Source organism: Enterococcus alishanensis, from assembly GCF_019218635.1.
GTDB classification, from domain to species: domain Bacteria; phylum Bacillota; class Bacilli; order Lactobacillales; family Enterococcaceae; genus Enterococcus_A; species Enterococcus_A alishanensis.
In genome coordinates, this window is the sequence record NZ_JAHUZB010000002.1 from 634385 (window position 1) to 680866 (window position 46482).

Sequence of the window (46482 nt, forward strand, 5' to 3'; positions counted from 1 at the left end):
CTCTAGTGATAGAGACATTTTCACTTTTACGTGTAATTTTATCAATTTCGTCGATATAGATGATGCCTTTTTCAGCTCGTTCAACATTATAGTCAGCCGATTGTAATAACTTAAGCAAGATATTTTCTACGTCTTCACCAACATAACCAGCTTCAGTCAAACTTGTGGCATCAGCAATCGCAAACGGTACATTTAATGAACGTGCCAACGTTTGTGCCAAGAAAGTTTTACCAGAACCAGTTGGTCCAATCAGACAAATATTACTTTTTTGTAATTCAACTTCGTCTTTATTCTCAGTATCCGTATTTACTCTTTTATAGTGATTATATACAGCAACTGATAATGCCCGTTTTGCGCGATCTTGTCCAATTACATATTGATTTAAAATGTCCAATAATTCTTTGGGTTTTGGAACATCAATAAATTCACGAAGCGCTTCTTCATGAAATTCTTCATCAATAATTTCTTTACAAAGATCAATACATTCATTACAAATATAAACGCCAGGACCTGCGACAATTTTTTTTACTTCTTCTTGGGTTTTTCCGCAAAAAGAACAGCGGACCGTTTCACCCGAGTCAGTACTTTCATACATGGCCTTCACCTCTTGATTCGATTACTACAAATAATCTTTGCAGTCTTTCACTATCATAACATAAAGGTGCTAAAAGACAATCATTGCTGATTCTATTTACTCTTTTATTAAGAAAAAAATCAAAAGATTATTATTTTAGTAGAATATTTTTTTCGATCCGTTAAAGCTCACTTTTATTCAGAAAAAACTACTTTCAATTTAATCTTAAAATTAATATTTCATAATTCTTTTTCTAATAGATAACGATTGTTTGATTCTCCTATTAAGTGAAATCCACAAGACAATAAAACATTTCTTGAAGCTATATTTGATGGATCAATTTCAGCTGTAATTCGTTTTGCATTCTTTAAACGTAAAATTTTTTCTATCAAACAAAGAATCATTTTTTTACCGTAGCCTTTTCCTAAAAAAGCAGGATCTCCAATCAAATAATCAATACCATAAGTTCCATCTAAACAGATGTCCGCAAAATCTTCACCATGACTATCACTAGCTTTGTAATATAGGCAAAATCCAAAAGGTTGATTATCCCAAAAAACAATCAAGTGAGTAAGCCAATTAAACTGCTCTTCTCTTTGCCTAAGTTCCATTAACCAATCGTCAATCGATACATTTAGTTCTGGTATTTCATACCATTTTTTCACGTGTTCGTAATTTAACCACTCTTCTATCATTACTAAATCTTCATTTTCAACTAATTTAAAAGATATCATTTTTATTTTAAACTCCTTTTTCTGCAAAAAAACCAACTTAGAATTGTTAATACCGCAAACAAGAATGTAAAACTTAAAAAAGGCTGATTAATTGCTTTTGATCCGGTAATCAAAGCAATCAACTTTAGGAAATAAGGTGCCGACGATCCCCCTAAATTACATCCGACTAATGCAACTGACATACAGAGTGTCTCTGAACCTGATCGACAAACTTCTGAAACCAAATGAAACATTAAAGAAATCAATAGTGGATATGCCGCACCTGCTAAAACTGCACCAACAGTAATAACCATTAAACTATTGGCACTATAGACTAAAAAATGAGCCATGGTCATCATAATTAAACCAAGTGACGCTGTGAAGTAACGAATTGAGATAAAAATACGACCAAAAAAAACACCTAAAATCATTCCCGCTACAGTCATCAATGTCTGTACCCGACTCGCATCAACCATATTCCCAAAGTTAAAACTAGTGACAATACCCGAAATGCGAATAATAATAGCCGTTTGAGCACCTACAATAACAACTAAAAAAACAGCAATCAAAATCACGTAAAAATTGACTGATTGCTTTCTATTATCAATTTCAACATCTGAATCTTTTTTCTTATTATCAGGATAGGAAAACATAAATAGTAACAAAATCGGCAAAGCCAATAAATAAATTAAAAAGACACTTTGCCAATTGAATAAAATTAATTGACCAGCCAAAAAAGTTAAAATGGCTTGCCCACCACTTTCAAATGCGCTACGTAGCCCCATTAGATAGGCACTTTCTTTTCCTTTGAAGTTGATTGAGATTAGACTGACAGCTAAAGAATTAATCAGACCAAGACCCACACCTAAAATAATTCGCGAAAGGAAAACGGCAGAGAAATCATTTAGAAAAAAAGGTAACACTCCCGCCACTAAAACTAGACTTAGTCCCAAAATGACAGTCACTTTTTCACCAATTTTGTTGGAAATAAAACTGCTTAGTAAGACCATAATCATCACTGAAAAAGATGGTACAGTAGTCATCAGTTCAATTGATGAAGCAGAGATATGATCAAAATAACCTTCAATCGCGGGGATCGCTGGGGAAATGGATAAAGACGAAACCAGTATCAGAGAAACTGATAGGATTCCTATTTTCAGTAAAAAGTTTTTCTTTGTTACCATCTACACAACCAACTTCCATTTTAAACTTTTTATATTTCAATTATAACCAAAAAAAGGCAGCCAAAGCCACCTAACTTTTTAAAAACCATATCTTACCGCTAAGATTCGTAAAACTGCTAGCCACAGTATCACTAAAATACTACCAATAACAATCAAAATTTTATTTTGGGCTACATTTATCGTTCCTTCTTTTGTTGAAAAAAGTGGAATAAATACAAAACTTATCGGAATAAAATAGCGCCCCTGTACCCCTTGAATAGCTTTTTTAGTATCTACTGGGTTCCAGATTTGATATAAAGCAAAGAAAGTTAAGAGTGTAAACAAAATTAACGCTACTCCTAGAACAAGCTTTTTAGGCCATCTAAAAAATATTGCTTTTTGATTAGGTAAGAAGGCTGAAACTATCAATAAACTATAATACAGGATTGCCCAATGCCAACCAATAGGTGTGTTCAACCACCCAAAATTACCCATGTAGGATAGTAAAATATAATTACCTTTATTTCCGAAAATAAAATTTTTGATTAAATTGTTAAAGAAAATACCTGGATTACTTAAAAAATGACGTAATTGTAGATTAGGATTAGCAAAATCCCGATAAAGAATCTGTTGATCCACCATCAAAGAATTCCATAAAAGATAAAGCCCTATAGATAAGGCAAGAATAACACTTCCCCAAACAACTTTACGGCGGATATTCATATCTTTGTTAGGTATTAAAAAGAATAACAAACCTAATACTATATTCGTTGGTTTCATAGTGACAGCAATAATTAATAGTAGACCTGCTATCATGATTTTTTTTGATGAAAGCCTATTAGACGATTCTTCTATTTCTTCTGTCAATTGCTTTTTGGCTGCCAATCTTAAAACATAAGCTGAAAATAAAAGCGCAACGCCATTTGTTAAACCATCTCCTGAAGTGGATGCAGCAAGAAAAATAGCCAATGGATTTAATCCAATTATTGCCGCTGCCCATTTAGAAAAAGGAAACAGACTAATTGCAATTGCTATCAAGACAATATAGCATACTAAATTAAATGCCCTTGCCAAATAATATTGCGCTAAAGGAGAAGTGTTAAGTACTTTTCCAAAAAGAATCCCCAATGTTTGAGGAATGAAATTAATAATCGAATAATTTGTTATACCACCTGTTGGTAAAAAAACTTTACCTGAGGAAGGATAATTGTCTTCCTCAGCTTTCTGGTAATCAAATTTATTTTCCGGATAATTTCCTACCGTGAAAGATAGTTTAACAATTTTTTCTACTCCTTTTGAGGCATAAAAACCAAATTCATTCCACGACTTGGCATTTTCATTCTCAACATTATTTTTATTATAAATTACTGGAACCACTTCGCCTCGGGAAAGCGCATCAGCTTTTAAATAATGGCCCAATTCATCTGGTGCCTGTAAAGGAGGAATGAATTTCACAAAAGAACCTCCGAAAATGATTGAGAAAAGAATGAATACGAAAACAGCTATATGAACATTTTTTATTTTCTTTGCGATTTGTCCTAACATAATTAATCGCTCCTTTAGAATCTTTAAATAATAAAAAGATTATACTAGTTTTTATAACACCAACAAATGAAAAACCACCAGCTGAAAACTGATGGTTTACTATTTTTTAATTACCGTACCAACCGATACCTTCATAATTCCAGCCATTTGAAACTAAGTGGTCACGTTCATTTGTATCTAATGTATAATGATGGGCTCCTGCTTTGGCGTTTTTATTATACAGACGATGTAAAGCAGTTTCTCCACCAGAGCGCCAAGAAATCCCTTCATCTTTCCATCCTTGAGCAACTAAATTGTCACGTTCAGCCGCAGACTTTGTATAATGATGATCTCCAGCGTTAGCATTATACAAACGGTACACATTCTCACCTTCATTCGGTGCATTCCAGCCGCGGCCTTCATAATTCCAGCCAGCTAGAATTAAGGAGTTTCTTTCTGCGCCGTTTGAAGTATAGAAATGTTCACCACTGTTAGTATTATACATTCTATACATTGCTGTTGTGCCTTCAGGGCTCTCAAGATCAAGAGGCATACTGTAATCACCAATATAATCTGCAGAAATGTCGAATCTACCGGAAACGTTGGGGAAACCTAATTGAGAAGACCATTGCCATGCACCATATTGCGTATAATAATTTGTTGTAGTCAGAGTGTAAGGATACGCAGCTACCCAAATATTTTTCTCACCAATACTTTGACCATTCACACGTCCAGAAGTTAGCCAGTATAAGCCAATATAATGTTTGGTATTGTTAAAGCCTAACTGTTTTAAGCGGTTAGCAAAAGCAATTGAATTGGCCGTATGGTCTCCTTTACCGGCAATATTGGGTTCTTCCATATCATTAATCATTACAGTGCTCTTATCTAAACCTAATTCATTTGCAAATTGCGCATAATAATCTGCTTCTGCGGCAGCAGCAGCATCACTTGTGAACCAGCTATAGTGGTAAGTTGATACAAGTAAACCAGCTGCTTTGGCATTATCAATCTGTGATTTTGCATATGGATTACGATAAGAAGTCGCTTCAGTTAACTTGACAGTTACGCCTGTTACACCGTAAGCCATCATAGAACGATATTGATCCACTGAAATTGTTCCATTATGTGAAGAAACATCAATAAAACTTTTTGATGGTGTATTATTATCAGTCGCAGCAACCGATGGTAAAGTTGCTCGAGTCGTAGCTGAAAGAACTTGTGGAAGCAAATCAGATCGTCCGCTTGGCGCCATGTAAAGACTGCCATCTTCACCAATCAATGAAGCTGGGTTTACTGATTCTTGATTATCTTGATCCTGTTCAGCTGATGCTGTAACAGAATTATTTTCTTCAGATGTACTTACTTCTTCAGCCAAAGCTGGTGAAGCAATGTTTAAAGCCATCATTGACATTAAACTTAAACCTATCCATTTTTTTTTCATTATAATCTCCTTTGGTAAACATTTTAACCTAGTCTCAGTTTACCAAAAAAGACTAATGATATGAACAAAACTATTTATCTTTATTTTTACAATTTGGTTACATCACTATTTATAACAAAAAAAATCAAAATCCAATGAAGTATCTGGATTTTGATTTTTTTAGTTAACTTACTCGAACCATAATAATATCGCCTTCGATTTTCACTGAATCCTCTTCAGGAAAGACCCCCATATCATTAAAGTCAGGTAAAATTTCTTGATATTCTTCCTCTGAAACTCTTTTAATTGGCGTTCCTGTGATATCAAAGAAGTTTGCTACGCGATGACTCACACCAACGGGACTGTTCACATCCCAATTATAAAAACTATGACCTAATACATCTCCCATCATTAATCCTCTAGAGATAGGAAATTGTTTTTGTCCAAAAATTGCTAGTTTGTAATCTAAATAACTCCCTTTGATATCTAGAGTATTAATTTTACTTCTAAGTTGTTGATTAAACCTTGACGCTTCAGTATAAATGATATTTTCTTGATTCGCCAAATAAGCCGATTGCTTCATTTGCTTAAATGAAATTATGACAATGATAATTGCTACTATAGTTTTTACATATTTTAAATTCAGTTTATTATAAATATAAAAATAGACATAGCCAACAGCCAATGGATAATATGGTACTAGAGATCGGATAGGGCCAATTGATCCAAAGATAAAGATACTTGAATGAATGGCGAAATATAATGAACTTAACAATAAGAATAACCAGATCCGATTTTTCTTAGCAAAAAATAAAGCTAAGTAAGATACGATTACAACTAAGACCATTAGCTTACCAAAATAAATTGATTGCGCACCACTGTAAAGAGAATAAGTATTATTAATAATACTTGAAAAAATTTCTGAAACTGGCAATTTCCCCCATAAAATAACTGACTCTACATAAGGATTTTTTTGAGTGCCTAATAAAAATAAAGTAAGATTATACATCAGTTGATTCATAATAAATATGACTAAAAAAGACCCTATATATGACGCAATTAATAATAAACCGTCTTTTAGAGAAATTCTTTTTTCAGAACTATCCACTATTGCGATAATCATAATAATTGTAACAACTACAAACGTAATCCAATTAGATGGATACACTGAAAAAGCACACACACCTAGAATAATATTAATTGCCAAAAATAGTTTCTTTTTCTCTGACATAAATAAGTAGAAAAAATAAACAGATAATATGACACATAGATTTGATAAAGCTACTTCAAAACTTTGCAAAATAAAATTATACTGTTCCAATAAAATAGCCGATGAAACAAATGTTGCGGGAATAATCCAACTTCCTTTTTGACGGCTTTGATATATGCGATCCAAGATGTAAGAAAATAAAATTGACATAAGTCCCAATATTAAATAAGTTAAAATATTAATTAAAAACACATTAATCGTATAACCTGAAATAAAACGTTTCAAAAAATAAAGTCCGTATCGACCCATTTCTGCCCATTGTATGAACCCATTCATAGGTGCCAACAACATAAACTCTTCCGTATCAATTGAAAAATTATAATAAAATATTTTCGCTCCAAAAGACACCAATATCACTAAGTATGTAAGTAAAATTAGCGCTTTATTGTTTTTCCCAAAAGCTTTTAAACGACCCAACTCACTTAGTATCATTTGTTTCCCCCTTAATTATCAATCTGTTCCCTTACATAAAAACAAACAAGTAGTGCATAATAACTGCTCACACTACTTGCTTATTTTTCTTTTAATTAAGAATTATTTTTCAACAGCAGATTCTGTTACTAATTCAACTGCTTTTTTAATTTTAATATCATGTTCTAACATATCTTCAGTTAAAACATTGCGGATTTGATCTTCAGGCATTTGGTACATTTCAGCTAAAGATTTAATTTCTTCATCAAGTTCGCTTTGTTCAACTGTGAAGTTTTCGGCAGCAACAATAGCTTCCATTACTAAGTTTGTTTTCACACGGTTTTCAGCTTCTGCTTCAAATTGTGTGTGTAAATCTGCTTCAGTTGAACCAGTTAGTTGATAATACATTTCTGGAGAAATACCTTGACGTTGCATGTTGTTAAGAAACTCGTCCATTGAACGGTGAACTTCATCGTGAACCATCACGTATGGCAATTCAACGATTTCAGCATTTTCGACAGCTGCTTTAATGGCAGCTTCTTCTTTTGCTTCTTTCGCAGCAGCAGCTTTTTGTTCTGTTAATTCTTCACGATATTTTGTTTTTAATTCGTCTAATGAATTAACTTCTTCATCAACGTCTTTAGCAAAATCATCATCTAGTTCAGGTAATTCTTTTCCTTTTACTTCATGAACAGTTACTTTGAAGACTGCTTCTTTACCAGCTAAGTCTTCTGATTGATAATCTTCTGGGAAAGTAACAGTTACGTCTAGGCTATCATCAGCTTTGTGACCTACTAATTGTTCTTCAAAGCCTGGGATAAATGAACCAGAACCTAATTCAAGACTATAGTTTTCACCTTTTCCGCCATCAAACGCTTCTTCACCAACAAAACCTTCAAAGTCAATGACTACAGTGTCGCCATTTTCAGCAGCGGCATCTTCTTTAATCACTAATTCAGCTTGTGCTTCTTGTTCACGTTTGATACGTGCGTCCACATCATCTTCTGTTACTTCTGTTTCTTGTTTTGGTACTTCTAAGCTTTTGTATTCGCCAAGTTTTACTTCAGGTTTGACAGTTACAGTCGCTTTAATTACCCAATCTTGTCCTTTTTCCATGCTATCCACATCGATATTAGGTTGTGAAACTGGTTCAACACCAGACTCTTTGATTGCTGCTTCATAAGCTACAGGTAAAATATCATTTAACGCATCTTCATAAAGTGCTTCTTCACCATACATTTGGTTGAACATTTGACGAGAAACTTTTCCTTTACGGAAGCCCGGTACGTTTAGATTTTTTTTGACTTTATTAAAAGCATTTGTTAATCCTTTTTCAATTTCTGGTCTCGCGATTGAAAAAGTTACTACACCTTCATTGGTGCCAGTTTTTTCGAAATTTACAGTCACTTGATTTCCCTCCGAATATTAAAATTTGCATACTTGTTAAGTTTACACTACTGAATAAAAATTGTAAATATAAAGCTTAGTTCTCAACTCTTTAACTCTGATAAAAGCTTTGCCATTTTTTTAATTTTTCTCGTATTTTTTTGATTTCTGAGTCATCATTTTTATCTGACGATAAATAGCTGTTTACCCATTCGGCAGTGTCTGAATAAAACACCTGTAAAGGATAAAGTAATGCTTGCTCCACATAAACTTCCTCAATTAAATTTTGTAGCAGGTATGGATCTTGATGCTCCAATTTCTCAGCTAAGCTCGCAATAATATCATTCATTAACTGATCTCTCAGATCAGTACCAATTGTTTTTGGATTTAATTCTATTATTTGATCATTCAAATCGAGATAATCAAAGACTTGATCAACTTCATTTTTCGACAATTCTTCGAATAAATAATTTCTAGCCAACAAAGTAACTTTATCCTCAGATAAAATTTGTTTGCCTAGTTCGATTAAATCAGCCAAAGATAAGTTCTCGCTTTTCTTTATTGTTTCTATTTGAACAAGTACCGGAGCCTTTAATTCTTCCAGCAATTCATCCAAGCTGTATAGTTGATCATCAGTACATTCTTCTGGAAACATTTGAGCTTGCTCATCTATTACATAAGAAAAGTCATTGACTTGCTCTTTAGTAATCAATTGCTGCTTATATCCCTGCCAGACCCAAGCTCGGGCTTTTTCAAATTGATAATTTAATAGTAACAACTGTAAAAAATACTCAAAGCGCTGATAATCAATCAAATAATTATCTAACATTTCCTCTGCATATTGGATGGCAAGTTCAATATTACCTTTTTGAGATGAAATCGTCGATAACATAAAATTTACTAACGGATCTTTATTTATTTTATAAGCCTTTTCAAAAGATGAGAATGCTTGATTCATATCACTATTTTCTAAAGCCAAGTGTCCAGCTTTACAATAAAATTCAAAATTTTTAGGAAATTGTATTTCTGACAACCTACCCTCTCCTTTCATTAATATAAATTCCGAATGATTAAAACTTTTTCAATTGGCCCCTTGGCATTCATTTTTTCAGCTTTTTCTACTAACGAGTGTCCCGTAAAAACTTCATGATTTAAAGGATCTTCTATCTCAAAAATTTTTGTTTCTTCTATACTTAAAGCATTTGGTGAAATTTCTTGTATGCTATCCCAGCCAGTATCTAAAAAAATTTTTGTTTCATCATTTATGCCATCTTTATTTTCTAATTCCGCCAAAAATTTTTTTAGCTCTCCAATGGTTAAATTTTCAATTTCCATGACAACCTCCTATTGATTGATTCATTTTATTTTAACTGATTCCATCGAATAATTGGAGATTTTTCTCTTAAATTTAGTTAATACCTGACATAATTTGGAAAGTTCTTTCACAATCTCATCTATACCAATTAAAAAATAATCAAAATAAGTATTTGACACTTTTATGATTATAGTTTATATTTATCAATGTTTCCGGCAGCAATGAATTAAATCTTTATTAGATAGACCAATAAGATAGCGCCAGGCCTTTACAAGGTGACGAGGAAGAAGCTTATCGAAAGATTCGGCGGATGGCTTCAGGGTTGCTAAGCTCTACAAAATGCGATAAAAACTTTTTAACAGGAAAAGAACAAAGACGCATTTAATTAGCTCGGAAACATATATTGTGATGAAAGTAGGAAAAACATTATGTGTGGAATCGTAGGAATCGTAGGAAATAACAACGCAACTAAAATTTTAGAAAACGGCTTAGAAAAATTAGAATATCGTGGCTATGACTCGGCAGGCATTTTCGTCGCTGATGAGGCAAACGATTATTTAGTAAAATCTCGCGGACGTATTGCTGATTTAGAAGCAAAAATTGGAGAAGACGTTCAAGGTAATATCGGAATTGGGCATACTCGCTGGGCAACACATGGTGAACCAACAGAGTTAAATGCCCATCCTCATACTTCTCAGAGTGGACGTTTTGTCTTGGTTCACAATGGTGTAATTGAAAATTATGATGATTTAAAAGCAAATTTTTTAGCTGAAGACACTTTTTATGGAGAAACAGATACTGAAATTGCTGTTCATCTAGTGGAATACTTTGTTGAACAAGGATTAACTACAAAAGCAGCCTTCCAAAAAGCCTTAAAAGAAATTCATGGTTCCTATGCTTTTGGTTTAGTCGATAAAAATGACCGGGAAACAATATATGTCGCAAAAAATAAAAGTCCTTTACTAATCGGTTTAGCAGATGGTTTTAATGTGGTATGTTCCGATGCAATGGCAATGTTAGAACAGACCAATCAGTTTTTAGAAATCAACGATGGTGAAATGGTCATTGTAACCAAAGATGCTGTATCAATTGAAGATTACGCAGGCAATCAAATTGCACGGGAACCTTATACTGCAAAAATCGATTTAGCAGATATGGAAAAAGGAACTTACCCTTATTACATGTTAAAAGAAATTGATGAACAACCTGCAACAATGCGTCGAATGATTGGTGAATATACTGATGAAAATGGTCAAGTCGTGGTAGAACAAGATTTATTAGATAGTCTACTAGCAAGTGACCGGATTTATATTGTTGCGGCTGGTACAAGTAACAACGCCGGTCATGCCAGCAAACAAGTCATTGAACAATTAACTCGTATCCCGGTAGAAGTTCATTTATCTAGCGAGTTTGGCTACAATATGCCACTACTTTCAGAACGACCTTTCTTCATTTACTTAACACAAAGTGGTGAAACTGCTGATAGTCGTCAAGTTTTAGTTAAAACAAATGAATTAGGTTATCCTTCTCTAACAGTGACCAATGTTCCTGGCTCAACTTTATCACGTGAAGCTGATTACACGATGCTTTTACACGCAGGACCTGAAATTGCTGTTGCTTCAACTAAAGCGTATACCGCTCAAATCGCAGCATTAACTATCTTATCTAAAGCGTTAGGTGAAGCAAAAGAAATTGCTGAAGCACAAGATTTTGATTTGGTGCAAGAATTAGGAATTGCAGCCAATGGTATGGATGTTATGATTTCTGAAAAAGCTATGATTCAAGAAATCGCAGCTGATTACTTAGCTACGACGCGCAATGCTTTTTATATTGGTCGCGCTGAGGATTATTATGTTTCGATGGAAGTTGCTTTAAAACTAAAAGAAATTTCTTATATCCAAGCAGAAGGATTTGCAGCCGGTGAATTAAAACATGGGACAATTGCCTTAGTTGAAGAAGGAACACCGGTTATGGGAATTATTACTGATCCGATAACTGCTCCACATACGCGTGGCAATCTGCGAGAAGTTGAAAGTCGCGGTGCGCACACCTTAGTTATTGTCTCTGAGGAATTAAGTAAATCAGGTGATCAAATTATTTTGCCAGTGGTTCACCCATTATTACGTCCGCTAGTATCAGTTATTCCTGGACAATTAATTGCTTATTACGCAACCTTAGAACGAGGACTTGATGTTGACAAGCCTCGAAACCTTGCTAAGTCAGTAACAGTTGAATAAAATTACAAGCAGCCGACAAAATAAAATGTCGGCTGCTTTTTAAATGTCAGTTAGTATTTGAATTTCTTGACTTAATTTTGCCCAATGATTAGTGGGTCCGTGACCATGTCCAACAAGTATTTGCTGTTCAATTGCGCCATGAATAAAAGCTTTACCAATTTTTATTGCTTCCATTAAATCAGTTCCCTTAGCTAATTCTGCAGCAACACAAGCTGAAAATGTATCTCCCGTACCGTGTGTTCTGATCGTATCAATTCGTGGACTAGTTAGCCAAAACGATTGTCCATCAGCTAATAAGATATAATCAGCCGCTTCATTATTTTGACTATGACCGCCTTTAATAATAATGTTTTGAGCACCGATTTTTTGAATCTTTCTAGCAGCCTGTTTTATTTCTCGATTGGTCACAATTTTTTGTCCAATCATTACCTCAGCTTCTGGTAAATTTGGGGTAACTACTGTGGCAATCGGAATTAAATTTTCTATGATAGTTCCTACCGCTTCGTCTGTAAGTAATGGATGACCTCCTTTAGCAATCATCACAGGATCAACAATTAACGGACCAAAATCTACTTTTTTTAATTGCTTTACTACAGTTAACACTCTTTCTGTATCTCCCAGCATACCTGTTTTCGCTGCGGCTATCTTGAAATCAGCAGCCAAAGATTGAAATTGTTCTTCGATAAATACACTAGGAATCAACATACTATCTTGAACACCATAAGTATTTTGTGCTGTTAACGCAACAATAATGGACATACCAAATGTCTTTCTTGCTTGAAAGGTTTTCAAATCTGCCTGAATACCGGCACCGCCACCTGAATCTGACCCAGCAATCGTTACTACTTGAGGGGTACTATTTTCCATTTACCTGCTCCTTATTATCTTTAAATTTATTTTTCAATGCTAAAACTTTCGCTTCAATATTTGGACTTTGCATAATTTCACTGACAATGGCTACACCATTAATTTTTGAACCTGACAATTCTTCTAAATTATTTTCTTTTATCCCTCCGATTGCTACAACAGGAAGCTGTGTGCATCCAGTGATCTCTTTTAAAGTATTGATTGCAACCAATGAGGTGTCCTTTGTTTCTGTTGGAAAAATTGCTCCAACACCAAAATAATCAGCACCCGCATCCTCAGCTTCGTTAGCAGCTTCCAAGCTCTTAACAGAGACACCTAAAATTTTATCTCCAATCAATTGCCGACAAATTTCTACGGGCATTTCATCATCGCCAATATGTAAACCCGCCGCATCAACGGCCAAGCAAATATCTAGGTGATCATTTATGATTAATGGAATTTTGTAGTGGTCAGTAATTTGCTTTACTTTAAGGGCACGCTGATAAAAATCACGCGTGCTTAATTCTTTTTCTCTTAACTGCAGCAAAGTAACCCCACTTTTGCACGCTTGCTCGATTATTCTGAAAAAATTTTTTTCTGTTAAACCAGACGAATCGGTTACTAAATATATGGAGTAATCTATCATTTGAATACCTCTCCTTTCGCTTTTTCCAACCATTTACTATCTTCAAATAATAAAGAAAGTTGATTCAATGTTCCTTGACGAAAATTTGCTAGTCCTTTTGTCTTTAGTTTAGCAACTTCTCCAGCAAGATTAAAATAAGTAATTGCCGTTACACTTGCTTTTACAGGTGATAGCCCTTCTCCTAATAATGCACAACATAAAGCTCCAACAATATCGCCAGTTCCAGTAAAACAGTCCAATTCAGCTACACCGTTACTCAATAGAAAACAAGTTCCATTTTGGCATACTAAGTCTTTTTCACCAGTAGCAAAGAAAACTATTTCAGGGTATTTATCCGTCAATTTTATCATCCCATTTTGCAGTTCCTTTAGACTTTCTAACGTTTGTTCGCTTACATTTACATCAACCCCTCTTGCTTCGGAGCCTAATTCACACAAACTACGCATTTCTGAAATATTTCCTTTAACAACTGTCGGTTGATTTTTTAATAATCTTTTCGTGATTTCAATTCTTAATGGACTAGCAGCCGCCCCCACCAAATCAACAACAATCGGTACATCAATTTCATGAGCATATTCAGCTGCTAATATTATGTTTTGCTCACGAGTTGGTGAAATATGTCCTAGATTTAACAATAAGCCATCACTAACGTTTAAAAACGATTTAAATTCTCGTGGATCATCTGCCATAATCGGTTTTGCGCCAACATATAATAATGCGTTAGCCACCGACTCACAAGTAACCTCATTGGTGATGCATTGAATTAATGGTGCTGATGTTAAAGGAAAAGCTGATTCGACAAATTTTGTAACTTTCAAATTAAATTCCTCCTTTTTTTATTATTATTTAAAAAAACTCTCTTTGCAGTTGATAAAGGCAAAGAGAGTTTTACAAAAAAATCCCAATCAAAAAATGATTGGGATTGGTTTTGCTATCATTGACATTTCCCTGCACCAGTACTAACTGTCTCAGGTTCAATGGGTATTATCTCAGCCTAGGGCACCCCAAATGTTTCTATTCAATTGTAAAAAATTCTAACATAGCCTTATAAAAATAACTAGTATTTTTTAATCTAAGCCTATTTCCGCACGAACAACTGCCGCAATTTTTTCAACATAATACTCAACTTTTTCAGTCGTTGGCGCTTCTGCCATGATTCTTAATAAAGGTTCAGTACCAGAAGGACGCACTAAAATACGTCCATCTCCATTCATCTCAGCCTCTGTTTCATCGATGACTGTTTTGATTGCTGGAACGTCCATCGCACCGTATTTATCCTTCACTCGAATATTTACTAGTTTTTGCGGATAAATCGTAACTTCATCAGCCAATTCAGATAATTTTTTATCAGACTGTTTCATGATATTCAACAATTGGATCCCTGTTAACATACCATCACCTGTTGTGTTGTAATCTAGAAATAAGACATGGCCTGATTGCTCTCCACCTAGGTTGTAATCATTTTTACGCATTTCTTCAACTACATAGCGATCGCCAACATCAGTAATCACATCTTTCAAACCTAAAGCCTCGATAGATTTATGGAAACCAAGATTGCTCATAACAGTTGTTACTACAGTATCTTTTTTCAAGCGTTTTCTTTCGGATAAGTATTTGGCACAAATATACATGATTTGATCGCCATCAATAACCCGACCTTTTTCATCCACTGCAATTACTCGATCGCCATCTCCATCAAAAGCTAGACCGACATCAGCTTCTTTTTCTAAAACGAATTCAGCTAATTTTTCTGGATGAGTTGAGCCAACACCATCATTAATATTTAATCCGTTTGGTGAAGTACCCATAGTATAAAAATCAGTTTCTAAATCAGCGAACAAACGGTTAACACTAGTTGAAGTTGCGCCATTTGCAGCATCAATACAAACTGTGATACCTGATAAATCATTTGGTACCGTTTGGACCAAAAATTGAGAATATTTTAATAAACCTTCATGGAATTCATCTAATGTTCCCAAGCCTTCTGCAGAAGGGCGTGGTAATAAATCTTCCTTTGCATCTAGGAGTGCTTCAATTTCAGCCTCCTGATCATCGACTAATTTAAAACCGTCTCCCCCAAAGAATTTAATACCATTGTCTTCGGCAGGATTATGAGAAGCCGAGATCATGACACCAGCTGATGCCTTTTGTGTTCTTGTTAAGTAAGCCACACCTGGAGTAGAAATAACACCTAATTGAAATACTTCAATTCCTACAGATAGTAAACCTGATATTAAAGCCATCTCTAATAATTGACCAGAAATTCTAGTATCTCTACCAACTAAAACTCTCGGTCTGCCTTCTCTTTCTTCATGCTGACTCAAAACGTACCCACCGCAACGTCCTAATTTAAAAGCTAACTCTGGCGTTAGCTCCTTATTAGCGATACCGCGTACCCCATCTGTTCCAAAATATTTTCCCATAATAACCTAAATTCCTCTCTTTTCAATTTGATGATTGGACCGTTTGAGATTGACTCGTTTCGGTACCAGTTTGGTTGCCTGAATCAGATGATTCTGGCTGCTGCTGATTTGGATCTTCATTTTGAACACTGGAAGAGCTCCCCGCGTTCTCTTCTGTATTATCACTAGATTCCGTATTTCGATTTATCGTAATTTGAACACTGACGCTTTTAGGTGAAACACTAAAGCCATCAGTTGGAATATCAACCATTTTCGTTGTATCGTGATCTAAACCATCAATGTTTATTGGCACACCAATTCTAGTCACATTTTCGACTGAGGATTCAGCACCAGTAATGTTGGCCGTCGACCGAGTTAATTGAATATTATAACCATCAATGCCATCTGGTCGCGTACCTTCCTCAATCGGATATAAATCAACTGATTTAGTTATTTGTGCCATATCATATGTGACGCTAACCGTTTGAGGATTTGATTCAATGGGTAAAACTTCACCATTTACATTCAAGGCTTGTACCTGCGCTTCTACTTTATCTCCATCATTTGTTAATTGGCTACCATCAACAGAAGCGACAACACGATCAATCTCTTTCATTGTATCTCGTCCGCTAGTAATTTCAACTTTTCCAGGATCAATCGTTAATTGGTCAACAGTCAGATCAGTTCCCGTTGAATTTGCATTTAAAGAAGGTGTAATTGAAAACTCTTTGGTTTGTCTTCTTTCAATTGTCGCTGAAATAGTTGTTGGATCAATCGTTGCCGTAACAGCGGTTGGTAAGTTTTTAGTCTTTAAACGTACCTCATGCGTTCCCGAACGATAACTTTCTAAGTCTGCTTCAATTGTAAAATCTCTAGTGTCTGCATCAACTTCTTTATTCAGTTGAATACGATTAGCAGAAGTCAATTTTACAGTTACAGTACTGGTATAACCATGAACAAAATACTGATCGTCATCATAAACCAAATTTACTGGTACATTTTGAATCACTTCTTCATATGTATCATCTGAAGAAAAAAAGCGATTAACATTTGAGCTATTCACATTAAAGAAAAGGACTAAGCTAAAGGCTAATGAAATTAATAATATAGGTAAATTTTCTTTTTTAAATTTCAACCGCATTATTTACCTCCTCTCGAAAAACCATCGATAAAGGATTGCAATAAGGTTTTCTTGTCTTTTTCAGCTACTGGAATTAGTTCTCGTTTTAATATTGTTAAATATTCTTCTTGAGACAAATCATGTAATAAATCATTATTTAAGGTAATACTGACTCCGCCTGTTTCTTCAGAAACGATAAAAGTAACCGCATCACTTACTTCACTAATACCGACTGCTGCACGATGTCGGGTCCCAAACTCTTTTGGAATCAGCATACTATCAGACAAGGGTAAATAAGCTGATGCTGCCGCAATTTTTCCGTTCTTAATAATTACAGCACCGTCATGCAATGGTGTATTTGGAATAAAAATATTGATTAGTAATTCACCAGAAATATCGGCATCAAGATCTATTCCCGTTTCAATATAATCATCTAAACCAGTGTTTCTTTGGATAGTTACCAGTGCGCCGATTTTTCTTTTTGACATGTACTGAATTGCTTTATCAAAAGCTATGATCATTCTTTCATCGTCGCGTGCTTCTTTTTTACTTGTTTTAAAAAGTGTCGTCCGACCTAGATGTTCTAACCCCCGTCGAACTTCTGGTTGGAAAATCACGATGGCAGCTATTACACCGTAAGTAATCACATGATTCATCAGCCAAGACAATGTGTGTAAGCCGATTAATTCTGCTACGATCCAGATTCCGATAAATACAGCGACACCTTTAATTAATTGATCTGCTTTTGTTCCGCGAACCAATTGGAACAATTTATATATTAAAAACCATACAACAAGAATGTCCAGTAGGTTTACAAAGATGTTCCAAGTAGAAAGGTTTTCAGAAAAGAAGCTTGTCCAATAATCGGCTGTAAATAATTCAACTAAACTATTTGGCATAAGGAACCTCTCTTTCTATTCAATTTCTTTACAAGTATAACATAGCAAGTAGAATCTTGTAGTGTTTTAAACGCTATCATACTGCCTTTGAGAAAAAAATAATTATTATGGTAAAATAAATTTTTCGTAAGTTTTTAGTACAAAGTTATAGGTTTTTGACGGTATTTTCTGTACACTATGGAGGAAGGAGGGAATATAAATGGATATTTCTGTTATCAAAGGTGAACTAGTCAACGACTTTAATGGAATCAAGATTGGTTCTGATCAAGCACCAAAAAGAATTGTAGAATTTATGAATTTACGTTGTCCCTACTGTAAAAAATGGTTTGATGAATCCAGAGAATTGTTAGATGCAGCGGTAAAAGAAGGAAAAGTCCAACGTATTATTAAATTATTGGATAAAGACAAAGAAAGTTTGCAACGGGGAAACGTGATGCATGAATATATCAAAAATGCACCGGTTGCTCTAGAGCAAATTAGCCAAGCATACGCTACTCAAAATACTTGGGGTGAACTTTCTTTGGAAGGTGTTGCAGCTTTTGCTGAGAACACTTTAAAACTAGAGCAACAACCAAATGAAGGAACTCAAAGAGAGATTCGTAATGAGGCTGAACAAGCAAACATCAAATTTGTACCGACTATTTTAGTTGAAGACAAGATTTTTGATGAATCAGTTAGTGAAGCTGAATTACGCGACTATTTAAATCTATAAAAAAATTCAGCTATACAATAAAATGTATAGCTGAATTTTTAGCTTATTTTAGTTCTTAATTCTTCTGCAAACTCATTGATTTTTCGAATGCGATGATTGATCCCAGACTTAGATATTGATCCTGAAGGAATCATCTCACCTAATTCCTTTAAACTAACTTCTGGATGTAACAATCTTAACTCTGCGATTTCTTGTAATTTTTCTGGTAAAGCCTGCAAACCAATCGTATTTTCGATAAATTGGATATTGCCAATTTGCTTTGAAGCGGCGTCAATGGTTTTATTCATATTAGCCGTTTCACAATTAACTAAACGATTCACTGAATTTCTCATATCTCGCACAATTCGGATATCTTCAAATTTCAACATAGAATTAGTTGCGCCAATCAGTGTTAAAAAATCAGCAATTTTTTCGGCACCTTTTAAATAAGTAATATACCCATTTCTTCGTGCCAAAGTTCGGGCATTAAGGTCAAAACGATTCAATAAATCACAAATATCTTGATTATGCTCTTCATAAATTGATGAAATCTCCAAATGATAGCGACTGGTTTCCGGATTATTAACGGATCCAGAAGCCAAAAACGCCCCACGTAAATAAGCGCGAATTTTTTCATTCGTATCAATAATTTCCTTAGCGATATGAGCCTGAAACATATAACCATCCATAATATTCAGATCAGCCAAAATATTTTGTGTGCCATGTTTTAAGCGAACAATATAAACGTTATTCTTTTTTAACTTCATTTTTCGCCGAACCAAAAGCTCACTTTTAACATTGTAGTGATCCTTTAATAAAGTATATATTCGGCGCGCAATCGCAGCATTTTCTGTCTGAATGTTTAATACAAATTGATGATTATTTAAACTTAGCGAACCATTCATTCGAATTAATGCGGCCAATTCAGCTTGTGCAACCTCTTTTTGAACGGCTAAGCCCGTCAATTCTTTTTTTACTTCTGCTGCAAATGACATTTCTTAGCCTCCTCACTAAATTTTAGCACCAAAAACGATTCTAAATAGTTCTTCCACCACTTTTTCGCCATCATGAAAAACACCACCATTTCTTAATTTTAAGAAATCAGTGGAAACTACCCGACAGCCTTCTTCTCTTAAACCATTGAAATCATGAACCACCTGAACCAAATATTCATCATAAATTTCTGGATCCATATAATTTTCTGGGACTTTTTCAGTATTAACTAAAACTGTATCGATAAATTTTGCATCTAGATGTTCATGCAGAACGCGCACATGATCAGCATCACTAAAATGTTCCGTTTCACCTCGTTGGGTCATAATATTGCAGATATAAACGACTTCTGCAGCAGTTTCTTTAACCGCATCGCCAATTTCCTTAATGACTAAATTGGGCAAAATACTGGTAAATAAAGAGCCTGGGCCCAAAACAACCATATCGGCTTCTAAAATAGCCTTAACAACTTTACGAGAGGCTTTTTCTGCTGTTTTATTATTTTTATCTGTCACATATACTCGATGAATTGTTTTGCGATCTTTGGCAATTGATGACTCACCAACTGCGGTCGTTCCATCTGTAAACTCAGCGTGTAACACTAAAGGTTCTTCTGACGAAGGATAGACGTGCCCGTCTACATGCATCATATTAGTTAACAGTTGAATAGCTTCATAAGTGCTGCCACGCATTTCTGATAAGGCAGCAATCAACAAATTTCCAATCGTATGATTGGCTAAAAATTTATCATCTTGGTTAAATCGATATTGGAATAAATCATTATACAATTTTGGCATATCAGATAGAGCAGCCAAAACATTCCTTAAGTCACCTGGAGGGGCCATATCAATTGAATTTCGTAACTCACCTGAACTGCCACCGTCATCAGCCACCGTCACAACTGCTGATATTTCGGCACTTTCATTTCTCAAACTTTTCAAGATAACCGGTAAGCCAGTGCCACCACCGATTACAACAATTTTAGGTTTACGAATCCGATAAGTTTTTAATTTCATGAACGATTCACCGTCTCTTTGCGCTTATCCTTATCACGGTGAGTAATATTTACTTTGTAATCTAGCGCCCTTAAAGCTTGACCAATTCTCTGGCTCAGAGCAACCGAACGGTGTTGTCCACCTGTACAACCAATGGCAATCGTTAAGGAACTTTTCCCTTCTTTGATATACCCCGGCATAATGTTTTTTAAAAGACGGTAGAAATCCTGATAGAAAGATTCAGTTTCCGGAAAGCTCATCACATAATCATAGACTGGTTTATCTAACCCTGTTTGCGGCCGTAACTCCGGAATATAATGAGGGTTTGGTAAAAAACGAACATCCATTACAATATCGGCATCAATTGGTAAACCATACTTAAAGCCAAAAGAAACCATTTCAACATGAAACCCTAAATCAGTATTGGTTTTAAATTCAAAATTTATTTTTTCTCTCAATTGTCGTGGTGTTAAATCTGTAGTATCAATTACCATGGTTGCCCGCAATTTTAAATCTTCTAAAATTGCCCGCTCTTTACGAATACCTTCTGTAATTAATCCTTCCATCGCTAGTGGATGGGTTCTGCGGGTTTCTTTATAGCGTGAAACTAATTCAGCATCTGAAGCATCTAAAAATAATGTACTGGTATCAATCATGCCAGTGTTTTCAATTTCAATTAACATATTTTGAATCTCTTCAAAGAAATCCCTGGATCTTAAATCTACAACTAAAGCTATTTTAGTAACTTTGCCACTCTCTTTAATTAATTCCCAAAATTTTGGTATCAAACTAGGGGGCATATTGTCTACACAAAAATAACCCATATCTTCAAAACTCTGTATCGCAACGGTTTTTCCAGCACCACTCATTCCTGTTATGATGACTAATTTTAAATTATCCGTCATAGCGATCACATCCTTTCATCTCATCTTTAGAAGTATAACATTCCTGGCGTATCATTACTATCTATTTTGATCATTAAAAAAACAGATCTCCTAAAGAGAAGATCTGTCTGCCAGTGCTCGCTCAATTGTTCGATCTGCTAAGATACTTTGGGCATCAGTCACTGAGTAAGGGACATCCGCTGTCATTTCTTGTACTAACGACAATTCTGTACAGCCTAGAATAACTTCGTGACAGCCTAAATGATCAAAGACATCAGACAAAATTTCTAAATACAAGGCACTATTGATATAATCATTTTCTTTTACATCTTTGTAAATCAAATGATTAACCTTTTCCTGTAACTGTTTATCTGGTTTCATGACTTCAAAACCTAGATCCGTCAATTCTTTTTGATAAACACCAGCGTACATGGTTCCTTCAGTTGCTAATATTGCGACTTTTCCGCCATTTGGCTGTTTCATTTGTAACGCTTTCGCAGCTTCTCTCGGCATATGAAGTAATGGAATTTCTGTTGCAGCTTGTAATTCTTCATAAAAATAATGAGCCGTATTACAGGTTAAAACAATAAAATTTGGCTGCAATAAATTTTGTTGTCGGATATCATCTAATAAGTTTATCCGCGGATCAGCTTTTTGGTTATCCAGAATGAAAGCCGTTCGGTCTGGTACTGTTGCGTGATTAAATAATACATAGTTTAAATAATCTTGGTCTTTACGGGCAGTGATCCGATGGTTAATTAAGCGAACGAAACTTTCAGTCGCCATCGTTCCCATGCCTCCTAAAATACTAAAAAAGTTTTCCAAGTTTATCCTTCTTTCTCTTTAAAGAATTCATCAAAACGCCCTTTATATTTATAAAACATATATTTCATCAGTACCCATCGACGTAGCCCCATGTCCTCTTTATAAAAGACAGTAGTTCCCCAACGATTATCTTTTAATAATTTTTCAGCAAGTTTTTTGTCCTCGTTGTTTTTAGCGTACTTTGTAAACACATCATTTGGTACACCCATCCATAGAACTGCTTTATCTGGTTCCGCCATACCGTAGTCAGTTTGTTGGAAAGGGATCTCAAAAATGCGATCTTCCGTTACATACTGCGCAAGATTAAATCCATTCAAAACAACAAAAAAACTACTGCGTCCCTGACGTAAATTAATTTCAAATAATTTATATTCCCCGTCACGAGAATCATACTTCATGTCAAAATTAGCAAACCCAGTATAATTTATTTTTTCTAGAAAGCTTTTAATCGTTTGATAAATTTTTTCATTGTACTCCGGTAAAATCGCTACGTAATTCCCGACAGCTTCAGGAGAAGGATCTTCTAACAAAGGATGACCTAAGCACATCATACGAACATTATGATTTTGATCCACATAAGCATTCAACACCCGCATATTGCTGTCATCACCAGGAATAAAATCTTGTGCAATCATTTCACTGGTATAACCATTTTCATAAATTCGTTTCAAAATAACGTCAAATTCATCACGGTTATCGAAAATAAAGGCTTTTTTTCGTCCTTCAAAATCGACTGACAACCATTCAACACTATCTGCTGGTTTTAAAGCCACCGGAAAATCAAATGGCAACGCTTGTGTCAGTAATCCATCTTCTAACATATCTTTGGTAATAATGAAAGTTTTTGGATAAGGCAAATGATATTCCTCGCAAATATCATAGAAACTAACTTTACTCATTAATCGCTCTAATAATGAAAACTCAATGTATGGACAAACATACCACTGGGACAATTCATCTTTGTGTTGAGAAATGAGTTCTGCATAACCATCACCACATGCAATTAACAAATAGCGCGTATTGGAATCATTATATTTTTCTTTTGCTAAACGACGCATTTCTTCAATAAAAACTGGATCTTTTGCGAATCCTGAAATTGTATGAATCGTTACAATTTTGCTATATTTTGTTGGCGCCAATTGTAAGCCGGCATATGCTTCAACATGAATACCATAAGCTTCATGAAATGACCGTGCCATGCCATAAACATTAATGTCACTACCTAATAAAATCGGCACAAATTTTTGTTGTTTATTCATTTGATTACCCCTCTAAACTTAGTCCTTTCAATAATACCACAAAGAAAAATGCAAGCAAAGAAGAGCTGTTCTTCCCGCTTGCATTTTTAAAATTATTTATCTAACACACGATTTAAGTAATAGCCGGTGTAGCTTTCTTTCACTTTAGCAATTTCTTCAGGTGTACCAGTTGCTAAAATAGTTCCTCCACCATCGCCGCCTTCAGGACCTAAATCAATCACATAATCAGCTGATTTAATCACGTCTAAATTATGTTCAATTACTAATACCGTATTACCTGCATCAACAAAGCGTTCTAAAACCTTCAACAAACGAGCAATATCATCAGTGTGTAAACCAGTAGTTGGCTCATCCAAGATATAAAAGTTTTTCCCATTAGAATTTTTATGGAGTTCTGAAGCTAATTTCATCCGCTGAGCTTCACCACCAGATAAAGTAGTTGCCGGTTGTCCCATCGTCACATAGCCTAAACCTACGTCGACAATTGTTTTTAGTTTACGATGAATTTTAGGAATATGTTTGAAGAATTCAACCGCATCTTCCACTGTCATCTCTAAAATATCAGCAATATTTTTTCCTTTATAATGGACTTCTAAGGTCTCAGAATTATAACGTTTCCCATGACAAACTTCGCAAGGCACATAAACATCTGGCAAGAAATGCATTTCGATTTTGATAATGCCATCACCTTTACAAGCTTCACATCGACCGCCCTTTACGTTAAAACTAAATCGTCCTTTTTTGTAACCACGAATTTTAGCTTCGTTAGTTTTAGCAAATAAATCACGAATATCATCAAACACACTAGTGTAGGTTGCTGGATTACTTCTTGGTGTTCGTCCAATTGGACTTTGGTCAATATCGACTAGTTTTTCAATTTGATCATAACCAGTAATCTTTTTAAATTTACCAGGTTTGTTAGAATTACGATTTAATTTTTGTGCTAAGGCTTTTTTCAAGATTTGGTTAACTAAAGTAGATTTCCCAGATCCGGAAACACCAGTCACCGCAACGAATTTGCCTAAAGGAAAGGCTACGTCGATATTTTTTAAGTTATTTTCCGCTGCACCAGTCACCTTGATTTCCTTGCCATTACCTTCGCGGCGCTCTTTAGGAATTGGTATTGATTTCTTTCCAGATAAATATTGCCCAGTTAAAGATTTGGAGTTTTTAGCTACTTGTTTTGGTGTTCCCGCTGCCACGATTTCTCCACCTTCATCACCAGCTCCTGGACCAACATCAATTAAATAATCGGCTGCCCGCATCGTATCTTCATCATGCTCCACCACAATTAGTGTATTTCCTAGATCTCTCATTTTTTGTAATGACTGAATCAGACGATCATTGTCTCGTTGATGCAAACCAATCGAAGGCTCATCTAAAATATATAAAACGCCTGATAAATTCGAACCAATTTGAGTTGCTAGGCGAATTCGCTGCGCTTCACCACCTGATAAAGTTCCAGCTGCTCGACTTAATGTTAGATAATCTAAACCAACATTTTTTAAGAAACTTAAGCGGTCACCAATCTCTTTCAGAATGGGTTGAGCAATCACAGTTTCTTGGTCACTTAGTTTAGCAGCCTCGAAAAATTCTAATGTCTGATTAATCGCACCTTCACTAACTTGACCAATATTTCTTCCGTCTACTTGAACCGACAAAGCTTGTGGATTTAAACGGTAGCCACGACAAGCTTGACAAGTTAATTCAGTCATATAAAGTCGCATTTGCTCTCTCGTGAAGTCACTATTTGTTTCGCGATAACGACGATCTATATTTGCGATAATCCCTTCAAAAGGAACTTCTACATCACGGACACCACCAAAATCATTTTCATAGTGGAAATGGAAGTTTTCACCTTTAGAACCATTTAATATAATATCTTTATGTTCTTCCGGTAAATCTTCAAATGGTGTATCCATATCAATACCAAAACTTGTTGCTGCTTGTTCCAACATTTGCGGATAATACTGAGAGCTTATTGGATTCCACGGAATCAAAGCCCCTTGCCGTAAAGTTTTAGTCGTATCAGGAATCACTAAATCTAAATCAACTTCCAATTTTACGCCTAAACCATCACATTCTGGACACGCGCCAAATGGTGCATTAAAAGAGAATAGCCTTGGTTCTAATTCACCAACAGTAAAGCCACAATATGGACAGGCATAATGTTCACTAAATAACATTTCTTCTTCTCCGATAACATCAACCAAAGCATAGCCGTCTGCTAGTCTCAATGCTGCTTCAAAAGAATCAAATAATCGTGAACGAATACCCTCTTTGATAACAATTCGGTCAATCACAATCGCAATATCATGTTTTTTGTTTTTCTCTAATTCAGGAGCATCGGTTACATCATAGACTTCACCATCTACCCGCATTCGAACATATCCTTCTCGTTGAATCATTTCAAAGACCTTTTTATGTTGGCCTTTTTTCTTGTTAATCACTGGAGCTAAGATTTGAATTTTCGTTCGATCAGGTAAGTCTAAAACTTTATCTACCATTTGTTCAACTGATTGAGAAGTAATTTCAATGTGATCATTGGGACAAATTGGATGCCCCACGCGTGCAAATAAAAGCCGTAGATAATCATTTATTTCAGTTACTGTACCAACTGTTGAACGTGGATTTTTACTAGTCGTCTTTTGATCAATCGAAATGGCTGGACTTAAGCCATCAATACTATCGACATCAGGTTTATCCATTTGTCCTAAAAATTGACGGGCATAAGCAGATAAACTTTCAACATATCGTCGTTGGCCTTCTGCGTACAAAGTATCGAAAGCCAAAGAACTCTTACCGGAACCAGAAAGACCTGTCACTACCACCATTTTATCTCGTGGGATAGTGACATCAATATTTTTTAAATTATGGGCTCTCGCACCATGGATTACAATCTTATCATTTGCCATAGTTTACTCCTGTTTCTTATAAATTCATTGTTTTTTTAAGCATAATCTTTTCAACCGAAAAAAGCTCAATTTTTACTCAGCTGCTTTTAATTCAAGAATTGCATCTCTTAAAGTCGCTGCCGTTTCAAAGTCTAAAGCTTTTGCGGCTTCACGCATTTCATCTTCCATTTTAGCAATAAATTCTTTTTTCTCTGTCTTAGATAATTCGTCAAAAGAAGTTGTGTCATAAGAAATTTCTTGATCTTCAGCAACTTTACTAATACTTATCAGTTCTCGTACTTCTTTGATAATTGTTTTTGGAACCATATTGTGATCTTGATTGTATTTTTCTTGAATTTCCCGACGACGAGAGGTTTCATCCATTGCTTTTTGCATCGAATCAGTGATCTTATCAGCATACATGACAACTTTACCAGATGAATTTCTTGCAGCCCGTCCAATCGTTTGCACTAATGAACGCTCGCTTCTTAAGAAACCTTCTTTATCAGCATCTAAAATAGCCACTAATGAAACTTCCGGCACATCCAATCCTTCTCTCAACAGGTTAATACCGATTAACGCATCAAATTTTCCCAAACGTAAATCTCGGATAATTTCCGTTCGTTCTAACGTCTTAATATCACTGTGGAGATATTTGACCCGCATTCCTAATTCTTTAAAGTAATCTGTTAAATCTTCAGACATCTTTTTCGTTAAAGTCGTAATAAAGACCCGCTCATTTTTCTCAGCACGTTCATTAATCTCTCCAACTAAGTCATCGATTTGACCCATGATCGGTCGAACTTCTATAACTGGATCTAATAATCCCGTTGGTCGAATAATTTGTTCGATTACGGTATTTGTTTGTTCATATTCATAAGGTCCAGGTGTGGCAGAAACATAAACAATCTGATTCACTCGTTCTTCAAACTCTTCTAAGCGTAGTGGACGATTATCCAATGCAGATGGTAAACGGAATCCATAATCTACCAACATTTGTTTTCTAGCCCGGTCGCCATTATACATTCCGCGAACTTGTGGCATCGTTACGTGAGATTCATCAATTACTAATAAGAAATCATCTGGAAAAAAGTCAATTAAAGTAAACGGTGGCTCTCCTTCAGAACGGCCATCCATATGGCGTGAATAATTTTCTATCCCAGAGGTATACCCCATCTCCCGCATCATTTCAATATCATAATTTGTCCGTTGCTCTAAACGTTGGGCCTCAAGTAGTTTATTGTCTGCTTTCAAAACTTCCAATCGTTCATCTAATTCTTTTTGAATGTTGGCAATCGCTTTTTCTAGATGATCCTCGTTTGTTAAAAAGTGAGTAGCTGGGAAGATTGCAACATGCTCTGTCTCACCAACAACCTCACCAGTCAGTGCGTCAACTTCACGAATGCGGTCAATTTCATCACCGAAAAATTCAATCCGTAATGCCCGTTCATCTCTTGAAGCTGGGAATATTTCGACAACATCTCCTCTTACGCGGAAACGCCCCCGTTGGAAATCTATGTCATTTCGTTCAAACTGGATATCAATTAGATTACGTAATAATTGATTACGGTCCATCTCCATACCAACTCGCAATGAAACAACTTGTTCCTGATATTCCTTTGGTGAACCTAATCCAAATATACAAGAAACTGAAGCAACCACTATCACGTCATTTCGTTCTAATAAAGAACTTGTCGCTGAATGTCGCAATTTGTCGATTTCATCATTAATAGAGGAATCTTTTTCAATATATGTATCACTGGAAGGGACATATGCTTCTGGTTGATAATAATCATAATAACTAACAAAATACTCGACCGCATTGTTTGGGAAAAATTCTTTAAATTCCCCATACAACTGTCCAGCTAAAGTTTTATTATGAGCAATGATTAAAGTTGGTTTATTTACTTCTTTTATTACGTTAGAAATTGTATAAGTCTTCCCTGTACCTGTTGCACCTAAAAGGATTTGAGCCTTTTTTCCATCAACAATCCCTTCAGATAATTGGTTAATAGCTGCTGGTTGATCACCAGCCGGCTGATATTTTGAATGCAGATCAAAAGTGTTTTCGGTCTGTCTATCGATCATTATATACGCCCCTTTCAAAATAAAATCTCAACAACAAATTATATCATACCGAACATACTTTCGCTATTTTTTACTCTTGAATAGTTAATATTTTCTTTATTGCCAATAATCTAACATCAGATGTAAGAAGTTTCTGATTATTTTTTATTCTGGGTTCTAATTTACTTGTCATTTATCCTTTTCCTACAATATAATAAGTGAATGCAAAAGATTTAGGAGGAAACATATGAAAAAGAACAAATTTTTAATGTATCTGTTTTTCATGTTGGTAGGGATTCTAACATTGGGATTTGCTTCAACTAATGAAGCAGCAGAAAAAACTTATAAAATTGGAACAGATTTAACTTTTGCTCCATTTGAATTCCAAGATAGTTCTGGTGAATACGTCGGAGTTGATGTTGATCTAATAAATGAAATTGCCAAAGAAGAAGGCTTCAAAATAGATTTGCGACCACTTGGATTCGATTCATCCATCCAAGGCGTGCAATCAAATCAGTTAGACGGCATGATTGCTGGCATGAGCGTGACGAAAGAACGAGAAAAAACTTTTGATTTCTCTGATTCTTATTTTGATGGCGGTATTCAGATGGCTATTCAAGCTAGCGACAATGAAATTAGTTCTTATGATGATTTGTCAGGAAAAACTGTCGCAGCTAAAGTAGGAACTCAAAGTGCTAGCTTTTTAGAAGAAAACCAAGATAAATATGGCTACTCAATCAAAAATTATGATGCTGCTGATGCTATGTATAATGCCCTTAACAATAATAACGTGCAAGCGATTTTTGATGATTATCCAGTCTTAGGCTATGCGATAACAAGCGGCCAAGATTTTAAATTAGTTGGCGACCAACAAGAAAGTAATCCTTACGCCTTTGCGGTAAAAAAAGGTGAAAATAGTGAACTTTTGAAAAAATTCAATGCCGGACTTAAAAAATTAAAAGCCAGTGGAAAATATGATGAAATTTTAAATGAATATATTTCAACTGGATCAGATAATGCTACAACTACCTCTAGTTCGGTTTCTGAAATGAAAAAAATCACACCATTAAAGGATAGCTACACAGTTGTCAGTGACTCAGCCTTTGCGCCTTTTGAGTATGAAGACGCTGACGGTGTTTATAAAGGAATCGACGTTGATTTATTAACGCGGATTGCTGAATTGCAAGGATTTACTTTAGATATGAAATATATCGGCTTCTCAGCGGCATTGCAATCCTTAGATTCTGGTCAAGGCGACGGCATGATTGCTGGTATGACCATGACGGATGAAAGAAAAGCAAATTATGATTTTTCTGATTCGTATTTTGATAGCGGTATTCAGCTTGCTGTAGCTGAAGATAACGATGATATAAAAAGCTATGATGATCTGGCTGGAAAAACTGTCGGTGCAAAAGTGGGTACGGAAAGTTCTGACTGGTTACAAAGTCATGCTAAAGAATATGATTTTGACGTCAAAAACTTTGATACTGCCGATCAATTATATGATGCAGTTAAAGTTGGTTCAATTGATGCTATGATGGATGATTATCCTGTTATCGGTTATGCCATTAATCAAGGACAAGCCTTGAAAACGCCAATTGAACGAGAATCTGGCGGACAATACGGTTTTGCCGTTAAAAAAGGGAGTAACCCAGAATTAATCGAAATGTTTAACGAAGGCTTGAAAGAATTAAAACAAACCGGAGAATATGATGAGATTGTCAATACCTATATCGGTAATGAAAGCTCATCAGAAAATAGTAATGCTGACAGTGTAGACGAATCTACCATTTGGGGTCTAATCAAAAATAATTATCCTGCCTTATTAGAAGGATTATGGAATACCATTGTTTTAGCTTTGGTTTCATTTGCTTTAGCTTTAATTCTCGGAGTGATTTTTGGTTTGTTCCGAGTATCTCCAATCGGCTGGTTAAGAACAATTGCTGGAATCTATATTGATATCATCCGTGGGATTCCAATGATGGTATTAGCCTTCTTCATTTTCTTTGGCTTGCCTGGAATGACTGGTATTACCATTCCCGATTTTGCAGCAGGAATAATTACCTTAACCCTGAATGCCAGTGCTTATATCGCCGAAATTGTTCGCGGCGGGATTAACGCTGTACCAGTTGGTCAAATGGAAGCCTCCCGTAGTCTAGGGTTAGGCTATAATAAAACGATGCAAAAAATTGTCTTACCTCAAGCAGTCAAAATTATGATTCCTTCTTTTATTAATCAATTTGTTATTAGTTTGAAGGATACAACAATTATCTCGGCCATTGGGGTAGTGGAATTACTACAAACTGGTAAAATTATCGTGGCACGAACGACGCAAAGTTCTTATGTCTACCTAATTATTGCTATTATGTATTTGGTCTTAATCACGATTTTAACAAAACTTGCTAATCGCTTAGATAAGAAGGTGAAATAATGAGTGAAAAAATAGTTGTAAAAAATCTCGTCAAAAAATTTGGCGACAATACCGTTTTAGATGATTTAAATTTAACCATTAAAGAAGGCGAAGTGGTTTGTATTATCGGCCCTTCTGGCTCAGGAAAAAGTACATTTCTTCGTTGTTTAAATCGCTTAGAAGATCCAACTTCTGGGCAAATTTTAGTAGATGGTCAAGATTTAACTTCAAAAGAAACCAATATTAATGCTGTCCGCCAACACATCGGAATGGTGTTTCAACATTTTAATTTGTTTCCTCATCTATCTGTTTTACAAAATATTACTTTGGCACCAATGGATTTAAAAGGCACTTCAAAAGCAGATGCTGACAGACGAGGTGAAGAATTGTTGGCACAAGTTGGACTGGCTGAGAAAAAAGATGTTTATCCTGATAGTTTGTCCGGTGGTCAAAAACAACGTGTAGCGATTGCCCGAGCGTTAGCTATGAATCCTGATATCATGCTGTTTGATGAACCTACTTCTGCTTTGGATCCGGAGATGGTTGGAGATGTACTACAAGTTATGAAAGATTTAGCCTTGCAAGGGATGACAATGGCTATCGTAACCCACGAAATGGGCTTTGCAAAAGAAGTTGCCGATCGAGTTATTTTCACAGACGGTGGTAAAATTTTAGAAGACGGTACTCCAGAACAAGTCTTCGGCAATCCTCATAACGAACGAACCAAAGATTTCTTGAATAAAGTTTTAAATGTATAAAGTAAAAGTACGCCGAGTAAACTCGACGTGCTTTTTTTCATATTAAAAAAAAGAGTACTGCATCTCTGCAATACTCCTTCACTATCAAATTAAGCTTCGATTTCTGAAACAATACCAGAACCAACTGTACGTCCACCTTCACGAATAGAGAAAGTTGTACCTTGTTCAATGGCAACTGGGTGAATCAAATCAACTTCGATTGTCACGTTATCGCCAGGCATTACCATTTCAATTCCTTCTGGAAGCATAATATTACCAGTAACATCAGTTGTCCGGAAGTAAAATTGAGGACGGTAATTATTGAAGAATGGTGTATGACGTCCACCTTCTTCTTTACTCAATACATAAACTTCAGCTTTAAACTTAGTATGTGGTGTAATTGAACCAGGTTTAGCAATAACTTGTCCACGCTCGATTTCATCACGTGTAATACCACGTAATAAGATACCTACGTTGTCCCCTGCTTCACCATAATCTAAAGTTTTACGGAACATTTCTAAACCAGTTACAATTGCTTTTTGAGTTTCTGGTTTAATTCCGACGATTTCAATTTCATCGCCGACAGATACTTTACCACGGTCGATACGACCAGAAGCAACAGTACCACGACCAGTAATTGAGAACACGTCTTCCACAGGTAGTAATAATGGTTTATCAGTGTCACGTTCTGGAGTTGGAATATATTCATCAACAGTATCCATTAATTCCATGATTACTGCTTCTTGTTCAGGATCGCCTTCTAAAGCTTTTAAAGCAGAACCTTTAAGAACAGGAATATCATCACCTGGGAAACCATATTCAGATAATAGTTCACGAACTTCCATTTCAACTAAGTCGATTAATTCTTCGTCATCTACTAAGTCAACTTTGTTTAAGAAGACGATTAAGTATTTAACACCCACTTGGCGTGATAATAAGATATGTTCACGTGTTTGTGGCATAGGACCATCAGTTGCAGATACAACTAGAATTGCGCCATCCATTTGGGCAGCACCAGTAATCATGTTTTTAACATAGTCCGCGTGTCCTGGTGCATCGATATGTGCATAGTGACGTTTTTCAGTTTCATATTCAACATGGGCTGTATTAATAGTAATCCCACGTTCTCTTTCTTCTGGTGCTGCATCAATACTTGCATAGTCTTGAGGATTTGCTAATCCTTTTTTACCTAATACTGTTGTAATTGCTGCTGTTAGTGTTGTTTTACCATGGTCAACGTGTCCAATTGTACCGATGTTAACGTGTGGTTTACTTCTATCATAATGTGCTTTTGCCATAATAATACAGACCTCCTAAGAATTTTAAAAAGTTCTCTCAAACTTCACGGATTCATTATAAATCTTTTTTTTAAAAATGAAAAGATTTACACTCCTTACTTTTTGTAAGAACTATAAACACATAATACATCAAAAATGGTCAAAGTCAAGCAATTGCATCAAAAAATTGCATTGGACGAAATTGACTTTTTAAGTAATAATGAAAATAAAGTATGAAAAGGAGAAAAACATGAAATCATTTCAAGAAAAACTAGCTGAAATTCCTATACATATTAAACAAAGTTTTAGTGTTGGTTTTGTTTATTTCGTTGTTGCTGGAAAATATCAACACTTTCCAGCTCGCCAGTGGTCTGAAAAGCAAATATTAGATTATTTTAAAAACCGATACGATGAACTAGGAGAAATTATTCCTCATGACTCAGATTTACTAAAAGAATTAAAGTTACCGAATCATCCCGAAGTTTTTATCGTGATTCCCTATAGAAAGGACAAAAATAATTGACTCTATTAAAAGTTGAAAATATTTCTTATCGTCTATCAAATGATAAAATCATCTTAAGTGATATAAATTTAAACGTTGATACACAAGATTTTATTACGATCACCGGACCTTCTGGCGGCGGTAAAAGTACCTTATTAAAAATAATTGCTTCATTAGTAACACCAACTGTTGGAAAAATATATCTTGAAGAACAATTACAAACCGATTATCTTTATACCGACTATCGTAAAGAAGTTTCCTATTGTTTCCAACAACCTACATTGTTTGGAGAAACTGTTGGCGACAATCTCCGCTTTCCTTTTGAAGTTCGTAATTTACCTTTTAATCAAAAAGCTGCCGTGGAGAAGTTAAAAGCTGTCGCTTTACCCGCGTCTTATTTAGATAAAAAAATTACTGAACTCTCTGGCGGTGAAAAACAACGAGTTGCTCTAATTCGCAATATATTATTTTCGCCAAAACTGTTACTACTGGACGAAGTAACAACCGGTTTGGATGAAGACAGTAAAAAAATTGTCCATCAACTGATTGATCAACTGCAACAAACTGGGGTCACCATTATCCAAGTGACCCACGACGAAACAGAAATTTACCAAGCAAAAAAAGTGCTTTGGATTAAAGGAGGAAAATTAGCTTATGAACCTAGCCGTGGATAATACATCATTATTTATCGCTTTTGCCCTCGTATTAATTGCTGTATTCATTAGTATGCGAGAAAAACTCGATCTATCAAAAGATATTCTTTTCAGCATCACACGAGCTATTATTCAATTAGTCATTGTTGGCTTTGTTCTTAAATATATTTTCCAAGTTGACAATACCATACTGACATCCCTAATGAGCTTATTTATTGTCCTAAATGCTTCGTGGAATGCCCATAGAAGAAATCCGAATCAGCATAAGAAGTTTTTCCATTCTTTGTTAGCGATTTTTGTTAGTACTTATGTGACCTTGGGTGTTTTATTATTGGCAGGCGCGATTAATTTTATTCCTTCACAAATTGTTCCGATAACTGGGATGATCGCTAGTAATTCAATGATTGCTATTGGTTTATGTTATCGCAATATGCAGGCAAAATTCCAAGATCAACGACAACAAATTTTAGAAAAACTGGCTCTAGGAGCAACCATCAAACAGTCCTCTCAAGATATTTTGAGACATAGCATTAAAACTGCTATGCAGCCTACGATTGATTCTGCCAAAACTGTTGGCTTGGTTAGCCTACCTGGAATGATGTCTGGTTTAATTTTCGCTGGTGTAGATCCCGTGCATGCGATTAAATACCAAATCATGGTTACTTTTATGCTACTTTCAACAACCAGCTTAGGTTCCATTATTGCTGGTTATACAGCTTACACCCATTATTACAATCACAATCATCAATTAAGGGATTAAAAAAATTGCCAGAAGTGACGCGAAGACGTCCTTTCTGGCATTTTTTTAGACTAACAAGCTATACAACATTTTATTTTGACTTAAATCAATGTACTGAGGATCAAATTTTTTCAAATTAGTCAGTAACTTATCTAAATCAGCTGCATTTTGTAATAAAATTCCTAACAAAACTGGACCAGTTCCACGATTGATTTTTTTAGTATATTCAAAACGTGTAATGTCATCTTCAGGGCCTAGAACCGATTGAACAAATTCCTTAGTTGCACCAGGTCTTTGAGGGAAATTCACTACAAAATAATGTTTTAATCCCTCATAAACAAGTGACCGCTCATCAATCTCAGCCATCCGATTAATATCATTGTTTCCACCACTGATGACACAGATAACCGTCTTCCCTTTAATTTCTTCTTTCAACAGCTCCAAAGCTGCTACACTTAAAGCTCCTGCTGGTTCGGCAACAATTGCTTGTTTTCCATATAGTGATAAAATAGTCGAACATACTAAACCTTCATCAACAGCGACTAATTGATCGACTTGTTTTTTTGCATGCTGATAAGTCTGCTGACCAACTTTTTTGACTGCTGCGCCATCGACAAATTTTTCAATTTCAGATAATTCAATTGGTTCACCTTGATCAAAAGCTGCTTGCATAGAAGCTGCCCCAGCAGGTTCCACTCCAATAATTTTTGTAGAAGGTTCGGTATTTTTTACATAAGATGAAACACCACTGATTAATCCTCCGCCACCAATCGCACAGACGACATAATCAGGTTTGAAGCCTTCTTGCAACGCATCTGTCATCATTTCTAAAGCCAAAGTACCTTGACCAGCAATAATTGCCTGATCATCGAAAGGATCAATAAAAGTTTTTCCATTTTCTTCGGTAAATTGTCTTGCAGCTGTAGCAGCTGCATCAAAAGTATCCCCTACTAGGTGGATCGTTACGTCATCCCCACCAAAGAAGCGAACTTGTCCTACCTTTTGTTGAGGTGTAGTGACTGGCATAAAAATATCAGCTTGAGCTTTCAATTCGTGACAAGTAAAGGCCACCCCTTGAGCATGGTTTCCAGCACTAGCACAAACAACTCCTTTCGCTAAATCTTCGGCAGAAAGTCGTTTGATTGCATAATAAGCACCACGTAATTTAAAAGATCGAACTTTTTGTAAATCTTCCCTTTTTAGTAAAACATTGGCTTGATATTTTTCTGATAAATATCGGTCATGTTGCAATGGCGTTCGTGTTACAGCCTGTTTAATTGTTTGAAAGGCTTCACGAACATCTTGATCAGTTACTAAATCCAAAAGCTTCACCTCTAATCTTTTTGAGTAACAAACGGCATCATTTTTCTTAGCTCACTACCAACGGCCTCAATTTGATGTCCAGCATTTTTTTCACGCATTGCTTCAAATTCTTTAAAACCATTTTTATTATCATCGATAAAGCCTTTAGCAAATTTACCGTTTTGGATATCTGTTAAGACAGCTTTCATGTTTTCTTTCGTCGCATCAGTAATTACCCGCGGACCTGAAACATAATCTCCGTATTCAGCAGTGTTAGAGATGGAATGACGCATTTTTTTGAAGCCACCTTCATAAATTAAATCAACAATCAATTTCATTTCATGACAAACTTCAAAGTAAGCCAATTCAGGCTGATACCCTGCTTCAACTAATGTTTCAAATCCAGCTTCTATCATAGAGGTTAAACCACCACACAGAACTGCTTGTTCTCCAAATAAATCTGTTTCAGTTTCTTCTTTAAAGGTTGTTTCTAACACACCAACTCTGGTTGCACCAATTCCCTTAGCATAAGACAAAGCTAATTCAGTTGCTTTTCCAGTAGCATCTTGATAAACCGCAAACAAAGCTGGTACCGCAAATCCTTCTGTAAAAGTACGACGCACTAAATGTCCAGGACCTTTTGGTGCAACTAAAAAGACATCCACATCTTTAGGCGGCGTAATAACTTCAAAATGGATATTAAATCCATGGGCAAAAGCTAGTGCATCACCGGCAGTTAAATTTGGTGCAATCTCATTTTCATATAATCCACCTTGAACTTCATCAGGAGCTAAGATCATCACAACATTTGCTTGTTTTGTTGCTTCAGCAACATTAGCTACTTTAAAACCATCATTACGTGCTGCTTCCGCCGATTTTCCTTCTCTAACAGCAACCACCACGTCATGACCATTATCCCGTAAGTTTTGCGCGTGAGCGTGACCTTGCGAGCCATACCCCACAATTGCTACTGTTTTTCCTGTTAATACATCTTCTGTTACTGCCTCATCATAATAAACTTTTACCATCTACGATTCCTCCATTTTTTGCTTAATATCTATTAAAAGCACTGCTGCTGTTAACCACGTCTAAATCCAGTAATTCCTGTTCTTGCTAATTTTTTAATGCCATAAGGTTGAAGTACTTCAATGCAAGCATTGACTTTTTCTGCCGATCCGGCTACTTGGACGACAATCGTTTTTAATGCCACATCGACAACATCAGCTCGAAAAGGTTCAATTACGGCCTGTACTTCTGAGCGCTGAGTGGCGGGAGCATTAACTTTAATCAATGCCAATTCCCGTTCTAAGTGGGGCTCATCAGTGATATCCGAAACTTTTAAGACTGGAATTTGTTTGTTTAATTGTTTGGTTACTTGCTCAATTTCTGCCAAGTCATCCGCTTGGACTACAAAAGTCATTTGGGAAAAATTTTTTCGTTCAGTTTTACCAACTGAGATACTGTCGATATTGACTTGCCGTCGATTTAATACGCCCGTCATTCTACCTAGTACACCAGACTCATCTTGAACAATTGCTGTAATCATTCTGCGCATTTATTCAACTCCCAACATTTGATCATTTGGTTGACCTGCTGGAACCATTGGTAAAACATGTTCACGATTATCCACTAAAACTTCAATTAAAGCAGGACCTTCACAAGAAAATGCTTCCTGCAATTGTTCCATCAAATTTTCTGGTTCAGTAATTTTGAAGCTTGCTAAATCATAGGCCTCAGCAATTTTGCAGAAGTTTGGTTGATGAGTAAACTCTGATCGTGAACGTCTTTCATTAAAGAAACGTTCTTGCCACTGACGAACCATTCCTAACGAACGATTGTTTAGTAAAACAAATTTAATAGATAAATTATTTTCCACTAAGATCGCCATTTCTTGATTGGTCATTTGAAAGCCACCATCACCTACAAAAACGATCACTTCTTTTTCAGGATGAGCTATTTTCGCACCAATACCTGCTGGAATACCATAACCCATCGTGCCAAGTCCACCACTAGTGATCAATTGTCGCGGGAAATTAAAAGGATAGAATTGGGCTGTCCACATTTGATGCTGACCAACATCGGTGGCGACATAGGCCTGACCATTGGTTATTTCACCTACTAATTCAATCACTTGCTGTGGCTTAATCGATGTTTGACTTAGTTGATAATGATAAGGATGAGCTATTTTATTTGCCAACGTTTTCTCTAACCAAGCTTCCTGTTTTGGCTGATTCATTTCATACGTTAACATTTCTTTTAAAGCTTCTTTAGCGTCAGCCACAATCGGAATATCTACGGCAATAACCTTTCCGATTTCACCAGGATCAATATTAACTTGAGCAATTTTTGCATGAGGGGCAAAATTTTCAGCTGAAGTTGCCAAACGATCATCAAAGCGACTGCCGATATTAATTAACAAGTCAGCTTCCATTAAAGCCATATTAGCTGCATAAGTTCCATGCATACCGCCCATTCCTAGAAATAATTCATGTTTGCTGGGTAGAATCCCTAAACCTAATAAAGTCGCCACCGTGGGTAATTGATATTTCTCAACAAACTGTAAGAATTCTGCTTGTGCCTCAGCGGCTGTTACCCCAGCGCCAACTAAGACAACCGGTTTTTTTGCTTTTTCCAACTGGTTCATCAAACGAGTCAACTGCAATTTAGAAGGCTGCGTATTTGGTTGGTAGCTTTCTAAAAAAACAACATTGTCTTTACTTGGATCACATTTAGCTACTGTCATATCTTTTGGTAAATCAATTACTACCGGTCCTTTTCGACCAGTCGTAGCCACATGAAAGGCTTCATTGACAATTCTAGGGATATCTTCAACTTTTCTCACTTGATAATTGTGTTTGGTAATTGGTAATGTGATGCCTAAAATGTCTGCTTCTTGAAAAGCATCTTTACCAATTCCCGGAGTTCCAACTTGTCCCGTTATGACAACTAAAGGCAACGAATCACTCATAGCATCTGCAATTCCAGTCACTACATTCGTAGCTCCTGGACCACTTGTCACTAATACGACTCCAGGTTTTCCAGTGGCTTTTGCATACCCTTCAGCTGCATGAACAGCACCTTGCTCGTGACGAGTTAAGATATTGGGAATTTTTTCATCATACAAAGTATCATATAAAGGTAATACCGCACCGCCCGGATAACCGAAAATCATTTCTACATTTTGCTTTATTAAAGTATCAATTAAAATCTCTGCACCATTTTGTTTAGCTTCTGGCATGAAAGCTGGATCAATTTTTTCCATTAGCAATCCTCCTACTCTGGTAATTTCATAATGCCGCCTGTATGGGCTGAAGTAACTAAGGCTGAATAACGACCCAGCCAACCAGTCTTCACTTTAGGTACAAATTTTTGTTGCTGGTCTTTTCGTTTGGCTAAAACCTCATCACTCACGTTTAAATTTAAATGACGATTTGTTAAATCAATCGTGATTTCATCTCCATCTTCCACTAAAGCAATCGGACCACCGCTAGCAGCTTCTGGTGAAATATGTCCTACAGCAATTCCACGTGTCGCCCCAGAAAACCGACCGTCTGTAATTAGTGCAACATCTTTTCCTAAACCACGTCCCACAATACTTGACGTTGGCGCCAACATTTCCGGCATTCCCGGACCACCTTTTGGTCCTTCATAGCGAATAACCACCACATGACCAGCTTTAACTGTATGGTCATCAATTGCTGCTACTGCATCATCATGAGAATCAAAACAAATCGCTTCTCCAGTAAAAGTTTTAATGCTGGCATCAACACCACCAACTTTAATTACACTGCCTTCTGGTGCCAAATTACCATATAATATTGATAAACCACCAACCGGACTATACGGATTTTCTTTTGGATGAATGACTTCAGGATTTTGAATTGTCCTTTTAGCAACATTTTCTCGTAATGTTTTTCCTGAAACAGTGATTCGATCCGGATGAATCGCGCCATCAATATCAACCAATTCATGAATAATAGCTGAAACACCACCTGCTTCGTGAACATCATGCATTGAGTAAGCAGAAGATGGAGCAATTTTAGATAAATAAGGAACTTTTTCCGCGATACTATTAACTGCTTCTAGGTCATAATCAATTTCAGCTTCATTGGCAATTGCTAACGTATGAAGAACGGTATTTGTAGAGCCACCCATTGCCATATCCAAAGCAAACGCATCGTCAATTGCCTCTTTTGTTACAATATCTCTCGGTTTGATTTGTTTTTTAACTAAATCCATTAAATGAACAGCTGATTCTTTGACTAATTCTTTGCGTTCTTCCGAGACTGCCAAAATAGTGCCATTTCCAGGTAAAGCAAGACCTAACATTTCTAACAAACAATTCATAGAGTTTGCTGTAAACATTCCGGCACAAGAACCACAAGTCGGACAAGCGTTTTGCTCCATAAATAAAAAGTCTTTTTCATTCATTTTGCCATCTTTAAAGGCACCCACTGCTTCAAACATTGAAGATAAAGTAGTTTGATGGCCAGTCGGATCCACTCCAGCTTTCATGGGACCACCTGAGCAAAAAATTGAAGGCACATTGGTTCTCATAGCTGCCATAATCATTCCAGGAGTTATTTTGTCACAATTAGGAATATAAAAAACGCCATCAAACCAGTGAGCATTAATTACCGTTTCAGCAGAATCTGCAATTAACTCTCGGCTAGGTAGCGAATACCGCATACCAATATGTCCCATCGCTATGCCATCATCCACACCAATCGTATTAAACTCAAAAGGAATCCCACCAGCTTCTCGAATCGCTTCTTTGGCAACATCAGCCAATTCTCTTAAATGGACATGACCAGGAACAATATCAATATAAGAATTACAAATAGCAATAAATGGTTTATTCATCTCCTCGATATTTTTCACTTGACCCGTTGCATAAAGTAAACTTCTAGCTGGTGCTGCATCAATACCTTTTTTAATTTTATCGCTTCTCATCATTCCATCTCCTTCAACAAAAAAAGCATCCCAGATAATAACTGGGATGCTTTTGCAAGAATCCCGATTCTACACGAATAGGACTCAAACAATTCGGAAAACTTCTCCTGAATGTTCTAAGTCCTGCACCTAATTAATAAGACGATTAAAAATTCTCTATTAAGTCTACGCATTGAAATCGGCTCCTTTTTTTAAAAAATTGATTTTTTATACTATACCTTTACTAAAATTAAAAGTCAATGAGTTTTTATTTACAAAAACCTTTTTTTCTAATTGTAAGCTAATCAAAACCTCATCCGCTTTCATTCTATCCTCCAATTATCTAAAATTTAAATAATGAATAGTAAAAAAAAATGTACTAATAGATAATCGCGCTCTTTTACATTGCAAAAATATACGGTAATTTCAAGATAATTGATAATTAAGATGGATTAATCCACAAGAAATTTTTTTGCAAAAAATTCTAATATTGAATAAAAAAAGACCCCAACAAAAGTTGAGTCTAACGATGAGTTTATATTAATAAATATCAAATCCATTAAAATCTATATATAAAAAGCCTACTCCAAATTAATTTTTAATTACTCGTAATAAGCTTCTTTTTTTATTCCTGGATAGATTCTAATTTCAAAATTACATCAATAGTTTGGTTAAATTATCAATACCTTTACTTAGTTTTATTTAAGATTTTTTTCAATAAAAAAAGACTCAACAAAAAATTGAGTCTAGAGGGCGAACGATGGGAATCGAACCCACGAGTGCCGGAGCCACAATCCGGTGCGTTAACCACTTCGCCACGATCGCCATGGCATCATTTAAATAATTCAAAGAAAAAAATAAGATATATTGATATCACATCTTCGTCAATACCAGCGGGCGAGTCGAACCGGCACACTCGTGAGGGAACTGAATTTTGAGCTGTTCAATAAATCCAATTTGAACCCCTTATAGCCGAAAAAGATGCATATATCAATATTTTTAACCAGTTTTGATTGGTTTGTTTAATCTGTTATCGAAGACTTCTAGAAAACCATCATAAAACACTGTTTTTAAAGATTTTTTTAACAGGCATGATAGCTATTTATGTGGTGTAAATAGTTATTTTATATGCCTTCTAGATTATCAACTATATTAGAATAGCATTTCTCCTAGTAATTGTCTACAACAAATCCCTAATTTATCGCATATTTAGCTTAGATGTTTGACTACTTCCTATAATTTCCCAATCAGCAAGCAAAGTTTCTATTATTAAGGCATGAATTAAGGTAGATACTCTGAAATTGACATTAAAAGCCACTGAAAGTTGAAGTTAACTATACATAAATACACCATAGATAGTTCAGCTAATTACCATCGTAATTTTTGCTCTAAGATGGGCTAATGCTTATTGGTAATTCCAAATTCAACTAATTATTTCATCAATTAAATTATTGTGACTAACCATTTTATTAAACACAGAAGACTTTTTAAAATGATGAATTAGGTTCCTTTAGAAACGCTAACTCTTCTGGTGTTGAAGAACGATTCAGTACAGCATTCCTATGAGGATATCGTCCAAAGCGTTCAATAATATCGCGGTGGCGTTTTTCAAAATCTAGATTGTTTTCCATGCCAGGTTCTGAGAATAGTGTCAATGCTTGCTGATGAATAGCTAGCGATTCAGAATGCATAAATGGCATATAAACAAACGATCTCTCCTCCACAGTCAACTCGTTTAACTCATCTTTGCCAATTGCTTCTTGGGCTAAGACTAAAGCCATACCATCATAAGCAAAAGATCGAGGATCATCACGGAATAGATTACGGGAAAATTGATCCAAAACCAAAATCTCAGCCAATCTTCCTTGAATAGTATCCCTCCAGAAAGCTTTCTCTCCTTGAGACACCTGTTTGTGTAAAGCTCCAAAACGTTCATTAATTGTTTGATCAAAAACCTCATCTTTTTTAAACCATTGCTCTGTTGTTGACTCTGTAAACCAAAAATCCAATACTGTTTGACTCTCCATCGTTGTTTCCTCCTTTTGAAATAAATATCACTGCTCATTAACTACGAATAATCAATGTGAATAAAACAATTATCCTGTACTTGTACTTACCTTCTATGTAAACTCTTAAAGTTTTACTCCCTAGCATAAATCCTTTAAAGAAACCACATAGCTTATACGAATATATTCTTCCATACTTCAAGATACACCGAATCACTATAAAGTTAACTATTAAAGAAAAATTTTCAAATAATTATTGATCTACTTTATCTTATTTAATAATTTCACGAAATCTTTATGATGGTTTTTATTGCCTAATACTTTGCTTGAGACATTAAACTGAACCACATTGTCCTTCAAATCAGTAATTGAAATACTGTACAGTAGAAAATTTTTCTTAATGATAAAATCAGCAATGTCATCTCGATAGATAACTGAGACATTATCCACTAATTTACCCAATTGATTGACAGGTAATATTTTAATATCCTTTTCACTAATGGCTAACCACGCGCCTTGAACTATATAATTGTCCAAATTCAAATAATTCATTCGTACATATAATGGCTGGGTTGTTTTCAAAGTTACATATATTATTAACTCTTCTCCACTATAAATCTCTAACTCTTTTAAGAAAGAGATAATTTCATCATGTTGAACTATTAATCCCATGCTAACCTCTTTATCACTTTAGTTAATAACTATTAATAGAATAACAAATATATTTGATAGTAACAAATCAAGCATTTGAAACCCCAGTTCTATCACAATTCACTTTAATGGATCATTAATTACATTAAATGGATCACTTATTTAAAATATAATTCTTCTTAGTAGATGATTCTCAAAATATTATCAACCTTATTCTGGACAATTACATAGAGTGATTGACAGTTTTATTTAACTTCAACAACAAATTAAAATCTTAACCTTACACTCTGATTTAATAAATCATCTTCCTTACTTAACTCCATATTATAATGGCAGAAACGAAGTTAACACTTCTGAAATAATTTCATACAAATTTTTAAAACTAAATACCTTTTTTAGATTTCAACTACGCCAAGATTTTTCAGCTTATCAAAATGAACATGAAACTCCAACTTTGAAATTTCATCAATTTCTCAATGAAACATTCCTCACACTCACATACTTTTTTTCTGAATCCTACCAAAACCTGGGAAAAAAATTATGCCTCCCAAACAGAGTAATCATTCAGTGGTTAATGTCCATTTACGGCAACCATGAGAATAGCGATTTATGAAGACACTAAAAAGCGATGGATTATTCCATCCACCACTGAGTATTATGTTAATTCATCAAACAATTCTATCGAGGCCGATAGGATTTCTAGCAAAACCTATTATGTTTACTAATCATTATGTGGACTTAGTGTTAATAAAGGATTTTATAACTTATTTAATCAGAATTATATAAACTACTATTTAGTGATTCGTAAAAACCTCAGTCAGCATACTAATTACAAAAGTAAGAATACCTCCCGCAAGTACAAATCCTAATATAATAAGAATTTTAGCTCTAATATCCTTTTTTTGATTTCGTTGCAGCCTTATTTCATCCAAATTACTGTGTCCTTCAGTGAAAGAAATAATTTCTTTATACGTTTTTATATCGTATTTCTTTTTAGTTTTCTCAATTCTAAATGCAAATATCATAGCAATTCCCCATAGAGTGACGAAAGGAATAAATCCCCACCAAGAAAAAATTGACATACTAGGCACCCCTATAATTAATGCTAAAACCAAGAAAAGCAACATTTTTTTACTATCTTGATCCATTCTTTTGCTCGCAATGGTATCTTTCATAGTATCCACGTCTCCTTTAACTAATTCATCTAGTGAGATATCAAAAAGAATACTTAAGGCAACTAAATTATGAATATCTGGATAGCTTTTATCATTCTCCCATTTTGAAATAGTTTGTCGAGTAACAAAAATTTTTTCAGCCAGCACTTCTTGAGAAAACTTGTTTATTTCCCGATATTTTTTTAATTGTTTACTAAAGTTCATTTTGTCCTCCTAATGATTTTAGATTAACGTGAAAGCATACTTTTGTCTGTCTATTAATAGTTCCAACGAGTTATATTTAAGTGTACACGTTTGTTTACAGTCATTCAATCGAGGTTTTTAATTCTAATAATGAAATTTCTGTACTTAAGCCAGTTCCTTAACTAGAAAAAAGAACTATATTTATAGTATTAATCATCTCGTAGATGATTAGTCTTATATTTAATGTTTTGTAACTCTTCTTTTAATTGACCGAAAGATAGGCAATCAATTACGTAAAACAAATCGTTTATTCCAAGCTAATCTTTCTTCACAGATTTCTCACATGTTTATAGTTAATTCTCTCTCGACAATCCATGAACCAAACACTATAGAGGCAAGCTTAAAGAGCTAATGAACCAACTTTCAGCTCAGGTCAACTTAGATTGACTGATTTTAGACATTGACAAACAGATCCTGAGCTTAATTTAACCTTACATAAAGTGGCTAACAAATTCTAAAGACAAACTATAGATTTTAAGCACTGGAATATCTGAACAGTTCAATGCATTTTTAACTTTGTTTGAGACAAAGGAAAATATAATTAAAAAACACTTAGGTCATTCTTCTAGTACAATCAACTATGACGTGTATAGTCACCTTTATCTAACAAGTTAAAAAAATGCCGATCATCTGGAAAAATTTATGTAATAGGTAAAACAAAATAAATATCCTCAGCTAACCAGATAAAATCGGTCAAACTGATGATATATTATTTTGGGAAATATAGAAACAATTGGAAATTAAGTTGATTTTCAGCAAAAAAATTAGCTTTAATTCAAATGTAGTAAGTTCTAAAAACAACCCATATACTTAATATCTATTTTGAAGCATCCCCCAAAAGTATCCAATATAGATGATTCCACATAGAAAAATTTTGACCGATCCATCTTGCAAAATGTTTATAGGCAAAACAAAAGACCTACTCATTAGATATCAAATGAGTAGGTCTTTTTATACCGGCGGCCGGGGTCGAACCGGCACGCCCGTGAGGGCACTGGATTTTGAGTCCAGCGCGTCTGCCAATTCCGCCACGCCGGCATGTAATAAAATTAGTACTAAGGCGGTAACCGGATTTGAACCGGTGATGAAGGTTTTGCAGACCTCTGCCTTACCACTTGGCTATACCGCCATTATACTATTAATATCTGCAAAATAAAACAGATAACTGGGGTAGCTGGATTCGAACCAACGCATGAGGGAGTCAAAGTCCCTTGCCTTACCGCTTGGCTATACCCCAATAAAGAGGGCGAACGATGGGAATCGAACCCACGAGTGCCGGAGCCACAATCCGGTGCGTTAACCACTTCGCCACGATCGCCAT

General features: G+C 35.4%; 38 protein-coding genes, 5 tRNA genes and 1 riboswitch (1 of these 44 running past the window's edge). Of the genes, 7 read left to right on the forward strand and 36 right to left on the reverse strand.

What is annotated here, in order from left to right; translation table 11 throughout:
• The 9 genes from clpX to KUA55_RS06690 form a co-directional block, all read right to left on the reverse strand.
• On the reverse strand, positions 1 to 595 hold the beginning of the coding sequence (gene clpX / locus KUA55_RS06650) for an ATP-dependent Clp protease ATP-binding subunit ClpX (protein WP_218325396.1). 653 nt of this gene lie to the left of the window's left edge; 595 of the gene's 1248 nt are visible here — the first part of the coding sequence; it begins with the start codon at positions 593 to 595; its stop codon lies beyond the left edge, outside the window.
• Positions 596 to 813: 218 nt separating this feature from the next.
• Positions 814 to 1308 carry a GNAT family N-acetyltransferase gene (locus KUA55_RS06655; protein ID WP_218325397.1) on the reverse strand — a complete coding sequence of 165 codons (495 nt, stop codon included), beginning with the start codon at positions 1306 to 1308 and terminating at the stop codon, positions 814 to 816.
• A gap of 2 nt (positions 1309 to 1310) precedes the next feature.
• Positions 1311 to 2471, reverse strand: coding sequence for an MFS transporter (locus KUA55_RS06660; protein WP_218325398.1), 1161 nt, complete (start codon positions 2469 to 2471; stop codon positions 1311 to 1313).
• A 78-nt stretch (positions 2472 to 2549) separates the two neighbouring features.
• A complete protein-coding gene (locus KUA55_RS06665; protein WP_218325399.1) occupies positions 2550 to 3995 on the reverse strand; it encodes a DUF2142 domain-containing protein in 1446 nt (481 codons plus the stop codon).
• A gap of 106 nt (positions 3996 to 4101) precedes the next feature.
• The gene (locus KUA55_RS06670) at positions 4102 to 5415 is read right to left on the reverse strand and encodes a GH25 family lysozyme (RefSeq protein ID WP_218325400.1); all 1314 of its coding nucleotides are present in this window, start codon (positions 5413 to 5415) and stop codon (positions 4102 to 4104) included.
• A 163-nt stretch (positions 5416 to 5578) separates the two neighbouring features.
• Positions 5579 to 7096 carry a glucosyltransferase domain-containing protein gene (locus tag KUA55_RS06675; protein ID WP_218325401.1) on the reverse strand — a complete coding sequence of 506 codons (1518 nt, stop codon included), beginning with the start codon at positions 7094 to 7096 and terminating at the stop codon, positions 5579 to 5581.
• A gap of 102 nt (positions 7097 to 7198) precedes the next feature.
• The gene (gene tig, locus KUA55_RS06680) at positions 7199 to 8482 is read right to left on the reverse strand and encodes a trigger factor (RefSeq protein ID WP_218325402.1); all 1284 of its coding nucleotides are present in this window, start codon (positions 8480 to 8482) and stop codon (positions 7199 to 7201) included.
• Positions 8483 to 8573: 91 nt separating this feature from the next.
• Complete coding sequence (locus tag KUA55_RS06685) at positions 8574 to 9494, reverse strand: tetratricopeptide repeat protein (protein WP_218325403.1); 921 nt, start codon at positions 9492 to 9494, stop codon at positions 8574 to 8576.
• 17 nt (positions 9495 to 9511) lie between these two features.
• Positions 9512 to 9796, reverse strand: coding sequence for a hypothetical protein (locus tag KUA55_RS06690; RefSeq protein ID WP_218325404.1), 285 nt, complete (start codon positions 9794 to 9796; stop codon positions 9512 to 9514).
• A gap of 408 nt (positions 9797 to 10204) precedes the next feature.
• Here KUA55_RS06690 and glmS point away from each other — a divergent pair, with 408 nt between their 5' ends.
• Positions 10205 to 12013, forward strand: a complete 1809-nt coding sequence (gene glmS / locus KUA55_RS06695) for a glutamine--fructose-6-phosphate transaminase (isomerizing) (RefSeq protein WP_218325405.1) — start codon at positions 10205 to 10207, stop codon at positions 12011 to 12013.
• A 39-nt stretch (positions 12014 to 12052) separates the two neighbouring features.
• Here glmS and thiD read toward each other — a convergent pair whose 3' ends face one another.
• The 6 genes from thiD to cdaA form a co-directional block, all read right to left on the reverse strand.
• Positions 12053 to 12880, reverse strand: coding sequence for a bifunctional hydroxymethylpyrimidine kinase/phosphomethylpyrimidine kinase (thiD, locus tag KUA55_RS06700; RefSeq protein ID WP_218325406.1), 828 nt, complete (start codon positions 12878 to 12880; stop codon positions 12053 to 12055).
• Complete coding sequence (thiE, locus tag KUA55_RS06705) at positions 12870 to 13538, reverse strand: thiamine phosphate synthase (RefSeq protein ID WP_246601409.1); 669 nt, start codon at positions 13536 to 13538, stop codon at positions 12870 to 12872. The genes thiD and thiE overlap by 11 nt, the downstream gene beginning before the upstream one ends.
• The gene (thiM, locus tag KUA55_RS06710; RefSeq protein ID WP_218325407.1) at positions 13502 to 14323 is read right to left on the reverse strand and encodes a hydroxyethylthiazole kinase; all 822 of its coding nucleotides are present in this window, start codon (positions 14321 to 14323) and stop codon (positions 13502 to 13504) included. The genes thiE and thiM overlap by 37 nt, the downstream gene beginning before the upstream one ends.
• Positions 14324 to 14433: 110 nt before the next feature.
• Positions 14434 to 14522: riboswitch (TPP riboswitch) on the reverse strand.
• Positions 14523 to 14572: 50 nt separating this feature from the next.
• On the reverse strand, positions 14573 to 15928 hold the full coding sequence (glmM, locus tag KUA55_RS06715) for a phosphoglucosamine mutase (protein WP_218325408.1): 1356 nt from the start codon (positions 15926 to 15928) through the stop codon (positions 14573 to 14575).
• A gap of 22 nt (positions 15929 to 15950) precedes the next feature.
• Positions 15951 to 17048, reverse strand: coding sequence for a CdaR family protein (locus tag KUA55_RS06720; RefSeq protein WP_218325409.1), 1098 nt, complete (start codon positions 17046 to 17048; stop codon positions 15951 to 15953).
• Positions 17048 to 17926, reverse strand: coding sequence for a diadenylate cyclase CdaA (gene cdaA / locus KUA55_RS06725; RefSeq protein WP_218325410.1), 879 nt, complete (start codon positions 17924 to 17926; stop codon positions 17048 to 17050). Before cdaA ends, KUA55_RS06720 begins: the two co-directional genes overlap by 1 nt.
• A gap of 199 nt (positions 17927 to 18125) precedes the next feature.
• On the opposite strand from cdaA, the gene KUA55_RS06730 reads away from it, so the two are divergent.
• Complete coding sequence (locus tag KUA55_RS06730; protein WP_218325411.1) at positions 18126 to 18638, forward strand: thioredoxin domain-containing protein; 513 nt, start codon at positions 18126 to 18128, stop codon at positions 18636 to 18638.
• Positions 18639 to 18676: 38 nt separating this feature from the next.
• Here KUA55_RS06730 and whiA read toward each other — a convergent pair whose 3' ends face one another.
• From whiA to uvrB, 7 genes are all read right to left on the reverse strand, one after another.
• Positions 18677 to 19612 (reverse strand): DNA-binding protein WhiA, encoded by a 936-nt coding sequence (gene whiA, locus KUA55_RS06735; RefSeq protein ID WP_218325412.1) that lies wholly within the window; start codon positions 19610 to 19612, stop codon positions 18677 to 18679.
• A 15-nt stretch (positions 19613 to 19627) separates the two neighbouring features.
• A complete protein-coding gene (locus KUA55_RS06740) occupies positions 19628 to 20626 on the reverse strand; it encodes a gluconeogenesis factor YvcK family protein (protein ID WP_218325413.1) in 999 nt (332 codons plus the stop codon).
• Entirely contained in the window at positions 20623 to 21510 is an 888-nt protein-coding gene (gene rapZ, locus KUA55_RS06745) for an RNase adapter RapZ (RefSeq protein ID WP_218325414.1), read from the reverse strand. Before rapZ ends, KUA55_RS06740 begins: the two co-directional genes overlap by 4 nt.
• 90 nt (positions 21511 to 21600) lie before the next feature.
• A complete protein-coding gene (locus KUA55_RS06750; protein ID WP_218325415.1) occupies positions 21601 to 22314 on the reverse strand; it encodes an amino acid racemase in 714 nt (237 codons plus the stop codon).
• A gap of 2 nt (positions 22315 to 22316) precedes the next feature.
• Complete coding sequence (locus KUA55_RS06755) at positions 22317 to 23573, reverse strand: carboxylate--amine ligase (RefSeq protein WP_218325416.1); 1257 nt, start codon at positions 23571 to 23573, stop codon at positions 22317 to 22319.
• Positions 23574 to 23665: 92 nt separating this feature from the next.
• Positions 23666 to 26488 (reverse strand): excinuclease ABC subunit UvrA, encoded by a 2823-nt coding sequence (gene uvrA / locus KUA55_RS06760; protein WP_218325417.1) that lies wholly within the window; start codon positions 26486 to 26488, stop codon positions 23666 to 23668.
• Between the two features lie 72 nt (positions 26489 to 26560).
• Positions 26561 to 28555, reverse strand: coding sequence for an excinuclease ABC subunit UvrB (gene uvrB / locus KUA55_RS06765; protein WP_218325418.1), 1995 nt, complete (start codon positions 28553 to 28555; stop codon positions 26561 to 26563).
• A gap of 226 nt (positions 28556 to 28781) precedes the next feature.
• Here uvrB and KUA55_RS06770 point away from each other — a divergent pair, with 226 nt between their 5' ends.
• Together KUA55_RS06770 and KUA55_RS06775 are read left to right on the forward strand one after the other, a co-directional pair.
• Positions 28782 to 30965, forward strand: a complete 2184-nt coding sequence (locus KUA55_RS06770; RefSeq protein ID WP_218325419.1) for an amino acid ABC transporter substrate-binding protein/permease — start codon at positions 28782 to 28784, stop codon at positions 30963 to 30965.
• On the forward strand, positions 30965 to 31702 hold the full coding sequence (locus KUA55_RS06775) for an amino acid ABC transporter ATP-binding protein (protein WP_218325420.1): 738 nt from the start codon (positions 30965 to 30967) through the stop codon (positions 31700 to 31702). Before KUA55_RS06770 ends, KUA55_RS06775 begins: the two co-directional genes overlap by 1 nt.
• A gap of 89 nt (positions 31703 to 31791) precedes the next feature.
• Here KUA55_RS06775 and tuf read toward each other — a convergent pair whose 3' ends face one another.
• A complete protein-coding gene (gene tuf / locus KUA55_RS06780; protein ID WP_218325421.1) occupies positions 31792 to 32979 on the reverse strand; it encodes an elongation factor Tu in 1188 nt (395 codons plus the stop codon).
• 229 nt (positions 32980 to 33208) lie between these two features.
• Here tuf and KUA55_RS06785 point away from each other — a divergent pair, with 229 nt between their 5' ends.
• From KUA55_RS06785 to KUA55_RS06795, 3 genes are read left to right on the forward strand one after another with little or no spacing between them, the layout of a single operon-like run.
• A complete protein-coding gene (locus KUA55_RS06785) occupies positions 33209 to 33481 on the forward strand; it encodes a hypothetical protein (RefSeq protein ID WP_218325422.1) in 273 nt (90 codons plus the stop codon).
• Positions 33478 to 34134 (forward strand): ABC transporter ATP-binding protein, encoded by a 657-nt coding sequence (locus KUA55_RS06790; protein WP_218325423.1) that lies wholly within the window; start codon positions 33478 to 33480, stop codon positions 34132 to 34134. Before KUA55_RS06785 ends, KUA55_RS06790 begins: the two co-directional genes overlap by 4 nt.
• Positions 34115 to 34873 carry an ABC transporter permease gene (locus KUA55_RS06795; protein WP_218325424.1) on the forward strand — a complete coding sequence of 253 codons (759 nt, stop codon included), beginning with the start codon at positions 34115 to 34117 and terminating at the stop codon, positions 34871 to 34873. The genes KUA55_RS06790 and KUA55_RS06795 overlap by 20 nt, the downstream gene beginning before the upstream one ends.
• Before the next feature lie 45 nt (positions 34874 to 34918).
• On the opposite strand, the gene ilvA is transcribed toward KUA55_RS06795, so the two are convergent.
• The 13 genes from ilvA to KUA55_RS06860 form a co-directional block, all read right to left on the reverse strand.
• Entirely contained in the window at positions 34919 to 36175 is a 1257-nt protein-coding gene (gene ilvA, locus KUA55_RS06800; protein WP_218325425.1) for a threonine ammonia-lyase IlvA, read from the reverse strand.
• Positions 36176 to 36186: 11 nt separating this feature from the next.
• Positions 36187 to 37182, reverse strand: coding sequence for a ketol-acid reductoisomerase (ilvC, locus tag KUA55_RS06805; RefSeq protein WP_218325426.1), 996 nt, complete (start codon positions 37180 to 37182; stop codon positions 36187 to 36189).
• A 50-nt stretch (positions 37183 to 37232) separates the two neighbouring features.
• Complete coding sequence (gene ilvN, locus KUA55_RS06810; protein ID WP_218325427.1) at positions 37233 to 37709, reverse strand: acetolactate synthase small subunit; 477 nt, start codon at positions 37707 to 37709, stop codon at positions 37233 to 37235.
• Complete coding sequence (ilvB, locus tag KUA55_RS06815) at positions 37710 to 39416, reverse strand: biosynthetic-type acetolactate synthase large subunit (RefSeq protein ID WP_246601410.1); 1707 nt, start codon at positions 39414 to 39416, stop codon at positions 37710 to 37712.
• Positions 39417 to 39427: 11 nt separating this feature from the next.
• Positions 39428 to 41107, reverse strand: a complete 1680-nt coding sequence (ilvD, locus tag KUA55_RS06820) for a dihydroxy-acid dehydratase (RefSeq protein WP_218325461.1) — start codon at positions 41105 to 41107, stop codon at positions 39428 to 39430.
• A 731-nt stretch (positions 41108 to 41838) separates the two neighbouring features.
• Positions 41839 to 41911, reverse strand: a tRNA-His gene (locus KUA55_RS06825).
• Positions 41912 to 42573: 662 nt separating this feature from the next.
• On the reverse strand, positions 42574 to 43113 hold the full coding sequence (locus KUA55_RS06830; protein WP_218325428.1) for a DUF924 family protein: 540 nt from the start codon (positions 43111 to 43113) through the stop codon (positions 42574 to 42576).
• Positions 43114 to 43353: 240 nt separating this feature from the next.
• A complete protein-coding gene (locus KUA55_RS06835; RefSeq protein WP_218325429.1) occupies positions 43354 to 43764 on the reverse strand; it encodes a hypothetical protein in 411 nt (136 codons plus the stop codon).
• Between the two features lie 773 nt (positions 43765 to 44537).
• Positions 44538 to 45122 carry a helix-turn-helix domain-containing protein gene (locus KUA55_RS06840; RefSeq protein ID WP_218325430.1) on the reverse strand — a complete coding sequence of 195 codons (585 nt, stop codon included), beginning with the start codon at positions 45120 to 45122 and terminating at the stop codon, positions 44538 to 44540.
• 993 nt (positions 45123 to 46115) lie between these two features.
• A tRNA-Leu gene (locus KUA55_RS06845) sits at positions 46116 to 46199 on the reverse strand.
• Between the two features lie 20 nt (positions 46200 to 46219).
• Positions 46220 to 46290 (reverse strand) — tRNA-Cys (locus KUA55_RS06850).
• A gap of 36 nt (positions 46291 to 46326) precedes the next feature.
• A tRNA-Gln gene (locus KUA55_RS06855) sits at positions 46327 to 46398 on the reverse strand.
• Positions 46399 to 46406: 8 nt separating this feature from the next.
• A tRNA-His gene (locus KUA55_RS06860) sits at positions 46407 to 46479 on the reverse strand.
• Positions 46480 to 46482: the final 3 nt, after the last annotated feature.

Bases quoted from the DNA above. Each gene is read 5' to 3' on its own strand.
- KUA55_RS06655 (WP_218325397.1), bottom strand. From the start codon at position 1,308: ATGATATCTTTTAAATTAGTTGAAAATGAAGATTTAGTAATGATAGAA.
- KUA55_RS06660 (WP_218325398.1), bottom strand. From the start codon at position 2,471: ATGGTAACAAAGAAAAACTTTTTACTGAAAATAGGAATCCTATCAGTT.
- KUA55_RS06665 (WP_218325399.1), bottom strand. From the start codon at position 3,995: ATGTTAGGACAAATCGCAAAGAAAATAAAAAATGTTCATATAGCTGTT.
- KUA55_RS06670 (WP_218325400.1), bottom strand. From the start codon at position 5,415: ATGAAAAAAAAATGGATAGGTTTAAGTTTAATGTCAATGATGGCTTTA.
- KUA55_RS06675 (WP_218325401.1), bottom strand. From the start codon at position 7,096: ATGATACTAAGTGAGTTGGGTCGTTTAAAAGCTTTTGGGAAAAACAAT.
- KUA55_RS06690 (WP_218325404.1), bottom strand. From the start codon at position 9,796: ATGGAAATTGAAAATTTAACCATTGGAGAGCTAAAAAAATTTTTGGCG.
- glmS (WP_218325405.1), top strand. From the start codon at position 10,205: ATGTGTGGAATCGTAGGAATCGTAGGAAATAACAACGCAACTAAAATT.
- thiD (WP_218325406.1), bottom strand. From the start codon at position 12,880: ATGGAAAATAGTACCCCTCAAGTAGTAACGATTGCTGGGTCAGATTCA.
- thiE (WP_246601409.1), bottom strand. From the start codon at position 13,538: ATGGTTGGAAAAAGCGAAAGGAGAGGTATTCAAATGATAGATTACTCC.
- glmM (WP_218325408.1), bottom strand. From the start codon at position 15,928: ATGGGAAAATATTTTGGAACAGATGGGGTACGCGGTATCGCTAATAAG.
- KUA55_RS06720 (WP_218325409.1), bottom strand. From the start codon at position 17,048: ATGCGGTTGAAATTTAAAAAAGAAAATTTACCTATATTATTAATTTCA.
- cdaA (WP_218325410.1), bottom strand. From the start codon at position 17,926: ATGCCAAATAGTTTAGTTGAATTATTTACAGCCGATTATTGGACAAGC.
- KUA55_RS06730 (WP_218325411.1), top strand. From the start codon at position 18,126: ATGGATATTTCTGTTATCAAAGGTGAACTAGTCAACGACTTTAATGGA.
- whiA (WP_218325412.1), bottom strand. From the start codon at position 19,612: ATGTCATTTGCAGCAGAAGTAAAAAAAGAATTGACGGGCTTAGCCGTT.
- KUA55_RS06740 (WP_218325413.1), bottom strand. From the start codon at position 20,626: ATGAAATTAAAAACTTATCGGATTCGTAAACCTAAAATTGTTGTAATC.
- rapZ (WP_218325414.1), bottom strand. From the start codon at position 21,510: ATGACGGATAATTTAAAATTAGTCATCATAACAGGAATGAGTGGTGCT.
- KUA55_RS06755 (WP_218325416.1), bottom strand. From the start codon at position 23,573: ATGAATAAACAACAAAAATTTGTGCCGATTTTATTAGGTAGTGACATT.
- uvrA (WP_218325417.1), bottom strand. From the start codon at position 26,488: ATGGCAAATGATAAGATTGTAATCCATGGTGCGAGAGCCCATAATTTA.
- uvrB (WP_218325418.1), bottom strand. From the start codon at position 28,555: ATGATCGATAGACAGACCGAAAACACTTTTGATCTGCATTCAAAATAT.
- KUA55_RS06770 (WP_218325419.1), top strand. From the start codon at position 28,782: ATGAAAAAGAACAAATTTTTAATGTATCTGTTTTTCATGTTGGTAGGG.
- KUA55_RS06775 (WP_218325420.1), top strand. From the start codon at position 30,965: ATGAGTGAAAAAATAGTTGTAAAAAATCTCGTCAAAAAATTTGGCGAC.
- tuf (WP_218325421.1), bottom strand. From the start codon at position 32,979: ATGGCAAAAGCACATTATGATAGAAGTAAACCACACGTTAACATCGGT.
- KUA55_RS06785 (WP_218325422.1), top strand. From the start codon at position 33,209: ATGAAATCATTTCAAGAAAAACTAGCTGAAATTCCTATACATATTAAA.
- KUA55_RS06795 (WP_218325424.1), top strand. From the start codon at position 34,115: ATGAACCTAGCCGTGGATAATACATCATTATTTATCGCTTTTGCCCTC.
- ilvC (WP_218325426.1), bottom strand. From the start codon at position 37,182: ATGGTAAAAGTTTATTATGATGAGGCAGTAACAGAAGATGTATTAACA.
- ilvN (WP_218325427.1), bottom strand. From the start codon at position 37,709: ATGCGCAGAATGATTACAGCAATTGTTCAAGATGAGTCTGGTGTACTA.
- ilvB (WP_246601410.1), bottom strand. From the start codon at position 39,416: ATGGAAAAAATTGATCCAGCTTTCATGCCAGAAGCTAAACAAAATGGT.
- ilvD (WP_218325461.1), bottom strand. From the start codon at position 41,107: ATGAGAAGCGATAAAATTAAAAAAGGTATTGATGCAGCACCAGCTAGA.
- KUA55_RS06830 (WP_218325428.1), bottom strand. From the start codon at position 43,113: ATGGAGAGTCAAACAGTATTGGATTTTTGGTTTACAGAGTCAACAACA.
- KUA55_RS06835 (WP_218325429.1), bottom strand. From the start codon at position 43,764: ATGGGATTAATAGTTCAACATGATGAAATTATCTCTTTCTTAAAAGAG.
- KUA55_RS06840 (WP_218325430.1), bottom strand. From the start codon at position 45,122: ATGAACTTTAGTAAACAATTAAAAAAATATCGGGAAATAAACAAGTTT.